The sequence below is a fragment of the Amycolatopsis heterodermiae genome (assembly GCF_034929455.1).
Lineage (GTDB): Bacteria > Actinomycetota > Actinomycetes > Mycobacteriales > Pseudonocardiaceae > Amycolatopsis > Amycolatopsis heterodermiae.
This window is the reverse complement of record NZ_JAYFSI010000007.1, coordinates 114286-171956: the sequence shown is the minus strand read 5'-3', so window position 1 is coordinate 171956 and position 57671 is coordinate 114286. Positions and strand designations below refer to the sequence as shown.

27 protein-coding genes and 1 pseudogene (2 of these 28 only partly in view) are annotated in these 57671 nt (G+C 72.9%); 18 read left to right on the top strand and 10 right to left on the bottom strand.

Going from position 1 to position 57671, the window contains the following annotated elements:
• The 5 genes from VA596_RS28480 to VA596_RS28460 all read right to left on the bottom strand — a co-directional run.
• Window positions 1-807, bottom strand: partial view of an FAD-dependent oxidoreductase gene (locus VA596_RS28480; protein WP_323331252.1) — the 5' portion only. Its footprint begins 306 nt before the window's first position; only the first 807 of its 1113 coding nucleotides appear in the window; the start codon lies at window positions 805-807; its stop codon lies beyond the left edge, outside the window.
• Window positions 800-1279: a MarR family winged helix-turn-helix transcriptional regulator gene (locus tag VA596_RS28475; RefSeq protein WP_323331251.1), complete on the bottom strand. Its 480-nt coding sequence runs from the start codon at window positions 1277-1279 to the stop codon at window positions 800-802. Before VA596_RS28475 ends, VA596_RS28480 begins: the two co-directional genes overlap by 8 nt.
• 147 nt (window positions 1280-1426) lie before the next feature.
• On the bottom strand, window positions 1427-2545 hold the full coding sequence (locus tag VA596_RS28470) for an MsnO8 family LLM class oxidoreductase (RefSeq protein WP_323331250.1): 1119 nt from the start codon (window positions 2543-2545) through the stop codon (window positions 1427-1429).
• 11 nt (window positions 2546-2556) lie between these two features.
• Complete coding sequence (locus tag VA596_RS28465) at window positions 2557-3600, bottom strand: LLM class flavin-dependent oxidoreductase (RefSeq protein ID WP_323331249.1); 1044 nt, start codon at window positions 3598-3600, stop codon at window positions 2557-2559.
• A gap of 107 nt (window positions 3601-3707) precedes the next feature.
• Entirely contained in the window at window positions 3708-6566 is a 2859-nt protein-coding gene (locus VA596_RS28460; protein ID WP_323331248.1) for a helix-turn-helix transcriptional regulator, read from the bottom strand.
• Between the two features lie 644 nt (window positions 6567-7210).
• Between VA596_RS28460 and VA596_RS28455 the strand changes: the two genes are divergently transcribed.
• The 9 genes from VA596_RS28455 (at window position 7211) to VA596_RS28415 (ending at window position 17803) form a co-directional block, all read left to right on the top strand.
• The gene (locus tag VA596_RS28455) at window positions 7211-8071 is read left to right on the top strand and encodes a 3-hydroxybutyryl-CoA dehydrogenase (protein WP_323331247.1); all 861 of its coding nucleotides are present in this window, start codon (window positions 7211-7213) and stop codon (window positions 8069-8071) included.
• Window positions 8072-8080: 9 nt separating this feature from the next.
• Window positions 8081-9289 carry an 8-amino-7-oxononanoate synthase family protein gene (locus VA596_RS28450; protein ID WP_323331246.1) on the top strand — a complete coding sequence of 403 codons (1209 nt, stop codon included), beginning with the start codon at window positions 8081-8083 and terminating at the stop codon, window positions 9287-9289.
• On the top strand, window positions 9286-10890 hold the full coding sequence (locus tag VA596_RS28445) for a carboxyl transferase domain-containing protein (RefSeq protein ID WP_323331245.1): 1605 nt from the start codon (window positions 9286-9288) through the stop codon (window positions 10888-10890). The genes VA596_RS28450 and VA596_RS28445 overlap by 4 nt, the downstream gene beginning before the upstream one ends.
• Before the next feature lie 7 nt (window positions 10891-10897).
• Entirely contained in the window at window positions 10898-12850 is a 1953-nt protein-coding gene (locus tag VA596_RS28440; protein ID WP_323331244.1) for an acetyl/propionyl/methylcrotonyl-CoA carboxylase subunit alpha, read from the top strand.
• Window positions 12851-12860: 10 nt separating this feature from the next.
• Complete coding sequence (locus tag VA596_RS28435; RefSeq protein ID WP_323331243.1) at window positions 12861-14114, top strand: ATP-grasp domain-containing protein; 1254 nt, start codon at window positions 12861-12863, stop codon at window positions 14112-14114.
• A 23-nt stretch (window positions 14115-14137) separates the two neighbouring features.
• Window positions 14138-15175, top strand: a complete 1038-nt coding sequence (locus tag VA596_RS28430) for a 3-oxoacyl-ACP synthase III family protein (protein WP_323331242.1) — start codon at window positions 14138-14140, stop codon at window positions 15173-15175.
• 26 nt (window positions 15176-15201) lie between these two features.
• Window positions 15202-16422, top strand: a complete 1221-nt coding sequence (locus VA596_RS28425) for an MFS transporter (RefSeq protein WP_323331241.1) — start codon at window positions 15202-15204, stop codon at window positions 16420-16422.
• 311 nt (window positions 16423-16733) lie between these two features.
• A complete protein-coding gene (locus VA596_RS28420; protein ID WP_323331240.1) occupies window positions 16734-17081 on the top strand; it encodes a hypothetical protein in 348 nt (115 codons plus the stop codon).
• A 287-nt stretch (window positions 17082-17368) separates the two neighbouring features.
• Entirely contained in the window at window positions 17369-17803 is a 435-nt protein-coding gene (locus VA596_RS28415; RefSeq protein ID WP_323331239.1) for a hypothetical protein, read from the top strand.
• A gap of 127 nt (window positions 17804-17930) precedes the next feature.
• Here the strand turns inward: VA596_RS28415 and VA596_RS28410 are convergent, their stop codons facing one another.
• From VA596_RS28410 to VA596_RS28390, 5 genes are all read right to left on the bottom strand, one after another.
• A complete protein-coding gene (locus tag VA596_RS28410) occupies window positions 17931-19127 on the bottom strand; it encodes a hypothetical protein (RefSeq protein ID WP_323331238.1) in 1197 nt (398 codons plus the stop codon).
• A 720-nt stretch (window positions 19128-19847) separates the two neighbouring features.
• The gene (locus VA596_RS28405; protein ID WP_323331237.1) at window positions 19848-20003 is read right to left on the bottom strand and encodes a hypothetical protein; all 156 of its coding nucleotides are present in this window, start codon (window positions 20001-20003) and stop codon (window positions 19848-19850) included.
• A 17-nt stretch (window positions 20004-20020) separates the two neighbouring features.
• Window positions 20021-20344: a SpoIIE family protein phosphatase gene (locus VA596_RS28400; protein ID WP_410171934.1), complete on the bottom strand. Its 324-nt coding sequence runs from the start codon at window positions 20342-20344 to the stop codon at window positions 20021-20023.
• Between the two features lie 169 nt (window positions 20345-20513).
• Window positions 20514-21044 carry a class F sortase gene (locus tag VA596_RS28395; RefSeq protein WP_323331235.1) on the bottom strand — a complete coding sequence of 177 codons (531 nt, stop codon included), beginning with the start codon at window positions 21042-21044 and terminating at the stop codon, window positions 20514-20516.
• 140 nt (window positions 21045-21184) lie between these two features.
• Window positions 21185-22015, bottom strand: coding sequence for a DUF4397 domain-containing protein (locus tag VA596_RS28390; protein WP_323331234.1), 831 nt, complete (start codon window positions 22013-22015; stop codon window positions 21185-21187).
• A 196-nt stretch (window positions 22016-22211) separates the two neighbouring features.
• Here VA596_RS28390 and VA596_RS28385 point away from each other — a divergent pair, with 196 nt between their 5' ends.
• The 9 genes and pseudogenes from VA596_RS28385 to VA596_RS28350 form a co-directional block, all read left to right on the top strand.
• The gene (locus tag VA596_RS28385) at window positions 22212-22880 is read left to right on the top strand and encodes an RNA polymerase sigma factor (RefSeq protein WP_323331233.1); all 669 of its coding nucleotides are present in this window, start codon (window positions 22212-22214) and stop codon (window positions 22878-22880) included.
• Complete coding sequence (locus tag VA596_RS28380) at window positions 22837-23568, top strand: anti-sigma factor (protein ID WP_323331232.1); 732 nt, start codon at window positions 22837-22839, stop codon at window positions 23566-23568. The genes VA596_RS28385 and VA596_RS28380 overlap by 44 nt, the downstream gene beginning before the upstream one ends.
• Window positions 23569-23645: 77 nt before the next feature.
• Complete coding sequence (locus VA596_RS28375; protein ID WP_323331231.1) at window positions 23646-24206, top strand: hypothetical protein; 561 nt, start codon at window positions 23646-23648, stop codon at window positions 24204-24206.
• Between the two features lie 323 nt (window positions 24207-24529).
• On the top strand, window positions 24530-25195 hold the full coding sequence (locus tag VA596_RS28370) for a maleylpyruvate isomerase N-terminal domain-containing protein (RefSeq protein WP_323331230.1): 666 nt from the start codon (window positions 24530-24532) through the stop codon (window positions 25193-25195).
• Between the two features lie 1663 nt (window positions 25196-26858).
• Window positions 26859-44183, top strand: a pseudogene (locus VA596_RS28365) (non-ribosomal peptide synthase/polyketide synthase); the annotation flags it as partial.
• 94 nt (window positions 44184-44277) lie between these two features.
• Entirely contained in the window at window positions 44278-44661 is a 384-nt protein-coding gene (locus VA596_RS50720) for a phosphopantetheine-binding protein (protein ID WP_410171937.1), read from the top strand.
• Window positions 44662-44683: 22 nt separating this feature from the next.
• A complete protein-coding gene (locus tag VA596_RS28360) occupies window positions 44684-44884 on the top strand; it encodes an MbtH family protein (RefSeq protein ID WP_323331228.1) in 201 nt (66 codons plus the stop codon).
• A gap of 56 nt (window positions 44885-44940) precedes the next feature.
• Window positions 44941-46290 carry a serine hydrolase domain-containing protein gene (locus tag VA596_RS28355; protein WP_323331227.1) on the top strand — a complete coding sequence of 450 codons (1350 nt, stop codon included), beginning with the start codon at window positions 44941-44943 and terminating at the stop codon, window positions 46288-46290.
• Window positions 46291-46341: 51 nt separating this feature from the next.
• On the top strand, window positions 46342-57671 hold the 5' portion of the coding sequence (locus VA596_RS28350; protein WP_323331226.1) for a non-ribosomal peptide synthase/polyketide synthase. Its footprint extends 8446 nt past the window's final position; 11330 of the gene's 19776 nt are visible here — the first part of the coding sequence; its start codon is at window positions 46342-46344; its stop codon lies beyond the right edge, outside the window.

The following is a 57671-nucleotide window of genomic DNA, read 5'->3' as shown; positions in this document are numbered from 1 at the left end:
CACGATCCGCACCAGCTCCGGGTGCCAGCCACGGACGACGTCCTGAGCGAACCTGTGCAGCGCAACGGGTTCCCGCTCGTCCGGCGCCGCGCCGACCACCGCCCACATCAGGTAGTCGTCCACCAGGGTCAGCTCCGGCGGGAAGGGACTACGCGCCCGAAAGGCGGCGAGCGCCAGGGTCGCCTTGCCGCCGGCCACCGCGGTGAAGCCGTCGAAGAACCGGGCGGGCAGGCCCGGCAACGCGGCCAGCGGCGTCCGGCCGTAGACACAGCGCAGTCCCGTGTCGATCGGCGCGCTCCCGGGCGCGACCGTTGCGCGGACCGCGGAGTGCACCCCGTCGGCGCCGACCAGGACGTCGCCGTGAACCTCACGGCCGCCCTCGAACTTGACGCGCACGCCGCCGGTGTCCTGGTCCGCGGCCGTCACCCGGTGTCCGAAGTGGACATCCTGCTCGAGCCCGGTGAACAGGATCTGGCGCAGGGTCCGGCGGTTGACGGCACTGTGCTCGCCGCCGTTGCCGACGTCGAACCTCGAGAGCACGGTCAGGTCGGTGCCGAGCGTGCTGATCCGGCCGGCGCCCGGCACCGACGACGTCGCGAGGTAAAGCCGGTACAGGTGCTCGGGCAGGCAGCGTCGCAGGGCTTCGCCGCCATGGCCGTCGATGTGGATCCGGTAGCCCTGGTCGCGTTCGCCGAGGTCCGGGTCGCGTTCGAAGACGCTCACCCGCACCCCCGCCGCACGCAGTCCCTGCGCGAGACACAGTCCGCCGACGCCGGCCCCGGCGATCAGCACGTGCACGTCACTCACCCCCGGACCGCTGCTGCCACGGCCGGCCACCGGGCCGCTGGCTCCGGCGCTTGGCCTCGTCGACCGAGGTCTCCAGCCGAGTGAGCAGGCGACCGAGCGTCCGCACGTCTTCGGCGTCCCACTCGGCCATGAAGTCGGCGAACCGGTCCAGCCCGACCCGGGTCAGCGTGCGGACCTCCTCCCACCCGGCCTCGGTGAGCGAGATCAGGCAAGAGCGCCGGTCGGCCGGATCGGCCTCGACCGCGATGAGGCCGTCGTCTTCCAGAGAACGGGTCTGCCGGGTGATCGACGACGGGTAGAGGTCGAGCTCGGCGGCCAGCTCGGACGGGCGCACCTGCTGCTTGACGGCCGCCTGCTGCAGGATCGCCTGCCGGGTCGGGTCGATGGCCTTGTTCTGCGCGCGGCGCATCGCCTGGCCGATCCGGGCCAGCGGGTAGACGACCCGCTCGAGGTCCTCGTAGTCGTGGGGCATGACCTCAGAGTGCGCTATTTGCGCCACGCAAACAAGTGGTTAGTGAGAAGTTCAGGGAAGACCCTGACTTGTTCTCAGGGCGCGTCCGTCCGACGAAGCCGCGGCTCGCGGTGTTCACCGCCGGCCTGTGGCCGGATTCCTTGCCGCTCAGCGGTTCCAGTGCTCGGCGAGCAGCTCGTAGGACCGGACCCGGTCCGCGTGGTCGTGGGTGATCGTCGTGATGACGAGCTCGTCGGCGCCGGTGGCCTCCTGCAGCTGGCGGAGCCGGGCGGTGACCGTGGCCGGCGAGCCGGTGAGCTGGGTGTCGACGCGGTCGGCGACCAGCGCGCGGTCTTCGTCCGTCCACGCGTGCGCGGCCGCTTCTTCCGGCGTGGGGAACGGGATCGCGCCCTCGGCGCGGCGGATGCTGCGCACCCACGGGCCATAGCCGGATGCCAGTTCCCGGGCGGTGGCGTCGTCTTCGGCGACGACGACGTCGGCCGACACCGCGACGTAGGGCTTCGGGAGTGCGTCCGACGGCTGGAACGCCTTCCGGTAGGCGTCGACGGCTTCGAGCACGCTCGACGGGCTGACGTGGTAGTTCGCGGCGAACCGCAGGGAGTTGCGGCCGGCCACGGACGCGCTCTGCCCGCCGCTGCTGCCGAGGATCCAGAGCTGCGGTCGCGTGCCTTCGCCGGGGACGGCGTGGGCCTCGACGCCCTCGGCGGACCGGTAGGTGCCGGCGAGCAGGGCGAGGATGTCGTCGACCTGCTCGCCGTAGTCGGGGGATTCGGCGCCGGGTTGCTGCAGGAGCCCGAAGGTCACGCCGATCCGCGCCGACCGGGCCAGGCCGCTGAAGTCGGGTTTCGGGGGAATCAGCAGGCCGTTGGCCGCCTGGGCGGGCGCGGTGGGCCGGGCGGCCGCCGCGGCGTACTCGCGGACCAGCTGCTTGCCGCTGCGCCCCAGGCCGAGATCGAGCCGTCCGGGGTGGAGAGCGTCGATGAGGCCGAATTCTTCGACCGTGGCCAGTGGCGTGCGGTGGGCGAGCTGGACGCCGGCGGAGCCGAGCCGGATGCGTTCGGTGGCCCCCGCGACGAGGGCGATCAGGATCGGCGGGGACGCGCCGGCGACGCCCGGGTTGAGGTGGTGCTCGGCGAACCAGTAGCGCCGGTAGCCGAACCGTTCGGCCTGCCGGGCGAGGTCGACGGTGTTGTGCACGGCCTCGGCGACGGTCGCGCCGGAGCTGACCGGGACGAGGTCGAGCACGGAAAGCGGGACTTCGGGCACGGGCGGTCCTTTCAGTCGGGCCACGGCGGAGCGGGGATCTCGCGGCGCAGGACGGGGGCGACGTCGGACTGGAACAGCTCGAGCGCGTCGCGGTGCTGCCGGGCGCTGAGCCCGTCGCGGTCGGCGTGCAGGTGCATGACCTGGTGACCGAGTTCCTTGCGGTAGCGCAGCACCTTGTCGGCGACCTGCGCCGGGCTGCCGACCAGGGCCGAACTGCGCTCGGCGAAGTCTTCGAGCGTCGTGAAGACCGGCTCCAGGCCGAGCCTCGTCTGCAGAGCCAGCCGGCTCTCGAAGATCGGCCGATAGGTTTCGAGGGCTTCCTGCGACGTCCGGGCGACGTGGAAGCCCGCCGTCCCGGCGCCGACGAGGGCGCCCGCCGGGTCGTGGCCGTGGTGGGCCCAGCGTTCCCGGTAGTACCGGACCAGTTCGGCGTAAGGCTCGACGGGGTTGGTGACGTTGGCCGAGAAGAGCGGGTCACCCCACCGCGCGGCGAGGTCCACGGACTCGCGGCTGGTCGCGCTGCCGTGCCACACGCGGATCGGCCGCTGCAGCGGCCGCGGCCAGACCTCGGCGTCGGCGAGCGACGGGCGGAAGCGACCCGACCAGGTGACCTTGTCCTCGCGCCACAGTCGCCGGAACAGTTCGTAGCCTTCGGCGTTGCGGTCCCACTGGTCGTCCGGGGTGACGTGGAAGAGCTGGCGCTGCGCGGCGCCGTTGCCCTTGCCGATGATCAGCTCCAGCCGTCCGCCGGAGAGGTTGTCGAGGGTGGAGTAGTCCTCGAACGCGCGCACGGGGTCCAGCAGGCTGAGCGTGGTGACGGCGGTGAAGAGCCGGATCCGGGAGGTCCGCGCGGCGATGTGGCTCAGCACGACCGGTGGCGACGAGGAGATGAACGGCCGCTCGTGCCGTTCGCCGACGCCGTAGCCGTCGAAGCCGAGCTCTTCGGCGAGTTCGGCGGTCGCGACGACTTCGCGGAGTCGTTCGTGGGTGGGGGTCAGGACGCCGGTGACCGCGTCGGGAACGTGGGTGATGAGGGTGATCAGCAGGAACTTCACGCGTTCTCCCCTTCCCTGGCTCGGTACTCCACAGTTATCCCGGGCGGAGGTCGCACCGCATTCGCGTTCACGATGTGGGCGCGCCACCGCGCAAGTGAGCCACGGGCTCAGCGGTTGATCGCCGCCGCGTAGTCGAAGAGCGTCACGCGGTCGGGGAGCTTCGTCTTCGCCATCAGGCTGGAAACGTGCTTCTCGACCGTTTTCGGCGAAATCAGCAGGCGCCGCGCGATGTCGGTGTTGCCGAGGCGGTGCGCGAGCAGGCGGAACACGTCGTACTCGCGCACCGTCACCCCCGCGTCGCGCAGCTCCCGGGGGAGCAGCTGGAGGCCGGGCCGCCGCTGGCGGACGGACTCGCCGGCCCGCCGCAGCAGCGCCCGGCACGCCCCGGCGACGGCCGGGACCGCGGCGTCGTGGAAGTACTCCTCCGCCGTGCGCAACCAGGTGACCGGGTCGCCCCAGCCGTCGGTCAGTGCGGCTTCGGCGACGAGCCGGGCACCGAGGTGCATGGCCATCCGATAGGGACGCGCGGCTTCCCGCGCCGCTCGCATCGCGGCTTCCGCGCCGGCGACGTCACCCCGGCGGCCACACGCGACCGCCCGCGCCAGCTCGGTGAACTGCCGGTCCCAGCGCGGCCATGCGGCGGACGGCGCCCCGGGCTCCTCCCCGCCGGCCAGGACGTCGAGCAGGATCCGGAGCCCGTGGTGCCCGGCCGCCGGCGAACCGCCGGCGCGCTTCAGGTCGCGGCGGGCCTGTTCGCGGTCTTCCTCCAGTACCGCGCAGATCGCCTGGGCCAGGCCGACGCACAGGGCGAAGTCCGGGTGGTGATCGCCACCGGCGGCGCGCGCGTCGGCGATCGCCTCCGCCATGCCGGCGCGGTCGGCCCGGTGCGCGGCGGTGACCGCGCGGAGGACGTGGGCGTGCCGGACGACCGCGCCGAGCCCGTGGTGCGCTGCGCTCGCGGTGAGCCGCGCGAGCTGCGGACCGGCGGCGTGGAAGTCGCCGCCGAGGATCAGCCCGTGCAGGACGAGCCCTGCTTCGGCCGCATGGGAAACGGCCACCGCCCCACTGCGTTCCGCCTGCTGCCGGGCCAGGGCGAGCCCGCCGGTGTCGCCGTCGGCGAGGGCCGAGTGCTCGCCCATGCGCAGCAGGACGTGCGTGCGCCACAGCGGGATCCGGTGCGTCTCGGTCAGCTGCCTGGCTCGTTCGAAGTGCTCGCTCGCCGCCGCCGGGTCCTGGTCCCTGGCGAGGATGCCCAAAACGAGTGCCGCCTGGCAGGCGGCGACCGGGTCGCCGTGCCGTCCGGCCTGCTCCAGCGCGCCGGCGGCGAGCCGGCTCGCGTCGTCCTCACGGCCCGGTAGCCCGAGCAGCAGGAGAGCGTGCACGGCATCGACCGCCGTGCGCTGCCGGTCGCCGCCGGAGGACCCGTGGCGCGTACGGGCTGCGGTCACCTGGACCAGCCCCTCTTCGGTCCGGCCGGCGAGGTACGCGGCCCAGGCCACCCGCGCGTGCAGTACCGCGGCCCGTTCGAACAGGCCGACCTCGGAGAAGCGGCCCGTCAAGGCGAAGGCGCGATCGGTCTTCCCGGCTTCGCCGAGCACGTGAATCAGCGACTCGAGCACCGCACCCCGCAAGGGCAGGTCGGGGCTGTCGGTCAGCAGCGCGTCCGCACGCTCCAGCGACGTGATCGCGGAACCGGCATCCGCCGTCTCGAGCGCCCGGTGCCCGGCGTCGGCGAACAGCCGCCCCGCGACGGCGCGGTCGCCCGCGAGCTGCCGCAGGTGTGCCACCTGAGCACACCAGGCGCCGGGCAGGCCCGGGTGCAGCAGCTCGGCGGCGTCGGCGAGCAGCCGGGCGAGGTCCGCGTGCCGCGTCGGCCCGAGCCGGGCGAGCACCGCTTCGACCGTCAACGGGTGCCGGAAGGCGTACCACCCGATCGCCGCCGGATCCGGCTCGAGGAGCCGCGCTTCGACGGCCGCGTCGAGGAAGACCGCCACGGTCCGGTCGTCGGCTCCGGCCGCCCGCTGCACCACCGGTGCGGCGAACCGGAGCCCGAACACCGCCGCGGCGGTCAGCAACCCGGACCCTTCGGGGCCGAGCCGGGCCATCCGGGAGGCGACGCTGCCGACCAGAGCCGCGGGCACCGCACCGGCGGACGTGTCCGCCAGGTGCCATCCGTCGCGGCGCTCGGCCAGTAACCGGTCGTGGACCAGCTCGTGCAGCAGCTCCTCGACCAGGAACGGGATCCCGGCGCTGAGCTGCCACAGGTGGGTCGCGGTTTCGGCGGGCACCCGGGTCCGGTCCGTGCCGAGGCAGGCCGCCACCACGGCGTGCACCTCGCCGGGGCCGAGCCGGGACAGGGTGCGGAGGGTGCAGACCCCGCGCCGGGCCGCGGACCGGGCGATCTCGCGGGCGGCGGACGGCTCGTCGCCGATGGTGCCGATCAGCAGCACCCGCGTCGACTCCAGGTTGCCGACCAGGTACTCCAGCACGAACAGCGTCTCCGCGTCGGCGTCGTGCAGGTCGTCGAGAACCAGCACGCAGCCGCCGGCCCGGCCGACCACGGACAGCAGCCGCAGTACCGCTTCGGCGACGACCAGCAGCGGTGGCGCCGGGTCGTGCGCCAGGGCGCTGCGCCAGTCGGGCACGAGCACACCCAGCGCCTGCCGGTACGGGCCGAGTTCGCCCACGTCGACCGGTTCGGTTTCCCTCGTCAGCGAAAGCAGCGCTTCGGCCAGCGGACGGAACGGAACCACCGGGCCGACCGAGCTGCCTTGCCCGCGTAGTACCCGGGCACCGCGCCCGGCCGCCCGTGCGGCGGCCTCCCTGGCGAGGCGCGACTTGCCGATCCCGCTTTCCCCGGTGACGAAGGCCGCTCCGCCGCGCCCGGCCAGCGCGGCGTCGAACGCCGTGGCCAGTTCCCGCAGTTGCGCGTCCCGGCCGACCAGCTCCGGCGACCGGATCAGCATGCGCGGCGAGCGGCCGCGAAAAAGGAATAATCGTATTCGCGCATCGAATTGAGCCCCCAGCTCTCCGGCCCCTCCGGACAGGCCTCTTGGATACACGAAGGGCCGGTCCGCGCCAAGGCGGACCGAATACTGGAATGACATCACCGTGATACCGGAGCCGCCGCATGCCGGACTGGGGTGACTTCCCCCAGATTCGCCTGACCGGCCCGCGTGGCCGACGGACCGGTCGCTAGCCCGTTCGGGGGTTTACAGGAGGTGGCGCGTTTGCGTCCCGGGTCATCGCCAGGTGACCCGTGCCGCACAAGTGGTCCGGACCTTCGGTGTCTGCCGGGATTCCCTGCTCGATTTTCCCTGCTCAAAGCAAAGATGGAGCTCTCGCTCGAAGGGTGCGGGACAAAGGTGGGGGAGTTGCCCCTCTAGCGCCGTCGTGCCGGCGATGTGCAGACTGGCGAAGGCCACGGACTGGGGTGAAGTGAGCCGGGCACGGGGGTACCACAGTGGAACGCGACGCGGCGGCGAGCCGCGCGCGGCGTCCGTTCGAGCACGTTTCCCCTGATTGGCAAAGTGCCCGGAAGGGTGCGCGATCGAACATTCGGTTCCGGAAAACAATCGGTCATTCACGCGAAAGAATGCGGGGAAAACAAGTGGGTGCGAAGGGAATCACCCGGGTCGGCGTGGTCGGCTCGGGCGCGATGGGCGCGGGGATCGCCGAGCTCTGCGCGACCCGGGGGCTGGACGTCCGGCTGGCGGTGTCACGGGAGTCGTCGCTGACGGCGGCACCGCGGAAGATCTCGGCGTCCCTCGACCGCCGCGTCGCCAAGGGCAAGCTGACACCGGCCGAGCGCGACACCGCACTGGCCCGGATCAGCGTCGGCACGGACCTCGCCGAACTCGGCGACCGGCAGCTCGTCGTCGAGGCGATCCCCGAGGACGAGCAGCTCAAGCTCGGGCTTTTCGCCACCCTGGACAAGATCGCCGGCGACGACACGATTCTCGCCAGTACCACCTCGGCGATCGCGATCACCCGGCTCGCCGCGGTGACCACACGCCCCGACCGCGTGCTGGGCCTGCACTTCTTCAACCCCGTCACCGCGATGCGGCTCGTCGAGATCGTGCCGGCGCTGACGACGGCCGCCGAGGTGACCGAGCGCGTGACGAACTTCGCGGAGCACACCCTGGACCGGCAGCCGGTCACCGTCGCCGACCAGAGCGGCTTCGTCGTCAACGCCCTGCTGATCCCGTACCTCCTGTCCGCGATCCGCATGGTCGACACCGGCTACTGCCCCGCCGCGGACGTCGATCGCGCCATGGAACTGGGCTGCGCGCACCCGATGGGCCCGCTCAAGCTCGCCGACCTGATCGGCCTCGACGTCGTCGCGGCCATAGCGGCCGCGCTGCACGAGGAGTTCAAGCAGCCCCTCTACGCCGCCCCGCCGTCGCTTTCCCGGCTCGTCGAAGCCGGCCACCTCGGCCGCAAGACCGGCCGCGGCTTCCACACGTACTGAAGGAGAACTGTGCACTCGTTCCTGAACATCAAGAAGTCCGCCCGGATCAGCGACGACTTCTGGGACGTCACCGACAAGGCCGGCCTGTTCGACGTCGTCGTCGCCGGCCTCGGCGACGGTCGCCACCGCGCCCTCGACGACGGCCACGAGTTCGTCAACATGTCCTCGTATTCGTACCTCGGCCTCGACACGCACCCGAAGCTGGTGCAGGCCGCGGCGGACGCCGTGCTCGCCGAAGGTGCGCTCAACACGTCGACGTCCCGGATGCGCGTCCGCTTCGGTGTCCTGAAGGACGCCGAAGCCGCCCTGTCGGAACTCTTCGACGTCGAGGCCGTGACGCTCAACTCGTGCGCCGCCGCGGCATGGGCCGCGCTGCCGCTGGTCGCCTCCGGGATCTTCACCGAGGGCGAGCCGCCGCTGATGGTGTTCGACAAGAACGCGCATTTCTGCCTCAACGCGATGAAGCCGAGCGTCGCCGACGAGACCGAGGTCGCCGTGGTACCGCACAACGACGTCGAGGCGCTCGAAGCCCTGTGCAAGCAGCACAAGCGAGTCGCCTACGTTGCCGACGGCGTCTACAGCACCGGCGGCCAGGCCCCGGTGAAGGAACTTCTCGCCCTGCAGGAGAAGTACGGCCTGTTCCTGGTCTTCGACGAGGCCCACGGCATCTCGACGGTCGGTCACCGTGGACGCGGCGTCGTCCTGGAGGAACTGGGCCAGATCAACGACCGGACGATCATCATCACCTCGCTGAACAAGGGCTTCGGCGCATCCGGCGGCGCGATCTTCCTCGGCAAGCGCGGCTCCCAGTGGCGGCTGGACACCGCGCAGCGCAACGGCGGCCCGCTGATGTGGTCGCAGCGCATCAACACCGCAGGTCTCGGCGGCCTGCTCGCGTCCGCGGAGCTGCACCGCACCGACGAGCTGACCGCGCTGCAGCAGCGGCTGCAGGACAACATCGCCCTCTTCGACCGCCTGGTGGAGACCGGCGAACGCGGCGACGGCCTGCCGATCCGGTTCGTCCGGGTGGGCTCGGAGGACGCGACGGTCCGGCTCGCACAGGACCTGTTCCGCGCAGGCTTCTACGTCTCGCCGATCTTCTTCCCGATCATCGGCCGCGGCAAGGCGGGCCTGAGGATCATGCTGCGCGCCAGCATGACCACCGCCGAGATCGAGCAGTTCGCGGGGCTGCTGACCTCTCTGAGCGCAGCGGCATGACCGCGCTGCTCTCGCACGTCGACATCCGATCGGACGCGTTCCGCCGCAACACCGAAGACTTCGAGGCCAACCGTGACGCCATTGCCGCGGCCAGGGCCGCCGCGATAGCCGGCGGCACCGAGAAGGCCCACCGCAAGCACGCGGACCGCGGCAAGCTGACCGCCCGGCAGCGCATCGCGCGGCTGCTCGACCCCGGCACCCCGCTGCTGGAGGTCGGCCAGCTCGCCGCACACGACGTCTACGAGGAGCCGGTGCCCTCGGCCGCGCTCGTCGTGGGCGTCGGGATCGTCGCCGGACGTCCGTTCATGGTCTTCGCCAACGACGCCACCGTGAAGGGCGGCACCTACTTCCCGCTCGGCGTCCGCAAACACCTGCGTGGCCAGAAGATCGCCCGGGAGAACGGCCTCGGCTGCATCTACCTCGTCGACTCCGGCGGCGTATTCCTGCCGCTGCAGGAGGACCTGTTCCCCGACGAGGACCACCTCGGCCGGATCTTCCGCAACATCGCCGAGCTGTCCGCCGAAGGGCTCCCGCAGCTGGCGGCGGTGATGGGTTCGTGCACCGCCGGCGGCGCGTACATCCCGGCGATGTGCGACGAGACGGTCATGGTCCGCGGCACGGGCACGGTCTTCCTCGGCGGCCCGCAACTCGTGCGCGCCGCGACCGGCGAGATCGTCGATGCGGAGACGCTCGGCGGCGCGGATCTGCACACCCGCGTCACCGGGGTCGCCGACCACCTCGCCGAGAACGACGACCACGCCCTCGAGATCCTGCGCGACCTCGCCGCACGCAGCCCGCGACCGCCGCTGGCCGCGCCGTCCCGGCCGCCGCGCCCGCCGAAGTACGACCCGGCCGAGCTGCTCGGGGTCGTCAGCGCCGGGCTGAAGGAGCACATCCCGGCCCGCGAGATCCTCGCGCGGCTGCTCGACGACAGCGAGTTCACCGAGTACCGCGCGCGGTTCGGCCCGACGATCGTCTGCGGGACCGGGCACGTCGGCGGCTACCCGGCCGGTGTGCTGATCAACGACGGCGTCCTGTTCTCCGAGAGCGCGCAGAAGGCCGCGAACTTCATCGAAGTCTGCGCGCAACGCGACATCCCGCTGGTGTTCCTGCACAACATCAACGGGTTCATGGTCGGCGCCGAATACGAGGCCGGCGGCATCACCAAGCACGGCGCCAAGCTCGTCAACGCCGTCTCGTGCGCGAAGGTGCCGAAGTTCAGCCTGGTCGTCGGCGGCAGCTACGGCGCGGGCAACTTCGCCATGTGCGGCCGGTCGATGGGCTCGCAGCTGATGGCGATGTGGCCGAGCGCGCGGTCCACTGTGGTCGGTGCGGAGCAGACGGCGAAGGTGATGACGCTGATCCGTGCCGACCAGCTCGCCAAGGAGGGCCGTGAGCTCACGCTCGAGGAGGAAGCGGCGATCCGCGAGCCGATCCTCGCCTCCTACGAGCGGCAGGCACAGCCGCTGTACTACGCGGCCCGGCTGTGGGTCGACGCCGTCGTGGACCCGGTCGAGACGCGGGACTGGCTGACGTTGTGCCTGGCCATGGCCGCCGACGCGCCGAAGCGGGAGACCCGCTTCGGGGTCTTCAGGATGTGAGGGGACGATGCCGAAACGTGTGCTGATCGCCAACCGCGGGGAGATCGCCCGCCGGATCGCGCGCACCTGCCACCGGCTGGGCGTCGACTACGTGGCTGTTTATTCCGACGCCGACTCCGGAGCGGCCCACCTCGACGGCGCGGTCGAATCCGTCCACATCGGACCCTCGGCGGCCCGGGAAAGCTACCTTGACATCAACGCCGTGGTCGACGCGGCCCTGCGGACCGACTGCGACGCCGTGCACCCGGGGTACGGGTTCCTCTCGGAGAACCCGGAGTTCGCCGCACGCGTCACCGAAGCCGGTCTCCTCTACATCGGACCGGACGCCGCGACGATCGAAGCCATGGGGGACAAGGCCCGCGCCCGGGAACTGATGGCCGCGGCCGGCGTCCCGGTGCTGCCGGGATCCGAGCACGCGACGGAGTCGGCGGACGTCCTGCTCGCCGACGCCCGCCGGATCGGCTTCCCGGTGATCCTGAAGCCGGTCGCCGGGGGCGGCGGCAAAGGGATGCGCGTGGTGCACTCCGAGGCCGGGCTGCCCGAAGCCGTCGACGAGGCGGTCCGGCTCGGCCGGGCCGGGTTCGGCGACGGACGGCTGCTGGCCGAACGGTACGTCGCCGCGCCGCGGCACATCGAGGTCCAGGTCTTCGGCGACCGCCACGGAAACGTCATCCACCTCCTCGAACGCGAGTGCTCACTGCAACGGCGGCACCAGAAGATCGTCGAGGAGGCCCCGGCCCCGCACCTGCCGGCGACAACGCGCCACGCTCTGCTGGACGCGGCGGTTCGCGGCGCCACCGCGCTCGGCTACGTCGGGGCGGGCACGTTCGAGTTCATCCTCGACGGCGACGGCCGGTTCTTCTTCCTCGAGGTCAACACCCGGCTGCAGGTCGAGCACCCGGTCACCGAGGAGATCACCGGGCTCGACCTGGTCGAATGGCAGCTGCTCGTCGCCGACGGCGAGCCGCTCCCGCTGCCGCAGTGGCAGGTCCGCGCCACCGGGCACGCGATCGAGTGCCGGGTCTACGCCGAGGACCCCGAGCACGGGTTCCGGCCCGCGCCCGGTCACGCGGAGGTCGTCCGCTGGCCGGCGAACGTCCGCGTCGAGGCCGCGTTCGACGAGTCCGGCGCGGTACCGGGGTTCTACGACCCGATGGTCGCGAAGCTGGTCGCCACCGGTTCGGACCGCTCGGCCGCGCTCGCTCGCCTCAGGGCGGCGATCGAGAGCACCACGCTCGTCGGGCTGACGACCAACCTCGGCTTCCTCGCCGAACTGCTGGCCGAGCCGCGCGTCGCCGAGGGGCGAGTGGACACCCACCTCGTCGACGCCTTCACCGCTCGCCCCGTGGCGCACAGCCGGGACGCGCAGGCGCTCGCGTGCGCGGCGGCGATGGCGGTGCCTCTCCAGGAGCCGGGTGCTTCGCCGTGGACCGGCGCGCTCGGCGCGTTCGACCGCGCCGCGCTCGATCCGGAGGCTCCGCTCGGCCGGGTCGTCCTGCGGCATGACGGCCACGACCGCGAGGCCCGGCTGCTGACCCGCGACCGGGCCGGACTGCACGTCGGCACCGACGGCGGCCGGTTCACCGTCTTCGCCGAGCGTGGGCCGGACGGCCTGTTCGACGGCCGGATCGGGACCACCCGCTGGACGGGGTTGCCCACCGCGAACGGCTGCGAGATCGTCCTCGGCGGCCACCGGGTCGCCCTGGCGCGCCGCACCTTCGACGAAGGCGGCGGCGACGCCTCCGACGGCGCGGTGCGCACGCCGATGCCGGGGGTCGTCGTCGGCGTCGCGTGCGAACCCGGGGACCGGGTCGAAACGGGGGAGCTGCTGGTGGTCGTCGAGGCGATGAAGATGGAGAACCGGATCGTCGCGCCGTTCGCCGGGACCGTCGACCGCCTTTCCTGCGCCCTCAACGCCACCGTCACCGCCGACCAGGTCCTGGTCACCCTGAAACCCTGAAGGAGAACCCATGCCCGAAACCCTGCTGTTCGTCGGGGGCGCCCGGCCACTCAGCTTCAGCCTCGATATGGCGGCCGAGGCGCTGGCCCAGGCGGCGGCGCGCGGCTTGCGTGTGCACGTCACCAACACCGCCGACGTCCTCGCCGCCACCGAGGACGTCGTCGGGAAGGCCTCGGAGACGTCCACTGTGGACATCCTCAAGCCCGGCGAGTCCGCGGCCTGGGCGAAGGCGCAGGACGAGCACTTCGACGCCGTTTACGCACTCCAGGAGCTGGCCCAGGTCGCCGTGGCCGAGACGGCCGAAGCCGTGGGCGCGCCGGGCAACCCGCCCGAAGCCGTGCACCGCGTCCGGACCAAGGACGCCTGCCGGGAGGCACTGGCCGCCGCCGGGTTCCCCCAGCCGACCGTGCGGCTGTGCGCGGACGAAGCCGCGGCGGAAGCGTTCCTGGGCGAGTACGCGGGACCGTGGATCGTGAAACCGCGGGACGCCATGGGCAGCACCGGCGTGAGCCTGGTGACCAAGGCCGCTCAGCTGCCCGCGGCGATCGCGTTGCTGCCGGACGCGAAGCCGTTCCTCGTCGAACAGTTCGTCGAGGGCCCGGAGTTCAGCGTCGAAGGCGTCTTCCTCGGGGGTGAGCCGAAGATCCTCGCCGTGACGGCCAAGGAGAAGGTGCCGCCGCCGTTCTTCGTCGAGACCGGGCACGTCCTGCCCGCGCCGCTGCCGGACACCCGGCGCCTCGAGATCGAAGAGCAGGTGGCCGGCGCGCTGAAGACGCTGGGGCTGCGCGTCGGCGGCTTCCACGTCGAGCTGTGGCTCACCGCGGACGGCGTCGTGCTCGGCGAGGTGCACGGCCGCTTCGGCGGCGACTGGATCCACCGCATGCTCGCCCACGCCATCCCCGGTCTCGAGCTGTACGGGCTGGTGTTCGACGACATGCTGGGCCGTCCGGTCACCGGCGTCTCGCTGACGCCAAGCCGCGGTGCCGCCGTCCGGTACCTCACGCCGCCGCCCGGGCGCCTGGCCGCCGTCGAAGGCTGGGACGAGGTGCTCGCGCACCCGGCCGTCCTGCACGCGGAACTGGGCGTCGAACCCGGTGACGAAATCGCGCCCCTGCAGCGTTCCGGCGACCGCGTCGGCCTGATCGTCGTCGGCGCCGAGACGCCCGAAGCGGCGAGCGCGCTGGCCGCCGACCTCGTGGACTCGGTGAAGTTCGTGACCGAGTCCGGACCCGACCGCCTGCCGGGCCTGTGGGCCCTGCGCTGACCCCGAAGGAAGACACGGCCGACATGACCGACATCGGCATTCTCAGCACCGGCTCCTACCTGCCCGACCGCGTGGTTCCCAACGCCGAGATCGCCCCGGCGGCCGGCGTCGACGCGGCGTGGATCGAACGCAAGACCGGCATCCGCGAGCGCCGGCACGCGGCACCGGGCCAGGCGACGTCCAACCTGGCCGCGATCGCCGCGGATCGGGCTCTGCTCGCCGCCGGTCTGAGCTCGGAAGACGTCGACCACATCGTCGTCGCCACCTCCACCCCGGACCACCCGCAGCCCGCGACGGCCAGCCTGGTCCAGCACCTGATCGGCGCCCGCTCGGCTTCGGCCGTCGACGTCAACGCGGTGTGCAGCGGGTTCGTCTACGCGCTGGCGATGGCCCAGGGGCTGGTGCGTGACGGCGGGCACGCGCTGGTGATCGGCGCGGACATCTACTCCCGCATCCTGGACGCGCGTGACCGCAAGACCGCGATCCTGTTCGGTGACGGAGCGGGGGCGGTCGTGCTCGGCCCCGTTCCGGCGGGAGGGGGCGTCATCGGCACGCGGCTGCGCGGACACGGCGACGCCCACCGCCTCATCGGCGTGCGCGCGGGCGGCAGCCGCGTCCCCGCCTCGGTGCGCTCGGTCGCCGGCGGCGAGCACTTCTTCCGCATGGACGGCCGTGGCGTGCGCGAGTTCGTCACCGGACACGTCCCCGACGCGATCGCGGGTGCGCTGCGGGAAAGCGGCCTGCCGGCCACCGCGGTCGACCACTTCGTGCCGCACCAGGCGAACGGCGTCATGCTGCGCGAGCTGGGGGAAGCGCTCGACCTGCCCAACGCGGCCCTTCACCTGACCGTCGACCGCTTCGCCAACACCGGCGCGGCGTCCGTGCCGATCACCCTCGACGCCGCCCACCGCGCCGGCGCGCTGAACGTGGGTGACGTCGTGCTGCTCGCCGGGTTCGGCGGCGGCATGAACCTCGGCGTCGGCCTGTGCCGGTGGACCGCCGTGCCGCCGCGTCCCGAAGCCGGTGCCGAGGACCACGCCGTTTCCCTTTCCCACCACTGAGGTCCCACCACTGAGAAAGGCATGCCATGCCCGCGCTCCTGCCCCGCGGCGGACCACCCCGGCTGCTGGCCGTGGCGACCCTGGTCACGATGACCGGCTACGGCGTTTACCTGACCGCCGGCGTCCTGTACTTCACCCGCGTCGTCCAGCTGCCGGCCGTCCAGGTCGGCGCCGGGCTGACCATCGCGGGCGCGGTGTCGCTCGCGGCCGGGATCCCGTTCGGCCACCTCGCCGACCGCCACGGCGCCCGCACCGTTTACGCGCTCACACTCGTGCTCGGCGCGATCTCCATGACAGGACTGTGCCTGGCTCAGGACTTCTGGACGTTCGTGGTCTTCGCGAGCCTCGGCGCCGCGGCCCAGACGGCCGGGCCCGCCGCCCGCAGCCCGCTGGTGCAGGAGTACGGCGGCGACCGGCCCGCCGAGTTCCGTGGCTACCTGCGCTCGGTGACCAACCTCGGCATCGCGGTGGGCGCGTTGCTGGCCGGCTGGGGCGTCGCGGCCGACACGCGCAACGCGTACCTGCTGCTGATCGGCGGCAGCGCGCTGTCCTACGCGGCGAGCACGGCCATCGTCCTGTTCCTCCCGGCGGTCCCGCCGAAACCGGCCGGCGCGGGACCCCGCTGGGTTGCGCTGCGGGACCGGCCGTACCTGGTGCTGACGCTGCTGGACGGCGTGATGGCGATCCAGTACCGGGTGCTCACGGCGGCGGTCCCGCTCTGGCTGGTCGCCCGGACCACCGCGCCGAACTGGACGGTGTCCGGCGTGATGGTGGTCAACACGGTGATCGTGGTGTTCTTCCAGGTCCGGGCGAGCCGCCGGATCGACACGACCCACGCCGGCGCCGTGGCGTTCCGGCGCGCCGGCTTCGCTTTCTTCGCGGCATGCGTGGCGATCGCGGCGATGGCGGGCGCCCCGACGTGGCTGGCGCTCGTGTTCCTGCTGGCCGCGGTGGTGGTCCACACGATCGGCGAACTCTGGCAGGCGGCGGGCGGCTTCGAGCTGTCCTTCACCCTGGCGCCACCGCACGCGGTCGGCCAGTACCAGGGCTTGTTCGGGATGGGCTTGGGGCTCGGCGTGACGTTGGGACCGGCGGTGCTGATCGCCCTGTGCATCACGTGGGGGACGCCGGGCTGGTTCGTGATCGGTGGCATCTTCGCCGCCACCGGCTTGGCCGTTCCCGCGGTGGTGCGCTGGGCCGAGCGCGACCGGTCGCGGCGGGTCGATGCCGAGCCACAGGTCGCGTGATCGCACCTTCTCGTGCGTTCGCGACGGCGTTCTGCTCTGCGACTTTCACCAAGGCGGCAGACCGGACGGAGGCGGGAATTGGTTCATCCAGATCACGCGAGCCGCATATCCCGGTGGCCGGCTCCCTTGCGTGACGGAGTCATCGGCTTCCTGGAAAATGTCTCTGTCGAATCGGTCAGTGAACTCGCTCCCGGCGTGCTGCTTGATTGGGGCAGCGCGATGGCTGACGGATTCGAGCTGTGGACGGCTCGGCTCGCGTTGGAAGTGTCTCCGGTGGGCTTCCTCGCGACCTCAAGCGCTACACGATCGAAATGATCGACATGGCAGCCGCGGTCTACCGCCCGTCGCTCGCTCAGGTCGCCCGGGCGTTCGTTGCCCGGGAGTTGCAGGGCAAGGCCCATGCGCTGGCCGGCGTCGCCAACGCCTTGCCGCCGACTGCCGAACTCGCCGAGCTGACCGGGCAGATCCTGCAGATCGGAGAGATGCAGGAACCGGCCGAGCTCGCGCAGTTCGCCACCCGCGTCCGCGCCGACGAAGCCGAGGCTGACCTGGCCGATCCAGTGACGCGCAGACGATCGCCGAATTTCGCCAGCGGTCCGGCCTCGACGTCGAACCCGCAGGCTGATCAAGCAGGATGTGGGCGGGCAGGCCCGGCTTAGACGCGCTGGGCGACCTGGAGGCTCGCCGGATCGCGGCCCTGCTCGGCGAATTTCCTCCCCGGCGGTCGAGGCATCACCTGCAGCGGGTGGCGTCCGTGCCTTGAGTCAAAGCTGGTCAGCGACAGGGCCGGTCCGCGGCGCGTCGGGGCGCTATGGTGAATCGCCGGAAATGCACCGTCACGGCTACGCACATCCGAGACGGCAACTGGGGCAGGGGCGTGATCATTCGTGGTCCGAGGGGGGACAAGGTGCGTAGGCGAGGTAATCACGAGCAGATCGACCCCGCGGTGCGGGCAGCACGCATCACCCGCCGCGGAACCGTCGTCACGGCCATGGCCACGGTGATCGCCGCGTTGATCGGCGGCCTTTTCGCGGCTTACAAGGTGGGCAACGACCAAGGCGCGGCCGGTGTCCCCCCGATGACGGTGACCGTCACGACCACGGTGTCCGGGGCGAACCCGTCCTCCGCGCCGGTGCCGCCGTCCGGCGTGGCCACGAGTGGAGTGCCGGCCCAGGTGCGGATCCCGTCCGGTTCCGGGATCGACTTCGACGCGGCCGATCCCCGGCCGGCGAAAGCCGACGGCCCCAACGGAGACATCGATCTCTACTACGACGGCGGGCTGAACGCGAACCGATCGGCGTTGTACCGCTATTCGGGCCCGGAAAGCGAGGTGACCGCCGGCTGCCGCAACGCGGTCCCTCCAGCGGGTACATCGTGCTGAACTACCGGATGGTCACCGAAGGGGGGTGAGAGCGCCCTGGTCCTCGGCGGTGAGGATCGCGACCATGGCGGCCACCGTCCCTGTCGCAGCGATCGACGAGTGGTTCTGATCGACTTCGGTACCGCCCCTAGGACGCCGGCTCGACGTCCTCGCGGAGCGACTCGAGTTCGGCGGGGATCGCGTGGCGCTGCACCAGCTGCTGGATGGTCGACGGATCGCGGTGGGGGCGCGGCGGCGCGGTGATGAGCCAGGCCCGCCAGTCGGCGAGTACGCTGTCCCAGGGTGCCCGGAGGGTGGCGAGCTTCGTGTCGAGGTCCGCGGGCGGCTTCCCGTCCACGGCGGCGTACGCCGCTTGACCGACCTGCCAGGCGTCCGCCTCGAAGGACAACCCCAGCTGGTACATCCGGTAGGCCTGCCCGTACTGCACGAACGTCTGATCGAACCGCTTCTCCAGGTTCTTGAACCGGCCCTGGAACGTCTCGTTGTCGATCGGCATCCGCGGGTGGTTCGGCCACTTCGGGGCGGCGGTGTAGTCCCTCTGGAAGTCCCGCACCTCCCGGCAGGAGAGCTGCCACGCGGCTTTTTTCTCTTGCAGTTGCTTGTGCACATCGGCGTTGTACGGGATGGATTCGGACCATTGCCGCGCCTCCTTTTCCTCCTCCCCGCTCAGCTCGCCGCCGGCCTTCTGCGCGATCCGGACCACGTCCAGGGCCATGTTGAGGGTCTTCGCGACCGAGTCGGCAATGGTGTTGTCGTCCCGCCGTTCGGTCTTCTTCTTCTGCGAATCCGCCTTGCTTTCCTGGGCGCACAGCAGCCGCGCAGCGCGGAAGAACTGCTCGGCGTGGCGGCTTTCGTGGAGAACGGTGTCCGCCAGTTCGGCGCGCTGCTGCGTGTTGAGGGCGGGCTGTTGCAGGGAATCGGGGGATACGTCGAGGATCCAGGTGGCGGGGTGGAAGGTGCCGGACACGCTGCCGCCGGTTCCGGTCAGACCGGGGAGCAGGCTGATCTTCGGGACGCCGATCTGGCCGAGCCTCTCGTTGATGGCGGTGGCGAGCGCCTTCCTGCGGGAGGTTACGTCGGCCGTGGGAGCACTCCAGCCATCGAACGCACCGGTCAAGCTGCCGACGAAGCCGCCGACGTCGGCGGCCAGCCCGGTCGCCCGCTGCACGACGGGAACGCGCGACCCCGTGATCACGCCTTGAACCGCCCGGTTCCCGGCCTGCTCCTGCAGAGCAAGCAGCAGCCGCTCCGAACCGCGGAGATTCGCACGCCGGTCCACCGACCGGGCGGCCGGTGCGCCCCTCGATCGTTCGCCACGGTCCATCGAGTCCGTTACTCGGGCCATCGAATCACTGTTCCGGCCGAGGCGATCACCGGGAACGGGCGCCCGGGAAGCAGCGGAGGCGGAGATCCCTGCCCCCAGGGGCAAGACCGGCAAGGCAACGGCCGGCGGTGGTGTCGTGGTGGATCGTCCCCCCGCGGGCTGTGCCGGGCTGCCGGCGCTCCTGCGCGTGGTTGGGACACCGCGCTGCTCGGAGTGCGCTGGGGCCCGCTGTGCGTGACTCTGCCGCGGGCGGTGAGTTCCTGTTCGGCTCGTCGCGCGAGGGTGGTGAACAGGCCGGTCAGTTCGACGCGGGCCAACGGGGTGCCGATGCACCAGACCGCGCTCAGGCGCAGCCTGCGCGAGCCTGGCGGCACCCACGCTGGCGCGTTCGGCCGTTACGGGCAGCTTCTGCGCCGTTATGTCGACAGCGCGCAGGGGCTCGCTCCCGGTATGCCCCGGTTGATGCATCCGGAGACCTCGCCCGGGTCGGTCCTGACGCGGGGGCTGCATCACGTCGTCACCTCCGGCGTGCTGCGTCCCGTGGTGGAGAAGATGGTGATCACTTCGCAGGAGCACGAGCCGCGGCTGCCCGAGGGTCTGGCCGGCAATAGACCTTTCGGAGCGACAGCCGTGGCGGCTCCGTCAGGTACGGGTGCTTCCAGTCCTGCCTGGGGGCCTACCTGCTGCAGGCCCCCAGGCGTGGCTTCACCATGGCGAAGCTCAGAACCAGTGCGCGCGCCCGCCGATCTTGCGCCCGGTCCCGCCCAGCACGGCCAGGATGACCCCGGCGACAGCCAGGACGATGCCGATCGTGTACAGCACGGGGATGCCGACGAGGAAACCGATGACGAGGAGGATGACGCCGAGAACGATCATGCTGGTAAAGCTCTCTTTCACTGGGAGGCACCGCACCTGGCGGCGGAGCCGTTTGCTTCGGGCCGTGATTGCCCACGAGTCCGGCCGGTCAAACAAGTGTCTTCATCCGATCGAGAACGGCGGCGAGGTCCCGGCCCGGCCGCGAGGAGGGGATTCACGCTCGATGGCTGATCTCGCCTGACCGGAGGAGCGGCGGATGGCCAAGAGCACGGTGTCGTCGGCGTAGGTGACGACGTCGTGTCGCCTGTTGTCCCGACGAGGACGGGTTCGGGGTGGCCGCCGTTGGCGAGCTGGGTGTGGCCGGTGGTGGGGTCGATGCGGGCCAGCAGCACGGTCGCCATGAGGTCGGGGTTGATCGTGGTGAGGGTGTGGGAGGCGTGGGCGAGGCCCGGCGGCCGGCTGACCGGCGACCACGAACAGCGCGCCACCATCCTCGATTGCCTGCGGTAGCGGAGAAAGGTGCGAGGGCGGGTGTCCAGTCGAGACACCGTAACCGCGGAAGTTCGGGTATCACCTGGGCACGGCCGTGACCACGATGTTGTCCCGGTAGCTCCTGTCCGCCCGGTCGAAAGTGCCGCCGCAGGTGAACAGCGTGACGCGGGGACTGCCGGTGGTCGCGAAGTAGGGCTGCAGGTCGATCTTGTCCTTGGGTATCTGCTCCCGCGCCACGACGACGTAGGAGCGGGTCACGCCATCCTCGCCGGTGAGTGACAGGGCCGATCCCGGGTTGAGTTCCCGCAAGCGGAAGAACGCTCCGGGACCGGCGGCGGCGCTGTCGACATGGCCGCCGATCACGAGCGAACCGGCGGGGGCGTCCAGCGCAGGTCCGAACCGATACCAGCCGACGGTGTCGACGCTCGGCGGAACCGAGAAAGCGCCGGTCTGGTCGACCCCCGCCGGCGTGACCTTCGCCGTGACGCCGATCAGGGGAATGGTCAGGAGAACCGGCCGGACAGCGGGTTTCGGGGCCGTCGGCCGTGCGGATCCGGTGGGAGGCGGCACCACGGCCGGTACCGGTTCCTCCAGCCGGGTGACGATCACCGCTGTGCTGCCGGGGTCCGGTTTGGTGCTCAGCAGGGTCCCGGTCGCGATCGCCAGCACCCCGGTGGTGATCAGCGCGACGGCAGCGGGGCGGTGCGCCCCGGCGAATCGCCGTGGCGCACCGCTGCCTCGATCTCGGTTCACCGGGTTCGCGTGTCCGCGCGCCGCCGGAAAAGCAAGACGATTCCGAGGAGTACGAGGACGACGCCGCTCACGGACAGTGCAGACCACCAGGCACCGGCGTTGTCATCAGCCAGCCCGCCGGTACCGGTGGGCATCGAGGACGGCGCGCCGCCCAGGTCCTTGATCGTCTGCGCGGTGAGCGCGAGCGTCTTTGCGCCGGCGGAACCGATCGCGTACACGATCGTCGAGGTCCCCGGCGCGAGGTCCAGGTCCTTCGGGCCGAGCACCACGGTGCTGGTCCCGGCGAGGGTCACGTCGGCGTTCACCGTTCCCGCGGGCAAGTCGGCCTTCGCTTCGTTCGGGTTGGTCAGACCGGGGAACACCGGCTTGCCCGCTGCACGGACGTCCACCGCGGGCGCCGCCGCGGTGTGCCGCACGACGAGCCGCGCCTTGCCCGCGGCGATCATCGCGGTGTCGTTGACGAACGCGGTCAGCGCCGGCTTGTCCGCGGTGTCGAGGTGCGCCACCAGGCTGAGGTTCTTGCCGCCCGGCACCGAGAGACTCTTGTTCTCCAGCAACGCACTGCTCGCCGGCTCACCCGGCTTGGTCAGCGCGACGTCATAGGTGCCGGCGGCCAGGCTGAGGGGGCCGGCGACGCTAGCGGGCTGGAAGTTGTCGAGGGTCTTCTTCCCGTTGACGTAGACGTCGACCGGCTGGCCGGGAATCCCGTGCACCACCGACACCATCGACTCGTCGGCCGCGGTCGCGACCCCGGGCAGAACGACCGGCAGCGTGGCCAGGATTCCGGCTGAAGCCAGCAAGGCGAGCGAGCGCAAGGGGGCTTTCATCAGCTGCTCCTTCGGGGACGACGGTTCAGGTGCTTGTCGATTCGTCCGGAACCACCCGGCCGGATGCAGTCCTGCGGCGGTTTTCCGCCGAAACATCCCGCGCCTGCACGCATCCGCACCGGGCTCGGTGGACGTACTTCCTTCGCTGGAACTCTGTCCCGGCCGGGTCCGCTGCGAACTCCTTGAGGAAGCGACGATGCTGATGACCAAAGGTGTCGCCTCGCCGCCGCCTGCGGCTATGGTGTCGTTCGTGTCCGAAGATGCCGCGACGAGCGACACGGCCGACGATCTCCCCTGGCGGTTCGCCGCCGGTGAGCCGGAGACCTTGCGCGTCGTGTTCGACCGGCACGGGCCCGCGGTGCAGCGCCTGGCCAGGGCCAGCCTGCGCGACCCCGCCGACGTCGACGACGTCGTGCAGGCGACCTTCGTCTCCGCGTGGAACGGCCGTCGGACCTACGACCCGGAGAAGGCCGGGTTGCTGGCCTGGCTGCTGGGGATCACGCGGCGCCGCATCGTCGACCTGCTGCGGGCACGTGGACGCCAGCAGCGGGACAGCGACGCGGCCGCCGCTGTCGCACCGGCGGAAGGGTTCACGGCCGAATCGCCGGAACGCGTGCTGGACCGCCTGGTCGTCGCCGACGGTCTGACCCGGCTGCCGGAGTCTCAGCGGGAGGTGCTCCAACTGGCCTTCTATGCTGATCTGACACACACGCAGATAGCCGAGCAAACCGGGCTGCCGCTGGGCACGGTCAAGAGCCATCTCCGCCGCGGGATGCAGAACCTGCGCTCTCAGCTCGACCGCGCACCGGAGGAGGTGAACGATGTCGCACCCGGATCCCGATCGTCTCGTGCTGCTCGCCCTTGACGAACAACCGCCCGGCCCGGACGACACCGCCCACCTCGACCGGTGCGCCGACTGCCGGGAAGAGCTCGAATCGCTGCGTGCCGTCGCGGGACTCGGTCGCGAGACGGTGACGGAAACGTCGCTGCCGCCGGTGCGGGAAGCCATTTGGGACCGGATCGCCACCGAAACCGGTCAGGCGCCCCGCTCGCCGTCAGCTGAAGGCAGCGGCCAGGTGCTGCCCTTCCACGGCCCGGGTGGCGATCGGGCAAGCGATCGCCGGTTCTCCCGCAGGGCCCGGTATGCCGTTGTCGCGGCCGTTGCCGCGGCGATCGGTGTGATCGGCACGTTGATCGCCGTCGACACTGGGGGCCAGGACGACCGGGTCGTCGCCCAGGCTCAGCTGAATCGCCAGGCATCTGCACCCGCCGGTGCGGCCGGCGTGGTCCGGATCGTCGACACGGGGACGGGCACGTTGCGGCTCAGAGTCCAGCTGACCGGCATGCCCGCTCCGACCGGGCTGTACGAGATCTGGCTCTTCGACGGCACCAAGACGATGATTCCGCTCGGCGTGACGGCGGGCACCGAAGCCGATGTCTCGGTGCCTCCGAATCTCGCGTTGAGCAGCTATCCGGTCGTCGACATTTCCGCACAGGAGCTTGGGCAGCAAGAACACGGCGTCAGCATGTTGCAAGGAACCCTCGGCACCTGACCGGGATTCCTGCATCCGTTCGACGGACTTGCCGCGTATCCCCCGTGTCCAGGAAGCAACGAGAACGGAGTCATCTCATGCGCCTTCGCATGCTCGGGGTGGTCATCGCAGCCGCGGCCGCCATGGCCGGCGTCGTCGCTGCGCCCGCCCAGGCGGCCCAGCCGGTCAGTGCTTCGTCCCACGTCGTCTCGCACCACCACGGTTACCACTTCGGGAAGGGGCGTACCGACCTGACGCTGGATCCCGCCGCGGCGGGCGCGCTCACCTCGCTCGGCGTGAAGGTGTCGCCGGTGCTGGCCAAGGTCGGTCACCCCGCGGGAAAGACCGTGTTCGGCTTCACGATCGTCGGCAACCCCAACGACGGGACGATCGAGCACGTCGGCGGCCTCTTGCTGCGCGCCGGCGGCAAGTGCCTCTACCTGACCAGCTACACGATCGACCTCAAGCGTGGCGTGCTCAGCGGCCGGATCAACTTCGGCGCGCGCGCCGACCTGTTCACCATCGGCGCGGCAACGGCCGACGGCGTTACCCTGGCGCTCACCGCGCCTGCGGCGGCGCTGCTGAACAAGACCTTCGGCGTCACCGCCTTCACCCAGGGTCTGGTCATCGGTTACGGAAACCCGATGATTCGCAAGTAGACGACCAGCGAGCTGGGGTGGCCGGTTGCCGCCGGCCACCCTTGCACGCCTACCTGAGCTACCGCGACGCCGCGGCCGCGCTCGACTGGCTCGTGGCTTCGGCACCGTCGTTCTCATGAGCGCGACCGCGGCTGATCGGCCACAGCACCGGTGATGGCCTCTACTTCTGGCGTGACGGCGCCGATCGGGCCGATCACTGGTTCTCGCAGTCGATCAGTGCCGCTCTGGTCGTTCGGGGGAGCAGAAGCTCCCGCCGGCGTGCTGTGCGTCCATTCGGGGTGTCGCACAGTGAAAGGGCGAGGTAGCCGTGGTGCACTGGAGGCGTGGATCCCATCGAGGAGTGGACGAACGCACAGCACCGGGTGACCGGCTTGACCGGGGATCTTTCCTCGGGAGAAGCGGCCGAGACGGTTCCGGCCTGTCCGGAGTGGACTGTGCGTGACCTGCTCGCGCACATGATCGGCCTGAACGCCGACGTGCTGGCCGGTGACGAGCCCGACGACCACAACGAAGCCTGGACGCAACGGCAGGTGGATCGGCGCGCGAACCGGCCGGTCGTGGAGCTGCTGGAGGAGTGGGCGGGCCTGGTCGAGCCGATGCGACGGTGGATGCGCGAGCACACCAGCCGCCCGCTGGCCGATATCCTCATCCACGAGCAGGATCTCCGTGGCGCCCTCCGGGTCCCGGGCGGACGGGCCACGCCGGGGCTGGCGAGCTTGCGCGACGACTTCGCCGGGCGATTCGGGGCCGCGGTCGCCGACGAGCCACCGATTCTGCTCGACGGCGGCATCTGGCGGTGGGTTTCCCGGGGGCCGGCCGAAGATGCCGCGACCGTCGTCCGTGCTGACGAGTTCGAGCTGACCAGGGCCGTGATGTCCCGGAGGTCGGCCGCCCAGTTGCGCTGGTGGACGGCGAAGGGAGACGTGGAACCTTACCTGGCCGGGTTCGCCACCCTCGGCGACCTGCCGGACCGAGATCTCGAAGAATGACCTGGCGGCGGACCGGGGCACGGGCCATGCCCGCGGACATTGCCTCGAGTATCCGCAGCCGTGCGTAGAGCGTTGCACACCAGTTCGTCCAAGATTGCCGGTCCGGTCGCACGCCAAGTCATGATCAACGCCTCGTCGTCGGCGAAACCGGGCGACGCGCCGAGCGGCACCCAGGTCTGCTGCACCGGCTCGCCGCCCTCCTCTCGCACCACGCACTCGCCGGTCACGCGCCATTCTCTCCGGTTCATTGTCGGGTAACAGATCCTTCGGTGGCGCGGTATGAGCCGCGTCCAGGAGCACCGGCCGGCTCCGGGAGAGCCCGCGATCGCGTGTTCGGCGCGAGATCGTGTATGAGCCTGGGACGGCGGCAATCTCGGGGAAGTTGCCGCCGTCCCGGGCCTTACGGCGGGTGCCGCAGTGCCGATGTCGACTGGGCGCTCTCGGCTGTTACGCCGCCAAGCGTGCCTGCGATCGCTTGCCGTGCCTGGATTTTCGTCGCTGAGTGAGTCTTCGACGGCAAGTCGGGCGGTGCGTCGGGTCGGTCCAGTGCGCGAGTCCGGCGCACCGTATCCCCTGGTGGCGTACTCCGGCTCCCCAGTCGTCGGCGATGACCTCCGTCCCCGCAATCGCATACGCCGGAGAAGCCCGGCACCCTGTCTGCAGGTGGCCGCGCTGTTTCCTGCTGGAGTGCACTTCACCTTGCAAGCTCGGTGCAGATCCGAACCTCGGGAACGTCGGCGCGGTGAACCGGGATCGGCAGGTCGGCCGGCGAGGCCGGCGTGGGGCGATCAAAAGCGCGCAGGTGTGTCCTCGTGGTTTGTGTGCCGCGTGAGCGGGTACCGGGATCTGCGGGGCTCGGTGGGCTGGAACCCGATAGTGCGGCCGGCGAATACCGAGCAGGTCGGCACGACGCCGCGGGGGGTGCGTTCCTCCGGTAAAGGCGGGTGCTGCCGCGTCAGAAATTCACCGGATGGGCCTCGGGTCTTCCTTTGATCAAAGGTGTCCTCCCGCTATGTGAGATTTAGCCGTTCGGCCGGTCATTTGTCGGATTTGCTTCGCGACTGCGCGCTGCTTCCGTAGATCTTTTGGTCAACTTGTCGGCGTTACACGCCAATCGGGTGATCTCGAAAAGTGTCGAAAGGGGGACTGGTTCCGGTTGTCGTGTAGCTGATCGTTGCTGGTAGGAGGGCTCCTCGATGGTCTAAACCCGTCATTGGTGGTACTTCTTCGGCAGAAGGGTGAACCCGATCGCGCGATGAGTTTCCCTTTGTGTGACGAGCATTTCTGCTGCCTTGACAGATTTCCGGTGATGCTCCGTTTGGCGGTACGAGCCCGATCTCGACTGGGTAACGTGATAACAAATCCGGTCGTTGGGGGATCACGGACTGCTGGGTCGACCGACTTTCCGCCCGATGAGCCGAGGCGGCCGCGAACACACCGCGGCGCCCGGCACTCCATCGGTAATCCGATATCGGGACGGGCTTCGATGTTCGCTGAAGTGAGAAAGGATCATGTATCTGTGTTCGCGATCACGCCGCTCGGCGTTGCGCCGATTTTGTTGACGCGTGAGGCGCCCGCACGGGCCGATACCACAGTGAGAAATCCCCGGTAAACCCGTCCTTCGTAGTTTCCTGGCGCCTGCTGCTCGGGTGCCGATGCCACCATGCTCGGAAAGGTTCCGGAAATGCCGTTTTCTGACGCTCCGATCGTCGCGACCGGGGCGGCGTCCGTCAGCGAACCGACGCCCGCGCACCTCGCCGAACTGTTCCAGGCGCAAGCCGTCCGCAGTCCTCTCGCGCCGGCCCTCGTCGGCGCGGACGGGACGCTGACCTACGCGGACCTGAACGTCCGGGCGAACCGGCTGGCGCGCGTGCTCGCCGAGCACGGTTGCGGGCCGGAAACGGTCGTCGCGCTCGCGCTGCCGCGGTCGGCCGACCTGGTCGTCGCGCAGCTGGCGGCGGCCAAGGCGGGGGCGGCGTTCCTGCCGATCGATCCGGACCACCCCGCCGAGCGGATCGCCTTCATGGTGGCCGACGCCCGGCCGGTGCTCGTCCTGGCCCGCTCGGGCGCCGGACCGGACGGCACCGGAACCACGACCACGATCGCGCTCGACCGGCCCGGGCTGCTCGACGGCCGGCCCGGTCACGACCTCACGGACGCCGACCGGACGCGCCCGTTGCACGTCGGCCACCCCGCGTACCTCATCTACACCTCCGGCTCGACCGGCGTGCCCAAGGGCGTGCTCGTCACCCACCGCGGCCTGGCGGGGTTCTTCGCCGCGATGCGGGACCACTACGCCGTCGGCCCCGGCGACCGGGTCCTCGAGTTCTCCTCACCGAGTTTTGACGCCTCGATCCTGGAACTGGGCATGGCGCTGCCCTCCGGCGCCGCGCTCGTCGTCCCGCCCACTGGGCCGCTGCTGGGCGACCGGCTCGCCGAAGTCCTCGCCGAACATCGGGTCACGCACGCCCTGATCCCGCCGGTCGCGCTGGCCACGCTCTCGCCCGCGCACGCCGCGGGCCTGCCGGACTTCCGCACGGTGATCGTCGGCGGCGACGCCTGCCCGCCCGAACTGGTCCGGACCTGGGCGCCCGGCCGCCGGATGATCAACTCCTACGGCCCCACCGAGTCGACCGTGGTCGCCACCTGGAGCGACCCGCTCGAGCCCGGCGGGACGCCGCCGATCGGCCGGCCGTTGCCCGGCACCACGGTTCACGTGCTCGACGAGTCGCTGCGCCCGGCCACCACCGGTGAGCTGCACCTCGCCGGCCCGAGCCTGGCCCGTGGTTACCTCGACCGCCCGGGACTGACCGCAAGCCGGTTCGTGGCCGACCCGTTCGGCGCGCCGGGTGCCCGGATGTACCGCACCGGCGACGTCGTGCGCCGCACCGCCTCGGGCGAGCTGGAGTTCGTCGGGCGGACCGACCACCAGGTCAAGATCCGGGGCTTCCGCATCGAGCCCGGCGAGATCGAAGCGCTGCTGCTGAGCCGCCCGGACGTCCGGGAAGCGGTCGTCGTCGCCCGGGAGGACCAGCCCGGCGTCAAGCGCCTGGTCGCCTACGTCGCCGGGGACGCCGAGCCGGCCGCCCTGCGTGCGGCCGTCGCCGGCAAGCTCCCGCCGTACCTGGTGCCCGCCGCCTTCGTCCCGGTCGACCGGATGCCGCTGACCACCCACGGCAAGCTCGACCGCGACGCGCTGCCGGAGCCCGACTGGGCCGCGCAGGTACGCACGATCCGCACCCCGCCGCGGACCGCGGCCGAGCGGATCCTGGCCGGCATCTGGGCTGATGTGCTCGGCGTGCCCGATGTGGGTGCCGACGCGGACTTCTTCGCACTCGGCGGGGATTCGATCCTCGGCGCGCGGGTGCTGGCCCGGATCCGCGCCCGCTTCGGCGCCGACCTGTCGCCGCGGGTGGTGTTCGACGCCCGGACCATCGCGCAGCTCGCCGCACTGCTGCCCGAGGGCGGCCACCCGGCGAGCGGGCGGATCGAGCGCGTCACCCACGACGACGTCGTGCCGATTTCGCCGGTCCAGCGCCGGTTGTGGCTGCTCGACGAGCAGAACCCGGGCAGCACCGAATACAACGCCGGTGTCGGGCTCACCTTGTCCGGCCCGCTTGATCGCGACGCTCTGCGGACCGCGCTGGCCGGACTGGTCGCGCGGCACGAAGCCCTCCGGACGACCTTCCGCACCGTCGACGGCCAGGGCGTCCAGGTGGTCGCCGCGACCGGGACGATCCCGCTGCGCGAGACCGACGCCGGTGACGATCTGGACGCGCTGCTCGCGGCCGAGCTGGACCGCCCGTTCGACCTGGGCGCCGGGCCGCTGACTCGCGCCACGCTGATCCGCCTCGGTCCCGACGAGCACCTGCTTCTCCTGTGCCAGCACCACATCGTCACCGACGGCTGGTCGGTCGGCCTGCTCGTCGACGAGCTCGCCGCGCTCTACGCGGGGGAGGAGCTCGCCCCGGCGCCGATCGGGTACCGCGACTACTCCCGCTGGCACCACGAGCGTCTGGCCGGCCCGCTGCGCGAGCGGCAGCTGACGTACTGGCGCGAGCAGCTGGCCGGGCTGGAGCCGCTGGAGCTGCCCACCGACCGCCCGCGCCCGCCGGTCCGCGAAACCCGTGGCGCGATCGGCCGCTATCCGCTGCCGGACGGCCTCGCCGCCCTGGGCCACGACACCGGCGCCACCCTGTTCACGACGCTGACCGCGGTGGTCCAGGTGCTGCTGGCCCGCTACACCGGGCAGGACGACATCGCCGTCGGCACCGCGGTGTCCGGACGCGACCACGACCAGCTGGAGCGCCTGGCCGGGTTCTTCGTCAACACCCTGGTGCTGCGCTCCACCGTCGACCCGGCGCAGCCGTTCGACGCGTTTCTCGGCCAGGTCAAGGAAACGGCGCTGGCGGCGTTCGCCGCCGGCGAGGTGCCCTTCGACCAGGTCGTCGACGACCTGCGGCCGGCCCGCGACCCGGGCCGCACGCCGCTGGCGCAGGTCCTGCTCGTGCTCCAGCAGGACCTCGTCCGGACCCGGGAGGCGGGCGCCCTGCAGCTGGGCGAGCACGACCTGCCCCGCCCCCGGGCCCGGTTCGACCTCGTGCTGGAGTTCCAGCCGCAGGGCCGCGGCGTGGCGATCGAGTACGACACGGCCCTGTTCGACGCCGCGACGATCGACCGCTTCGCGGGACACCTGCGGGTGCTGGCCGAAGCCGTCGTCGCCGACCCGCGACGGCCGCTGGCCGAACTGTCCATGATGGACGGTGCCGAGCTGGCCCGGCTCCACGAGCTTGCGCGCGGCCCGGCCGTCGATGTCCCCGCGCCCACCCTGCCCCGGCTGTTCGAGGCCCAGGTGGCCCGGACGCCGGACGCGGTCGCCGTCGTCTGCGACGGCCGCCGCCTGACCTACCGGGAGCTCGACGACCAGGCCAACCGGCTGGCCCGGGTCCTGCTCGAGCGGGGCGCCGGACCCGAGCGGCTCGTCGCCGTCTCGCTGCCGCGCACGGAACGGCTGCCGGTGGCGCTGCTCGGCGTCCTCAAGTCGGGTGCCGCGTACCTGCCGGTCGACCCGGCCTACCCGGCCGACCGGATCGCGCTGATCCTCGACGACGCCGCCCCGATCCTGATGCTCACCGCGGACGGCGAAGGAGCCTCGGTGGCCTTCGACGACCCCGGCCTGCTCGCCGGGCGGTCGGCGGCGCCGGTGGACAGCTCCCTCGACCCCGCCAACCCGGCCTACGTGATCCACACGTCCGGCTCGACCGGGCGTCCCAAGGGCGTCGTGATCGCCCACCGCAGCGCGGCGAACCTGATGGCCTGGGCGGCCGCCGACCTCGGCGACGTCCTGCGGCCCGGGTCGACCGTCGTCGCGTCGACGTCGCTCAACTTCGACGTCTCGGTGTTCGAGCTCTTCGCGCCGCTGATGGCGGGCGCCACCGTCGAGATCGTCCGGGACGTGCTGGCTCTCGGCGAGCAGGCGGACGCCGGCCGGGAAGTCGGCCTGGTGAGCGGGGTGCCGTCGGCGTTCGCGCAGCTGCTCTCGCAGGGCGCGGTCTCCGTGCGTCCCTCGACGGTGGTCCTGGCCGGTGAGGCCCTGACCCGGCACGCGCTGCGCGACATCCGGAAAGCGCTGCCGGACAGCCGGATCGCGAACATCTACGGCCCGACCGAGTCCACTGTGTACGCCACGGCCTGGTACCACGACACCGACCGCACCCCGCCGATCGGCCGTCCGGTCGCCGGGGTCTGCGCCTACGTCCTCGACGCCGGGCTGCGGCAGGTTCCCGTCGGCGTGCCGGGGGAGCTGCACCTGGGCGGCGCGGGCGTGGCCCGCGGGTACCTCGGCCGGCCGGGGCTGACCGCCGGCCGGTTCGTCGCCGACCCCTTCGCCACGCCGGGCGCCCGGATGTACCGGACCGGCGACGTCGTGCGCTGGACCGCGCGGGGCGAGCTGGACTACCTGGGCCGGGCCGACGACCAGGTCAAGATCCGCGGCTTCCGGATCGAGCCCGGTGAGGTGGAAACCGCGCTGCGGCAGCACCCGGACGTCGCCGAAGCGGTGGTGGTCGCGCGCAAGGACGGCGGGCACCAGCGGCTGGTCGCCTACGTGGTGCCCGTCGCGCCCGCCGGCTTGCGGGAGTTCCTCGCCGCGTCGCTGCCCGCGCACCTGGTGCCCTCGGCGTTCGTGCCGCTCGAGCGGCTGCCGCTCAACCCCAGCGGCAAGCTCGACCGGCGCGCCCTGCCCGCCCCCGACTGGGCCGGCACCACCACCCGCGTGGCGCCGCGGACCCCGGTCGAACGGGTGCTCGCCGAGATCTGGGCCGACGCCCTCGGGCTGCCCGAGGTCGGCGTCGAGGACAACTTCTTCGAACTGGGCGGGGACTCGATCCTCGGCATCCGGCTGGTGTCCGAGGCCGCGAAGGCCGGCCTGAAGATCACCACCCGGGATGTCTTCCGGCACCAGACGATCGCCGCGCTCGCCGCGGCCGCCGGCACCGCGGCCCCGGCCGCCGAACGGCGGGCGGCGACCGGCGCGGTGACGCCGACGCCGATCCAGCGCTGGTTCCTCGACGCCGAGCCGGCCGACCCGGACCACTTCGCCCAGGAGCTGAGCCTCCGGCTCGCCGACGACGTCGACGAGGCCCGGTTGCGCGCCGCGGTGAACACCGTCGCGGACCACCACGACGCCCTGCGGCTGCGGTTCCGCCGCACCGAGGCCGGCTGGACCCAGCACCACGCCGAGCCGGGCGGCACCGACGGCACCGACGTCTTCGGGGCGACGATCGACCTCGAACACGGCCCGCTGCTGCGCGCGGACCTGACCGGCACGACGCTGCACCTGGCCGTGCACCACCTGGTCGTCGACGGCGTGTCCTGGCGGATCCTCCTGGAGGACCTCGACCACGCCTACCACGGCCGCGAGCTGAGCCCGCGGACCACGTCCTTCCAGGACTGGTCGGCCCGGCTCGCCGCGCACTCCTTCGCCGAGGACCTCGATCACTGGCGTGCCGTCGACGGCGCGCAGATCCCGCTCGACACCGACGACGTCAACACCGTGGCGAGCACCCGGACCGTCACCACCCGGCTCGACGCCGACCTGACCCGCGCGCTGCTGCAGGACGTCCCGGGTGTCTACCGGACGCAGGTCAACGACGTCCTGCTGGCCGCGCTCGGCGGGGCCCTGCGCCGCTGGACCGGCGCCGAGCGGATCCTGCTCGACCTCGAAGGCCACGGCCGCGAGGAGCTGTTCGACGACGTCGACCTGTCCCGCACGGTCGGCTGGTTCACGTCCCTGTTCCCGGTCGCGCTCGACGTGCCGGGCGGCGACTGGGGCGAAGCTTTGAAGCGGACCAAGGAGCAGCTGCGGGCGATTCCGGCGCGCGGGCTGTCCTACGGCGCGCTGCGCTACCTGACCGGCACCGCCCCCGACGTGACGCCCCGCCTCAGCTTCAACTACCTCGGCCGGTTCGAGGTGACCGGCGACCTCTTCCTCGGGCTCGAACGGGACCTCGAACTCTCGCAGAGCCCCGGCGCGATCCGCGGGCACGCCATCGACGTCGTCGCCCGGGTCACCGGCGGCCGCCTGGAGATCACCTGGTTCTACTCCGGCAACCTGCACCGCGAAGCCACCGTCGCCGCGGTCGCCGACGACCTCGTGCACGGCCTGGCGGAGATCGCCGGGCACTGCGCCGACCCGGCCGCGGGCGGCCGCACGCCGTCGGACTTCCCGCTGGCGCGCCTGGATCAGGCAGGCGTGGACACGATCGCCGGTGACGGCAGGGACGTCGAAGACGTCTATCCGCTCACCCCGGCGCAGGCCGGCATGCTCTTCCACGGGCTCACCGGCGACGCCCGGTCCGCCTACCTCCAGCAGGTCACGTTCGTGATGACCGGTGTTCCCGACCCGGCCGCCCTCGCCCGCGCGTGGCAGCAGGTCGTGGACCGGACGCCGGTGCTGCGCAGCCGGGTCGTCTGGGACGGCGTCGACGTCCCCGTGCAGGTCGTCCACCGGCAGGTCACCCTGCCCGTCGAACACCGCGACCGGACCGGCGAACCCGAGGACCTGGACGCCGTGCTGGCGGCCGACCGCGCCGCCGGGCTCGACCTGACCGCGGTCCCGCTGACGCGGCTGCTCATCGCCCGCCTTTCGGCGACCGAGGTCCGCGTCGTCTGGACGTTCCACCACCTCCTGCTGGACGGCTGGAGCCTCTTCCAGGTGCTCTCCGACGTCGCGGCGGCGCACGCCGGTGCCCCGCTGCCGACGCGGCGGCCGTTCCGCGACCACGTCCGCTGGCTGTCCGAACAGGACTCCTCCGCCGCGGAAACGTACTGGCGCGAACTGCTTTCCGGCCGCCAGGAGCCCGTCCGGCTGCGGACCGACCGCACCCCCGAGCGGCACACCGCCGAGTCGACGGCGTCACTGCGCGCCGATGTGGCGGCCGGGCCGCTGCGGGCCGCCGCGCAACGCCACGGCCTGACCCTGAACACCCTCGTCCAGGGCGCCTGGGCCGTGCTGCTCGCCCGCCACGGCGGTCGCCCTGAGGTCTGCTTCGGCACCACGGTCGCCGGGCGGCCCGCCGAGCTGGCCGGGGCCGCCGAGATCACCGGCCTGTTCATCACCACGCTGCCGCTGGTCACCGACGTTCACGACCACCTCCGGGCGGCCGACTGGCTCCGGGACCTGCAGACCGCGCAGGCCGACGCCCGGCGGTTCGAGTACGCACCGCCGGTGACCCCGTTCGACACGCTGCTCGTCTTCGAGAACTACCCGGTCACCGACGGGCTCGGGCTGCGCGACCTGCGCGGCGTCGAGACCACCAACTACCCGCTCAGCGTCGTCGCCTACCCCGGCGAGGACCGGCTGGACCTGGCCTTCGGCTACGACCCGGCGCTGTTCGACGCCGAGACGGTCGCCGGGTTCGCCGGGCACCTGAGCACGCTGCTCACGGAACTGGCGGCCGGACTGGACCAGCCCGTCGCCGGCCTGCGGATGCTCACCGGCACCGAGCGGCACGACGTCCTGGTGCGCTGGAACGACACCGCGCACGACCTCCCGGCCGCGACCGTGCCGGAGCTGTTCGCCGAGCAGGTCCGGCTTACCCCCGGCGCCGTCGCGGTCACCGGCGAGGAGACCCTGACCTACGCCGAGCTGGACGCGCGCGCGAACCGGCTGGCCCACCGGCTGATCGCGCTCGGCACGCGCCCGGACGACCTGGTCGCGCTGCTGCTGCGCCGGTCGGCGGACGTCGTCGTCGCCGAACTGGCGGTGCTCAAGGCCGGCGGCGCGTACCTGCCGCTGGACGCCCGCGCACCGCGGGAACGCCTGCGCGCGCTGCTCGACGGGGTGCGGGTGCTCGTCACCGACGACCCGGGCCGAAATGTCCACAGTGGACCGACTGTACTCGTCGGCGACGGTGGCGACGAGCCGGAGAGCGCACCGGACGTGGTGCTGCACCCGGAAAACCTGGCCTACGTGATGTACACCTCGGGCTCGACCGGCACGCCGAAGGGCGTGGCCGTGACGCACCGGGACATCGCCGGGCTGGCCCTGGACCGCTGCTTCTCCGGTCCCGCGCACCGCTCGGTGCTCCTGCACTCCCCGCAGGCGTTCGACGCCTCGACGTACGAGGTGTGGGTGCCGCTGCTGAGCGGCGGCCGGGTGGTCGTCGCGCCGGCCGGGGAGCTGGACGCCGACGAGCTGCGCCGCCTGATCGGCGCGCACGACGTGACCGCGCTGTGGCTGACCGCCGGGCTGTTCCGGCTGGTGGCGCAGGAGGATCCCGCGTGCCTGAGCGGCGTCGAACAGGTGTGGACCGGCGGCGACGTCGTACCCGGCGAAGCGATCCGCCAGGTGCGGCGCGCCTGCCCGGGCCTGACCGTGGTGGACGGCTACGGCCCGACCGAGACGACGACGTTCGCCAGTCACTTCGTGCTGCCGCCGGGCGAGCCGGTGCCGGACGTGGTGCCGATCGGGCGGCCGCAGGACAACATGGCGGCCTACGTCCTCGACGCCGGGCTGCGGCCGGTCCCGCCGGGCGCCGTCGGCGAGCTGTACCTCGCCGGCACCGGGCTCGCCCGCGGCTATCTCGGCCAGCCGGGCCTGACCGCAGAACGGTTCCTGGCCGACCCGTTCGGCGCGCCGGGCACCCGGATGTACCGCACCGGCGACCTCGTCCGCCGGACCCGCGCCGGGATGCTCGAATTCGCCGGCCGAGCCGACGACCAGGTCAAGATCCGCGGCTTCCGCATCGAGCTGGGCGAGATCGAAACCGCGCTCACCGCGCACCCCGACGTCACCGAAGCCGTCGTCGTCGCCGCGGAGAACGCCGGGACCAAACGGCTCGTCGCCTACGTCGTCACCACCGGGACGCCGGACCTGCGCGAGTTCCTGCTCCGGTCCCTGCCGGACTACCTCGTGCCCGCGCTCTACGTCCCGCTGGAAGCGTTGCCGCTCAACGACAACGGCAAGGTCGACCGCCGGGCGCTGCCCGCACCGGACCGTGCACCGGAGCGGGGCTACCGCGAGCCCGGCACCGACGCCGAGCGGCTGCTGGCCGGCATCTGGGCCGAGGTCCTGCGGGTGGACCGCGTCGGCGCCGACGACAACTTCTTCGAACTCGGCGGCGACTCCATCCTGAGCATCCAGGTCGTCTCCCGGGCCCGCCGGGCCGGGCTGGACCTCATGCCGGGCCAGGTGTTCGACCACCCGACCGTCGCCGCGCTCGCGCTCGCCGCGAACACCGCCCCCGCCGTGGTCACCGCCGACGCGGGACCGGTCACCGGCGACGCGCCGCTGACGCCCGTCCAGCAGTGGTACCTCGACCCGGAGCCGGTGCACCCCGAGCAGTTCGTCCAGTCCGTCACGGTGGAACTGTCCACATCGGACCCTGTGGCGCTGCACCACGCCCTCCGTGAGCTGCAGCTGCACCACGACGCGCTGCGGCTGCGGTTCACCGACGGCCGCCAGCACCACGCGCCCGACGCCCAGGAGGTTCTCGGGGCCACCATCGACCTCGAGCGGGGACCGCTGCTGCGGGCCGACCTCGACGGCACCACGCTCACGCTCTCCGCGCACCACCTGGTGGTCGACGGCGTCTCGTGGCGGATCCTCCTGGAGGACCTGGAAACCCTTCTCGACGGCGGCGAACTCCCCGCCCGCACGACGTCCTTCCGCGACTGGGCCCGCACCCTGGCCGGGCACGCCGCCACGGGCGGCTTCGACGACGAACTCGCCCACTGGGCCGCCACGGACGCCGACCCGGCGCTCCCGGTCGACGCGACCGGCGCCAACACCTACGGCTCGGCCCGGTCGGTGACCGTCCGGCTGCCCGCCGAAGCGACCCGCGCGGTGCTGCACGACGTGCCGGGCGCGTACCGGACGCAGGTCAACGACGTCCTGCTGACGGCGCTCGGCCGGGTCCTCGCGGACTGGACGGGCCGCGATCGCGTCCTGGTCGACCTCGAAGGGCACGGGCGCGAAGACCTGTTCCCCGGGATCGACCTCTCCCGGACCGTCGGCTGGTTCACCTCGATCTTCCCGGTCGCGCTCGCCGTGCCCGGCGGCGACTGGGGCGACGCCCTCAAGCAGACCAAGGAACAGCTGCGCGCGGTGCCCCGCCGGGGCGTCGGCTACGGCGCCCTCCGCTACCTCGCCGGCACCGCCCCGCACGTCGAACCCGGGATCAGCTTCAACTACCTGGGCCGGTTCGACCACGGCGGCGGCCTCGACGGCGCGGCCCACCCCGAGCAGGCGCGCGGGCACCTGCTCGACGTCGTCGGCGCGGTCGTCGGCGACCGACTCGAACTGACCTGGCACTACTCGGACCAGGTGCACACCGAGGCCACCGTCCGCCGGCTGGCCGACGCCCTGCTGACCGCCCTCACCGGGATCGTCGAGCACTGCGCCAGCCCGGACGCCGGCGGCCGGACGCCGTCGGACTTCCCGCTGGCCCGGCTCGACCAGGCCGCCGTGGACCGCCTCGCCGGGACCGGCACCGGAGTCGAGGACATCTACCCGCTCACCCCGATGCAGTCGGGCATGGTGTTCCACAGCCTCGTCGACGGCGCGGCCGGGACCTACCTCAACCAGGTACGCCTGCGGCTGACCGGCGTCACCGACCCCGAGCGCCTGGCGCGGGCCTGGCAGGACGTCGTCGCGGCCACGCCGGTGCTGCGCAGCCGCGTCGTCTGGGACGGCCTCGACGAGCCCGTCCAGGTCGTCGAGCGGTCCGCGCCGGTGCCGGTCACGCACCTGGACTGGACCGAGCACGACGACCGCGAAGCGTTCCTCGAGGCGGACCGGGAGCTGGGCTTCGACCTCGCCGCCGCGCCGCTGATGCGGCTGGCGTTCGCCCGGCTGCCCGGCGGGGACGTCCTCGTGCTGTGGACGTTCCACCACGTGCTGCTCGACGGCTGGAGCGCCGCCCAGGTCTTCGGCGAGGTCTGCGCCCGGTACGCCGGCGCGGCCACGCCGGGGCCCCGGCCGCCGTTCCGCGACTACCTGCGCTGGCTCGGCGCGCAGGACACCGCGGCCGCCGAACGGCACTGGCACGACGAGCTGGCCGGGGTGCGCACGCCGACCCCGCTGCCCTGCGACCGCCGGCCGCAGGAGGCGCACCGCACCCGGTCCACCGCCTCCCACCACGTGTCGGCGCCGGCCGAGGGGCTGCGGGAACTGGCCCGGCGCGCCGGGCTGACCCTCAACACCATCGTGCAGGGCGCGTGGGGCCTCGTGCTGTCCCGCCACAGCGGCGAAGCCGACGTCGTGTTCGGCACCACCGTCTCCGGCCGCCCGGCCGACCTGCCGGGCGTCGAGGCGATGGTCGGGTTGTTCATCAACACGCTGCCCAGCCGCGTCACCGTCCCGGACGGACAGACCGTGGCCGGGTGGCTGCGCGACCTGCAGGCGGCCCAGGCCCGGGCGCGGCGGTACGACTTCGTGTCCCTGGCCCGGATGGGGGCCGGGCTGTTCGACAGCATCCTCGTGTTCGAGAACTACCCGTTCGACGCCGGCGCGATCGCGGCGCACGGAATCGGCCTGCACGAGGAAGGCGACCTGCAGCCGACGAACTACCCGCTCAGCGTGGTCGTCACGCCGGGAGAGCGGCTGAGCGTGTCGTTCGACCACGACCCCGAGCTGTTCGACGCGGCCACGATCGAGCGGCTGGCCGGGCACCTGCTGCTCGTCCTCGACCGCATCGCCGCGGCGCCCGACCGGCCGGTCGGCGAGCTGGACCTGCTGACCGAGGACGACCGCGAGCGCGTGCTGCGGACGTTCAACGCCACGGCACACCCGGTCGCCCCGGCGACGGTGGTGAGCCGGTTCACCGACCAGGTGCGGCGGACGCCGGACGCCCCTGCGCTCGGGCAGCTGTCCTACGCCGAACTGGAGACGCGGGCCAACCGGCTCGCACACCACCTGATTTCGCTGGGCGTCGGCGTCGAAGACCGCGTCGGGCTGCTGCTGGAACGCTCGGCCGACCTGGTCGTCGCCGAGCTGGCCGTGCTCAAGGCCGGGGCCGCGTACGTGCCGGTCGACCTGCGCGCCCCGGCCGCCCGGATGCGGCTGGTGCTGGCCGAAGCGGAGATCTCCGTGGTCGTCGCCGACGGGTCCCATGAGGACGTCCACAGTGGACCAACGGTGCTGGTCGGCGAGACCCCCGACGGCCCCGAGACCGCGCCGGACGTGCCGGTACGGCCGGAAAACCTGGCGTACGTGATGTACACGTCCGGTTCGACGGGCACGCCGAAGGGTGTCGCGGTGACCCACCACGACGTCGTCGGCCTGGCGTCCGACCGCTCCTTCGCGGGCGAAGCGCACCGGACCGTGCTGCTGCACTCGCCGCAGGCGTTCGACGCCTCGACCTACGAGGTGTGGGTGCCACTGCTGAACGGCGGCCGGGTTGTCGTCGCGCCGCCGGGAGACGTCGACGCCGACGTCCTGCGCCGGCTCGTCGCCGAGCAGCACGTGAGCGCGCTGTGGCTGACCGCGGGACTGTTCCGCCTGCTGGCGCAGGAAGACCCGGCGTGCCTGCGCGGGGTCCGGGAGGTGTGGACCGGCGGTGACGTCGTGCCCGCCACCGCCGTCCGCCAGGTGCGCGACGCGTGCCCGGGCCTGACCGTCGTCGACGGCTACGGCCCCACCGAGACCACCACCTTCGCCAGCCGCTGCGTCCTGCCGCCGGAGCGGCCGGTACCCGACGTCGTGCCGATCGGCGGTCCCCTCGACAACATGGCCGCCTACGTCCTCGACGCCGGGCTGCGGCCGGTCCCGCCGGGCGTGGCGGGGGAGCTGTTCGTCGCCGGCACCGGTGTCGCGCGCGGCTACCTCGGCCGGCCCGGGCTCACCGCGGAACGGTTCGTCGCGAACCCGTTCGGCGCGCCGGGGGCGCGGATGTACCGCACCGGCGACGTCGTCCGCTGGTCCGCCGGCGGGGCGCTGGAGTTCGTCGGCCGGGCCGACGACCAGGTCAAGATCCGCGGGTTCCGCATCGAGCTGGGCGAGATCGAGAACGCCCTGGCCGCGCACGCGTGCGTCACCGAGGCCGTCGTCGTCACCCGCGACAAGCGGCTCGTCGCCTATCTGGTCGGCACCGCCACGACGACCGACCTGCGCGCGTGGCTGCAGCGGGACCTGCCCGACTACATGGTGCCCGCGGCGTTCGTCACGCTCGACGCGCTTCCGTTGAGCCGCAACGGGAAGGTCGACCGGCAGGCGCTGCCGGAACCGGCCGCGGAACCGGCGGCCGGCTACCTGCCGCCCCGCACCGAGACCGAACGCGTCCTCGCCGGGGTCTGGGCCGGCGTGCTCGGCGTGCCTGCCGTCGGGATCGAGGACAACTTCTTCGAGCTGGGCGGCGACTCGATCCTGAGCATCCAGGTCGTCTCCCGGGCCCGGCGCCACGGTCTCGCGCTCACCCCGCGAGACCTGTTCGCCCACCAGACCGTTGCGGCGCTGGCGGTCGCCGCGGGGACGGCCGCGGTGACGGTGGCCGAGCAGGGCCCGGTCAGCGGGCCCGCCGCCCTGACCCCGATCCAGCACTGGTTCTTCGGCGGGGACTTCGGCGACGCCGCGGACTTCACCCAGTCCGTCCGGGTCGAGCGGGCCGAGCCGTACGACATCGACCGCCTGCGCACCGCGCTGGCCACGCTGACCGGGCACCACGACGCGCTGCGGATGCGGTTCACCGGCGGCGGCCAGGTCAACGCCCCGGCCGAGCCGGCCGAGATCCTCGGCGCCGTCATCGACGTCGCCGCCGGGCCGCTGCTGTCCGCCGAACTGCTCGAACCGGCCGTGCTGCGGCTGACCGTCGACCACCTGGTCGTCGACGGTGTCTCGTGGCGGATCCTGGTGGAGGACCTCGAAACCGCCTACGAGCAGCGCCCGCTCCCGCCGAAGACGACGTCGTTCCGCGACTGGGCCAACCGGCTCGCCGACCGGGCCGAAACCGGCGGCTTCGACGACGAACTGCCGTACTGGCGCACGGCTCTCGACGTGGACGCATCCCTGCCCGTCGACGGCGCGGCCGGAGACGGCACCACCGGAACGGTCACCACGCGGCTGGACGCCGAGCTGACCCGGGCCCTGCTGCAGGACGTCCCGGGCGCCTACCGGACCCAGGTCAACGACGTGCTGCTGGCCGCGCTCGGCCGGGTCCTGGCCCGCTGGACCGGACGCGACCACGTGGTGATCGACCTGGAAGGGCACGGCCGCGAGGACCTGTTCGACGACGTCGACCTGTCCCGCACGGTCGGCTGGTTCACCTCGATGTACCCGGTCGCGCTGCGGATCGGCGACGGCTGGGCCGCCCTGCTCAAGTCGGTCAAGGAGCAGCTGCGCGCGGTACCCCGCCGAGGCGTGGGCTTCGGCGCGCTGCGGTACCTGACCGGGACCGCACCGGCGGTCGACGCCGAGGTCGGCTTCAACTACCTGGGCCGGTTCGAAGGTGCGGCCGGCAGCTTGGACTCCGCCGTCGGCGCCGGCGCGGGCCGGGCGCACCTGCTCGACGTCGTCGGCCGCGTGGAGGCCGATTCCCTGGAGCTGACCTGGTACTACTCGCCCGGCGTGCACACCGCCGGGACGGTCGAGCGGCTGGCCGCCGACCTGGTGGCGGCGCTCGGCGACGCCGTCGCGCACTGCGCCGAGCCCGGAGCGGGCGGCCGGACGCCGTCCGACTTCCCGCTCGCCGGGCTGGACCAGCGGCAGGTCGACCGGATCGCCGGCGACGGCCGGGCCGTGGCCGACATCCACCCGCTGACCCCGATGCAGGCCGGCATGGTCTTCCACGGGCTTTCCCAGCAGGCGCAAGGGGTCTACTTCGAACAGGTCACCGCCGTCCTCGACGGCGTCGCCGACCCGCACGCGCTCGCCGCGGCCTGGCAGCACGTCGTCGACCGGACGCCGGTCCTGCGCGGCCGCGTCGTCTGGGAGGACGTCACCGACCCGCTGCTCGTGGTGCACCGCGACGTGCGCCTGCCGGTCACCGAGCTCGACTGGCGGGACCTCGACGCCGCCGAAGCCCTGCGCGACCTGCTCGCTCGCGACCGTGCCCAGCCGTTCGACCTGGCCGCGGCGCCGCTGCTGCGGGTCACCCTGGCCCGGCTGCCCAGCGACGCCGTCCAGCTCCTCTGGACCTTCCACCACGTCCTGCTCGACGGCTGGAGCGTCTTCCAGGTCCTGTCCGACGTCTGCGCCGCGTACGCCGCCCTGCGCGACGGCGTCGCGCCGGTCCTGCCGAACCGGCGGCCGTTCGGCGACTACGTGACCTGGCTGGGGGCGCAGGGCCAAGCGGGCGCGGAGGAGTACTGGCGCCGCGAACTCGGCGACGTCACCGAGCCGACGCCGTTGCCCTGCGACCGGACCCCGGCCGCCGCCCACGAAGCGAGTTCGTCGGTGTGGGTCGGCCGGGACCTCGACGAGGACCGGACCGCCCGGCTCACCGCGTTCGCCCGGCGCGAGCGCCTGACGGTCAACGCGATCGTGCAGGGCGCGTGGGCGCTGCTGCTGTCCCGCCACAGCGGCGAGGACGACGTCTGCTTCGGCGCGACCGTGTCCGGCCGCCCGGCCGGGCTGGCCGGCGTCGACGACATCACCGGCATCTTCATCAACACGCTGCCGGTGCGGGTCGCGGTGGACCCGGCCGCGCCGGCCGCGGGCTGGCTGCGCGACCTGCAGGCCACGCAGGCGGAATCGCGCCGGTTCGAGCACGTCCCGCTGACCGCGGTGCAGGGCTGGAGCGGTGTCGGAGGCGGGCAGAACCTGTTCGACAGCATCGTGGTGTTCGAGAACTACCCGGTCACCGCCGACGACCTCGCGAGCCACGGCGTGCGCCTGCGCGACCTGGACGCGCGGGAGACGACCAGCTACCCGCTCAGCGTCGTGGCCTCCCCGGGCCCGCGCCTGTCGCTCGGGCTGGGCTACGACCCGGCGCTGTTCGACGCGGCGACGATCGAGCGGCTGGCCGGGCAGCTCGAGCACGTCCTCGGGGAGCTGGCCGACGTGCCGGACCGTCCATTGGGGACACTCGACGTCCTGACCGCGGCCGAACGCGAAGAGATCTTGGTGGCGTTCAACGACACCGGCCACGACGTCGAGCCGATGACCTTGACCCAGCTCATCGAGGCACAGGTGGCCCGGACCCCCGACGCCGTCGCGGTGCTCGCCGACGACGAGAGCCTGACCTTCGCCGAGCTGGACGCGCGCGCCAACCGGCTGGCCCGGACGCTGGCCGCGCGCGGTGCCGGGCCGGAGCGGATCGTCGCGCTCGCGCTGCCGCGCTCGGTGGAGATCGTCGTCGCGCAGCTGGCCGTGCTCAAGACCGGCGCCGCCTACCTGCCGATCGACCCGGAGTACCCGGCCGAGCGCATCGCCTTCATGATCGAAGACGCGGCCCCGGTCGTCGTGCTGACCCCCGCCGAACTGGCTGCTTTCGACGACGAGGACTCCGGGCCGTTCTCCCGGCCGGTGCCGCTCACCGCGCCGGCGTACGTGATCTACACGTCCGGCTCGACCGGCACCCCGAAGGGTGTCGTGGTCACCCACGCCGGCCTGGCGAGCTTCTCCGGCGCCGAGGTCGACCACTTCGACGTCCGGCCCGGCGACCGGGTGCTCCAGTTCTCCTCGCCGAGCTTCGACGCCTCGGTGCTGGAGCTGTGCATGGCCCTGCCCGCCGGGGCCGCGCTGGTCGTGCCACCGCCCGGCCCGTTGCTCGGCGAGCAGCTGGCCGGGGTGCTGCGCGACCGGGGTGTCACCCACGCGCTGATCCCGCCGGTGGCGATGGCGAGCGTGCCCGACGTGGCGCTGCCGGAGTTCCGGACGCTGGTGGTCGGCGGCGACGCCTGCACGGCCGACCTCGTCACGCGCTGGGCGCCGGGCCGCCGGATGGTCAACGCCTACGGCCCCACCGAGATCACCGTGGTCGCCACCTGGAGCGACCCGCTGGAGCCCGGCCGCACGCCACCGATCGGCCGGCCGATCCGCAACGCCCGCGTGCACGTCCTCGACGCCGCGCTGCGGCCGGTGCCGATCGGGGCGCCGGGGGAGCTGTACGTCTCCGGTTCCGGTGTCGCCCGCGGCTACCTGAACCGGCCGGGACTGACCGCGACGCGGTTCCTCGCCGATCCCTTCGGCGCGCCCGGCACCCGGATGTACCGCACCGGCGACCTGGTGCGGTGGCGGCCCGGCGGCACGCTCGAGTTCCTCGGCCGCGCCGACGACCAGGTCAAGATCCGCGGCTTCCGGATCGAGCCCGGGGAGATCGCGGCGGCCCTGCGGACCCACCCGGACGTCCGCGACGCCGCCGTCGTCGCGCTCGACCAGCGGCTGATCGCCTACGTCGTCGCCGGTTCGGTGGCCGGGCTGCGGGAGCACCTCGCCGCGACCCTGCCGGCGCACCTGGTGCCCGCCGTCTTCGTCGCGCTCGACGCGCTTCCGCTGACCGCCAACGGAAAACTGGACCGGCGGGCGCCGCCCCCCCCCCCCCCCCCCGGGGCGGGGGCGGGCGACGCCGGCCCCGGAAACGAAAACCAAAAGGGCCTCCCCCCCGTCTGGGGCGGGGGCCCCCGCCCCGCCCCCGCGGGCCCCCCTGGCCCCCCCCGTCTCCGCCGCCCCCGCCGCGCTCCCCCTGCCCGCCAACGGAAACCTGGCCCGGCGGGCGCTGCCCGCGCCCGCCGCGCCGGATGCGGGCGCGGACTACGCGGCCCCGGAAACCGAAACCGAAGAGGTCCTCGCCGCGATCTGGGCCGAGGCCCTCGGCCTCGACCGCGTCGGCGTCGAGGACAACTTCTTCGCCCTCGGCGGGGATTCCGTGCGCAGCCTGCGGATCACGTCGATGACCAAGTCCGCTTTCGACGTCCAGCTCACCCCCAAGGACGTCCTCGCCGCCGGCACCGTGCTGGCGCTGGCCGAGCTGGTCGAAGAACGGGTCCTGCGGGACCTCGAACGGCTCGCCGCCGGCCAAGACCTCTGACAACCCCAGGAAAGGAAACGACATGCGCGACGACATCGAGTTCCAGGTGCTGGTCAACGACGAGGGCCAGTACTCGCTCTGGCCGCTGACGAACGAGGTGCCCGCCGGCTGGCGCGCCGACGGGTTCCGCGGCGGCCGCCAGGAGTGCATGGACCACGTCGACGAGGTGTGGACCGACATGCGGCCGCTCAGCCTGCAGCGGCAGATGGCCGCCGACGGCTGAGCCCGCCCACGACCACGGCCCACCTGGGCCGCACCAACGCGAAAGGGTTCCCGCTCGTGCCTTCTTCATCGACGTTCTCCCAGACCATCCCCCTCCCGGTCCAAGCCGGTGCGGCCGTCCCCGAGGACGAGCGGCTGCGGCGCCTGCTCGCGGGCCTGGCCCGCAAGCACCAGGTGCCCGCGGCCCAGCTGGCGATCCGCGACGGCGGCCGGACGCGGTCCGTCGCGGTCGGCGACGTCACCGCCGCGTCGAAGTTCCCGGTCGGCTCCATCACGAAGGCGTTCACCGCGGCGCTCGCGATGCTGCTGGTCGCCGACGGCGACCTGGAACCCGGGGACGCCCTCGGGGAGCACCTCGCCGACCTCGGCCCCCAGGTCGGCAGACCCACGATCGTGCAGGTCCTGAGCCACACCGGCGGCCTGCCGGCCGCGCTCGGGGCCGGCGAGGGCACCGCGTCGGCCCGCCGGTACCTGCGGGCGTGCCGTGACGCCGGGCTCGTCCAGCAGCCCGGGCTGGGCTTCTCCTACTCCAACATCGGGTACGTGCTGACCGGCTACGTGGTCGAGGCCATCACCGGCATGAGCTGGTGGGAGGCCATGGACACGCTGCTGCTGGAGGCGCTCGGGATCGTCCCGGCGTTCGTCGTCGAGGCGGGCGCGCGGCGCCGGCCCGACGCCCACGTCAGCGGGCACGCGGTGCACGCGGCGACCGGCCGGGCGCGGCCGGTCGCGCAGACCCTGAGCGGCGTCGAGGCCGCGGCGGGCGCGCTCGCGCTGAGCGCGGAAGACCTCGTCGCGTTCGGCCGCATGTACGGCGGCGGCGAGAGCCCGCTGCCGGACGACCTGCTCGAGCTGATGCGGCGGCCGGTACCGGGCGCCGAACCCTTCGGCCTGGCCGACGGCTGGGGTCTCGGCCTCGCCGCCTACCGGGGCGCCGACGCGGACTGGACCGGGCACGACGGCACCGCCGACGGCACCTCCTGCCACCTGCGGGTGGATCCCGGGAACGACCGGGCCGTCGCGCTCACCACCAACGCGGGCAGCGGCTCGGCCCTGTGGGTGGACCTGGTCGCGCAGTTGCGCGCGGCGGGACTGCCGGTCGGCGACTACGAGCTGCCCGGCGACGGGAAGCGAGCCGCCCGCCCGGCGGCCGACCTGTCCGGCAGCTACACCAACGGCGACCTCGAATACCACGTCGATGTGCGTGCCGACGGCGCCGCGGTCCTGGTCGTCGACGGCGAGGTCTACCCGGAACTGGCGGTGCTCGACAACGGGGCGTTCTCCGTGCGTGAGCCCGGCACCGGCCGCCGGATCGTCGGCGGCCGCTTCCTGACCGACCCGGCCACCGGGACCGTCAGCGCGATGCAGTCCGGCGGCCGGATCGCCCGCCGCCGCAAGGCTTCCTGACCCGTCCCGCCCCCCGAACCGCCCGAGCCGTGCCGTAGAGGAAAGCGAATCATGACCACCTCGAGAAAGAGCCGCATCGACGCGCTGCCCGCCGAACTGCGCGAGACGCTCAAGCGCCGCCTGGCCGGGCGGGCCGAGCGCACCGACGTCATCGGCCGGGCCTCGCGTGAGGAGGACCTGCCGCTTTCCTTCGCCCAGCAGCGCCTGTGGTTCCTCGACGAGTTCCAGCCGGGGGACGCCGAGTACAACAGCGCGGTCGGGCTGCGGCTCACCGGGGCTCTCGACCCGGCCGCGCTCACCGGCGCGCTCGGGGACCTGGTGGCCCGGCACGAATCCCTGCGCACCACCATCGACGACGCCGCCGGCACGCCCGTCCAGGTCGTCCACCCGGCCCCGGACGTGCCGGTGCGGACGGTCGACCTGACGGCCGATCCCGCGCTGCGGCCCGCCGACCTGGACGAGGTGCTGAGCGCCGAGTACGCCCGGCCGTTCGACCTGCGCCGCGGCCCGCTGGTCCGGCTGCTGCTGGTGCGCGTCGCCGAAGAACACCACGTCCTGCTGCTCACCGCTCACCACGTCGTCACCGACGGCGAGTCGATGGGCATCCTGGTCGCCGAGCTCGGTGCGCTCTACGCGGCCGCCGTGCGCGGCGAACCCGCGGACCTGCCCGAGCCGGCGATCCAGTACGCCGACTTCGCCGTGTGGCAGCGCAACCGGCTGGCCGGGCCGGCCCTGGACCGGCACCTCGCCTACTGGACCACGCAACTGGCCGGGGTCGAGCCGCTGGACCTGCCGGCCGACCGGCCGCGGCCCGCTGTGCGCACGACCGCGGGCGCGCTCCACGGGTTCAGCGTCCCGGGCGAGGTCGCCACCGCGCTCGCCGCCCTCGCCCGGGCCCACGACACGACGCTCTACACCGTGCTGGTCGCGGCCTGCCAGGTGCTGTTCGCCCGGTACACCGGCCGCGACGACATCGCGCTCGGCACCGTCGTGTCCGGCCGGGGCCGCCCGGAACTCGAGCGGACGGTCGGCTTCTTCGTCGACACCGTAGTCGTCCGCTCCACAGTGGACGGATCCACGCCGTTCGAAGCTTTTCTCGACGCCGTCCGCACGACGGTCCTGGAGTCCTTCGAGCACGCCGAAGCGCCGTTCGAGAAGCTCGTCGAGGCCCTGAAGATCGAGCGTGACCCCAGCCGCAACCCCCTGTTCGACGCCATGGTGCTGCTGCACGGGAGCCCGGCCGGGCAGCCGGACTTCGGCGGGCTGACCGCCGAACCGGTCGAGGTGACCCGGCGCGCGGCCAACTTCGACCTCACCGTCGAGTTCCAGCCGGCCGACGGCGGCCTGGAAGGGTCGTTGGAGTACAACACCGACCTGTTCGACGAGCGGACCGCCGCCGCGCTGGCCGAACACCTCACCGTGCTGCTCACCGGCATCGCCGCCGACGCCGCCCGCCCGGTCGGCGAGCTCCCGCTGCTCACCGAGGCCGAGCAGCAGCGGCTCGCCGAGTGGAACGACACCGGCCTCGACGTCCCCGAGGCCACCCTCACCGAGCTGTTCGAATCCCAGGTCCACCGCATCCCGGACGAGACCGCGCTGGTCGCCGGGGCCACCACGCTCACCTTCGCCGAGCTGAACACCCGCGCCAACCGGCTCGCGCGTCACCTGGTGGCGCTCGGCGCCGGCCCGGAACGGGTCGTCGCCCTCGCGCTGCCGCGCACGGCCGACGCGATCGTCGCGTTGCTCGCCGTGCTGAAGGCGGGCGCGGTGTACCTGCCGATCGACCCGGCGCTGCCCGCCGACCGGATCGAGCTGCTGCTGCGCGACGCCGGCGCCACGCTGGCCGTCACCCACGAGACCACCCCGGTCACCGGCGCCGGGCTCGTCCTCGGTACCGCGGAGACCACCGCCGCGCTGGGGGAGTACCCGGGCACCGACCTGACCGACGCCGACCGCGTCGCGCCGCTGCGTCCGGCCAACACCGCCTACGTCATCTACACCTCCGGCTCCACCGGCCGGCCCAAGGGCGTGGCCGTCCCGCACCGCAACCTCACCAACCTGCTGGCCGGCCACCGCACCGGCTTCGCCGCCCCGGGACGGCGGCTGCGGGTCGCGCTGACCGCCACCCTGTCGTTCGACACCTCGCTCGAAGGCCCGGTGCTCATGGCCGACGGCCACGAGCTGCACCTCATCGGCGACGACGTCCGCCTGGACGCGCACGCCCTCGTCGACCACATCGCCGACCACCGGATCGACTTCCTCGACCTGACCCCGACCTACCTGCGCCGGCTCGTGCCCGCCGGGCTGCTGACCGACCCGCGGCACCGCCCGAAGATCCTGATGCTCGGCGGCGAAGCCCTCGACGAGACGCTCTGGCGCGCCCTGTCCGACGCCGAAGTGACGGTGGCGCACAACTTCTACGGCCCGACCGAGTACACGGTGGACGCGGTGTCCGCCCAGGTCGGCGCGACCGCCCGGCCCGTGCTCGGCCGCCCGCTGGCCAACACCCGAGCCCACGTCCTCGACGAGGACCGCCGGCCGGTGCCCATCGGCGTCGCGGGCGAACTCTGCCTGGCCGGCGCGCAGCTCGCGCGCGGCTACCTCGGCCGGCCGGGCCGGACCGCCGGCAGCTTCGTCGCGAACCCGTTCGGGGCGCCCGGTGAGCGGATGTACCGCACCGGCGACCGCGTGCGCTGGACCGCGGACGGGCAGCTGGAGTACCTGGGCCGCCTCGACGACCAGGTCAAGATCCGCGGCTTCCGCGTCGAACCCGGTGAGGTCGAGGCCGCGCTGCTGCGCCTGCCCGACGTCTCCGCGGCCGTCGTCGTCGCCCACCGCGGCGACGACGGGCACGCCCGGCTGGTGGCCTACGTCGTCGCGGCCGGCCCGGCCGCACCGGCCGCCGCCGACCTCCGCGAAGCCCTCCGGGCGAGCCTGCCCGACTACCTGGTGCCCTCGGCCTACGTCCCGATCGACGCCGTTCCCGTGACGCCGCAAGGGAAAGTCGACCGCCGGGCGCTCCCGGCCCCCGGCGTCCCCGAGGACGGCGACCAGGCCTACGTCGCGGCGCGGACGCCGGTCGAGCACCAGCTGGTGGCCATCTGGGCCGAGGTGCTCGGCAACGATCGCGTCGGGGTCGAGGACAACTTCTTCGGCCTCGGCGGCGACTCGATCCTGAGCATCCAGGTCGTCGCCCAGGCCCGCCAGGCCGGGCTGCGGCTCACCTCGCGCGACATCTTCCTGCACCAGACCATCGCCGGGCTCGCGACCGTCGTGCAGTCCGCCGCCGCGCTCACCCCGGACACGACGGCGCCGATCACCGGGCCCGCGCCGCTGACCCCGATCCAGCACTGGTTCTTCGGCACCCACGGCCCGCTGGACCACTTCACGATGTCTCAGCTGCTCGAACTGCCCGCCGACGTCGACCACGACGCCCTCCGGACCGCCGTCGACGCGGTCGTCGCCCACCACGAGGCCCTCCGGACCCGGTTCCTCCACCTCGACGGCGAGTGGCGGCAGGAAGTCGTGCCGACGCCGCCGACGGGGGTGCTGTGGAGCCGTGACCTGTCCTCGCTCGGCGAAGCCGGGCAACGCGCCGGGATCGAAGCCGCGGCGGGCCAGGTGCGCGCCGGGCTCGACCTGACGACCGGCGTGGTCGCCGGGGCGGTGCTGCTGGTGCGCGGCACCCAGCCGCCACTGCTGTTCCTGGCCGTGCACCACCTCGTGGTCGACGGCGTGTCGCTGCGGGTGCTGCTCGCCGACCTCGACACCGCCTACCACCAAGCCCGCACCGGTGCCCCCGTCCGGCTGCCGGCCGCGGGCACGACGTTCACCCGGTGGGCGCACCTGCTGCGCGAGCACGTCCGCTCCGGCGCCTTCGACGGCGACGTCGGGCACTGGGCCCGGGTGGCCGGCCGGGTGCCGACGGCGCTGCCGGTCGACCACGACGGCGCCGGCACCACGGGCTCCACGCGCACGCTGACCGTGAGCCTCGGTGCCGGCGACACCGGCGCGCTGCTGCACCGGGTCCCCGCGGCCTACCGGACGCAGGTCAACGACGTGCTGCTGAGCGCGCTCGGCCGGGCGCTGGCGGACCGCACCGGCCAGGACGGCGTCCTGCTCGCGCTGGAGGGCCACGGCCGAGAAGACGTCCTGGACGGCGTCGACCTGTCCCGCACGGTCGGCTGGTTCACCACGCAGTTCCCGGTGGCGCTCGACCTGCCGCCGTCGGGGGACTGGGGTGCCACCCTCAAGGCGGTCAAGGAGCAGCTGCGGGCCGTCCCGCGCCGCGGCCTCAGCTACGAGGCCCTGCGCCACCTCGGCGCCGCCGGCGCGCCCGGCAGCGAGCTGAAGTCCTTGCCGCTGCCCCAGATCTGCTTCAACTACCACGGCCGCTGGGACGGCGGAAGCGGCGGCGAGGGGCTCTTCCGCGGCCGGCTCGACGGCGCGGGCGCGGACATCGCGCCCGACGAGGCCGGCACCTACCAGCTGGACGTGACCGGTGTCGTCGACGGCGGCGAGCTTTCGCTGACGTGGAGCTACTCCGAGCAGGTCAACAACCGCGAGACGGTGCAGGAGCTGGCCGAGGCGATGCTGGCGGGCCTGCGCGAGATCGTCGCGCACTGCGCGGAGCCCGGCGCCGGCGGCCGCACGCCGTCCGACTTCCCGCTCGCCCGCCTCGATCAAGCAGGCGTGGACAGCATCGCCGGTGACGGCCACGACGTCGAGGACGTCTACCCGCTCACTCCGCTGCAGGCGGGCATGCTGTTCCACAGCCTGCTCGACCCCGCTGCCGACGCCTACGTCGACCAGGCGCGGATGCTGCTCGACGGCGTCCGCGACCCGGAGGCGTTCGCGCGGGCCTGGCAGCAGGTGGCCGACCGGACCCCGGTGCTGCGCACCCAGCTGGTCTGGGAGGGCGTCGAGGAACCGCTGCAGGTGGTGCGCCGCCGCGCGGCCGTGCCGATCACCCGCCACGACTGGCGCGGCCTGTCCGAGGACGAGCAGGCCGCCGAGCTGGCGCGGCTCTCGGCCGAGGACGCCGCCGCCGGGATGGACCTGGCCACCGCCCCGCTGATGCGGCTGGCCGTCATCGCGCTGCGCCACGACCAGGTGCTGCTGATGTGGACCTCGCACCACATCGTGCTCGACGGCTGGAGCCTGGCCCAGATCTTCACCGAAGTGGTCGAGCAGTACGCCGCCATCACCGGCAGCCGCGTCCCGCGGATCCCGGCCCACCGCCCGTTCCGCGACTACCTCGCCTGGCTGGCCGCGCAGGACGTCACCGCGGCCGAGAACCACTGGCGCGAGGTGCTGGCCGGGTTCGCCACCCCGACACCGCTGCCCTGGGACCGGTCACCGGCCCAGGCCCACCGGACCCGGACCGCGCAGCCGGTCCGCGGCTCGCTGACGGCCGAAGACACGACCCGCCTGCGCGACGTCGCCCGAAGACACGGCCTGACCGTCAACACCCTCGTGCAGGGCGCGTGGGCGCTGCTGCTGGCCCACCAGAGCGGCGAGGACGACGTCGTGTTCGGCACCACCGTCTCCGGCCGGCCCGACGACCTGCCCGGCGTGGAAACCATGATCGGGATGTTCATCAACACCATCCCGACGCGCACCCGGATCGACGGCGGCGAGCCGGTCGTGGCCTGGCTGCGCCGGCTGCAGGACGAGCAGAACCGGGCCCGGCGCTTCGACTTCGTCGCCCTCGGGCGGCTGCGCGCGCTCAGCGACGTCCCGGCCGGGCAGAACCTCTTCGACAGCATGGTCGCGTTCGAGAACTACCCGTTCGACGAGCACGCCGCCGCGCGCGCCGGGGTCACCCTGCGCGAGGTGACCGCGCTCGACGCCACCACCTTCCCGATCACCCTGCGCGCCTACGCCGGCGAACAGCTGGGCTTCGAGCTGGCCACCGATCCGGCGCTGTTCGACCCGGCCACCGCCGAGGCCCTGGCCGCCCGGCTGGGGACCCTGCTGGTGGCGCTGGCCGAGAACCCGGACCGCACGATCGCGCGGCTGCCGTGGCTCTCGGCCGACGACCGCGCGCAGCTGCCCGGCGGCGCGGACCCGGTCTCGCTGCCCGCACCGACCATCACGGACCTGTTCGCCGCCCAGGTGGCCGCGACCCCGGACGCGATCGCGCTCACCGGCGAGGGCACCGCCCTGTCCTACGCCGAACTCAACCGCCGCGCGAACCGGCTGGCCCACCGGCTGATCGCGCTCGGCGCCGGGCCCGAGCGGTACGTCGCCCTGCGCCTGCCGCGCTCGCCGGAACAGGTCGTCGCGATCCTCGCCGTGCTCAAGGCCGGCGCCGCCTACCTGCCGATCGACCCGGCCACGCCGGACGAGCGCGTCGAGCGGATGCTCGCCGACACCGACCCGGTCGCCGTGCTGACTCCCGAGGACGTCGAGGTCGCCGGCCCCGACACCGACCCGCCGCCGCGGTGCACGCCCGAGCATCCCGCTTACGTCATCTACACCTCCGGCTCGACCGGGCAGCCCAAGGGCGTGGTGATCCCGCACCGCAACGTCACCCGGCTGTTCGCCGCCACCGCCGCCCGGTTCGGCTTCGGCGGCGGCGACGTGTGGACGCTGTTCCACAGCTACGCCTTCGACTTCTCCGTCTGGGAGATCTGGGGCCCGCTGCTGCACGGCGGCCGGCTCGTCGTCGTCCCGCACGCCGTGTCCCGCTCGCCGCGGGAGTTCCTGCGCCTGCTGGCCGACGAAGGCGTCACCGTGCTCAACCAGACGCCGTCGGCGTTCTACCAGCTGTGCCGCGCCGACGAAGACGACCCGGACCTCGGCGCCCGGCTGGCACTGCGGCACGTGATCTTCGGCGGCGAGGCACTCGACACGCGCCGCCTGTCCGGCTGGTTCCGCCGCCACGGAGCCACCGCGCCCCGCCTGGTCAACATGTACGGCATCACCGAGACCACCGTCCACGTCACCCATCACGACCTGGTCCCCGACGCTCCCGGTCTCGTCGGGGACGTCCTGCCCGACCTGCGCGGCTACGTCCTCGACGCCGACCTGAACCCCGTCCCGGCCGGCGTGCCGGGTGAACTGCACGTCGCCGGGGCCGGCCTGGCCCGCGGTTACCTAGGCCGGCCCGGGCTGACCGCCGCCCGGTTCGTCGCCGACCCGTTCGGCGCGCCCGGCTCGCGGATGTACCGCTCCGGGGACCTGGTGTCCCGCACCGGAAGCGGCGCGCTGCGCTACCGCGGGCGTGCCGACCAGCAGGTCAAGATCCGCGGCTTCCGCATCGAACCGGGCGAGATCGAGGCCACCCTGCTCGCCCTGCCGGAGGTCGGCTCGGCCGCCGTCCTCGCCCGCGAGGACGAGCCCGGCCGCAGGCGGCTGGTCGCCTACGTCGTCCCGGCCGACCCGCAGGACCCGCCGGCCGCGGCCCTGCTGCGCGAGCGGCTGGCCCGGTCGCTGCCCGAGTACATGGTGCCGTCGGCGTTCGTCACGATCGACGAGATGCCGTTGACCCGCAACGGAAAACTCGACCACCGCGCGTTACCCGCGCCGGCCGCCGCCGGCTCGGCGGGCGCGGAGTTCCTCGAGCCGCGCACCGACGCCGAACGCACGGTCGCCGCGGTCCTGGCCGCCACCCTGGGCGTGGACCGGGTCGGGGCCGAGGACAGCTTCTTCTCCCTCGGCGGGGATTCCATCCTCAGCATCCGGCTGGCCTCCGCGCTGCGTGACGCTCTCGGTGTCGACGTCTCCCCGCGCAGCGTGTTCGACACCCCGACCGTCGCCGGACTCGCGGCCACCCTCACGGCGGCGCCCGCCGGCCCGGGAACCGCGGCGATCACCCCGGTGAGCCGCGAGGACGACCTGCCGCTGTCGTTCGCCCAGCAGCGCCTGTGGTTCCTCGAGGAGTTCGCACCCGGCAGCACCGACCACGTCACCGTCTTCGGTGTGCGCCTGCGCGGCGACCTGCGGGCCGACGCGCTCGCCGCGGCGCTGAACACCCTGATCGCCCGGCACGAGTCCCTGCGCACCACCTTCGGCGTCACCGACGGCCGGCCCCGCCAGATCGTCGGCGAGCCGTGGGAGCTGGCCCTGCCCGTCACCGACGTCGGCAGCGACCCCGGCGCCCTGCGGCGGCTGCTCGCCGACGACCTCGCCCGGCCGTTCGACCTGACCCGCGGGCCGCTGCTGCGGGCCCGGCTCGCCCGCGTCGCCCCGGACGACCACGCGCTCGTGCTGTCCCTGCACCACATCGTCACCGACGGCTGGTCGATGGGCGTGCTCGCCGGCGAGCTGGCCGCCCTCTACGGCAACGAGCACACCGAGCTGCCCGTGTTGCCGGTCCAGTACGCGGACTTCTCGGCGTGGCAACGAGAACTGCCCGTCGAGGACCAGCTCGGGTTCTGGCGCCGCCAGCTCGACGGCTTGCGCCCGCTGGACCTGCCGGCCGACCGCCCCCGGCCGGTCGTCCGGACGTCGCACGGCGCCGAGCACGAGTTCACCCTCGCCGCCGAGCCGCTCGCCGGGCTGCGCCGGCTGGCCGCCGACCGGGACACGACCCTGTTCACCGCCCTGGCCGCGGCCTGCCAGCTGGTGCTGCGCCGGTGGTCCGGGCAGGACGACGTCGCCGTCGGCACGATCACCTCCGGCCGCGACCATCCCGAGGTGCAGCACCTGGTCGGGATGTTCGTCAACACCGTGGTGCTGCGGTCGCGCCTGGACGGGCAGCAGGACTTCGGGGAGGTCCTCACCGCCGTCCGCCGGACGGTCCTGGACGCGTTCGCCCACCAGGACGTGCCGTTCGAGCGGCTCGTGGACGAGCTGAGCCCCGAGCGCGACACCAGCCGCACACCGCTGTTCGAGGTGCTGGTGACCCTGCAGAACGCCGGCAACCGGCTGCCCGCCTTAGCCGGGCTCGCCGCGAGCGACCTCGAGCTGCCGATGACGACCGCGGGCTTCGACCTCAGCATCGAGTTCGAAGAACGCCCCGACGGCCTGCGCGGCCTGCTGAACTACCGCACCGACCTGTTCGACGCGGCCACGATGGGGCGCTTCGCCGAGCACCTGACGGTGCTGCTCACCGCCGTCGCGGCCGACCCCACGCGGCCCGTCGACACACTGCCGCTGCTGCCCGCGGCCGAACACGACCTGGTCGTCGGGACCTGGAACGCCACCGACCGCCCGGAGCCCGGCGTCACCGTGACCGAGCTGTTCGAGGCGCAGGCCGCGCAAACCCCGCACGCGACCGCGCTGGTCTGCGGAGACACCACGCTGAGCTTCGCCGAGCTGAACAGCCGCGCGAACCGGCTCGCTCGCGACCTCGCCGGCCGCGGTGCGGGTCCGGAGCGGTTCGTGGCCGTTTCCCTGCCCCGCTCCGCGGACCTCGTCGTCACGCTCCTCGCCGTGCTCAAGGCCGGGGCCGTGGTCCTGTACCTGGATCCCGAGCTGCCCGAGCGGCGCCGGGACGCGCTGCTTTCCGACACCCGGCCCGCGGTCGTGGTCACCGAACCGACCACCGTGCCGGACTCGGTGTCCGATGTGGACCTGAGAGATGCCGGGCCGCTCGCGCTCGACAACGCGGCCTACGTCATCTACACCTCCGGCTCGACCGGGCTGCCGAAGGGCGTCGTCGTCAGCCACCGCGCCCTGGCCAACCTGGCCGCCGACCACGCGGGCGCATTCGCCGCCGCGGCCGGGAAGGACCGCCTGCGGGTCGCGCTCACCGCCGCGTTCTCGTTCGACGCGTCTTGGGAAGCCCTGCTGCTGATGCTCACCGCCGGGCACGAACTGCACGTCATCGACGGCGACACCCGGCTCGACCCCGCGCTGCTCGCCGGTTACGTGGCCGACCGCGGGATCGACCTGGTCAACTCGACACCGTCGTTCGTCCGGCACCTGCTCGACGCGAGCGAGCACCGGCCGTCGGTCCTGCTGCTGGGCGGGGAGGCCGTCGGCGACGCGCTGTGGCGCGAACTCGCAGCGACCGGCGGCGTCACGGCGTTCAACATCTACGGCCCCACCGAATGCACGGTCGACGCCACCTTCGCGCGGATCGGCGACGGCGAGCGCGAGACGATCGGCCGCCCGGTGGGCAACGTGCGCGCCTACGTCCTCGACGACCGGCTGCGCCCGGCGCCGATCGGTGTCCCGGGCGAGCTGCACCTGGCGGGCACCCAGCTCGCCCGCGGGTACCTCAACCGGCCCGGGACGACCGCGGAGAGGTTCCTGCCGAACCCCTTCGGCGCGCCGGGAAGCCGGATGTACGCCACCGGTGACCGCGTCCGCTGGACCCGCGACGGAAACCTGGAGTACCTCGGCCGCGCCGACGACCAGGTCAAGATCCGCGGCTTCCGGATCGAGCCCGGCGAGGTCGAGACGGCCCTGCGCGCCTTGCCGGAGGTCGCCGACGCGGTCGTCGTGGCTCGCCACGACGACGGCCACGCCCGTCTCGTCGCCTACGTCGTCACGACGGGCGAGCCGGGCGACCTGCGAACCCGGCTGAAGGCGAGCCTGCCCGACCACCTGGTGCCCACGGTGTTCGTGCGGCTCGACCGGCTTCCGCTGGCCGCCAGCGGCAAGGTCGACCGCGGCGCGCTGCCCGCGCCCGCCCCGATCGTGACCCCGGCCGCCGGCCGGATCGCGCCGCGGACGCCGGCCGAGGAGCTGCTGGCGTCGATCTGGGCCGAGGTCCTGGGCGTCGAGCAGCCGGGTGTGGCGGACAACTTCTTCGCCCTCGGCGGGGATTCCATCCTGAGCATCCAGGTCGTCTCCCGGGCCCGGCAGCACGGCCTGCGCCTGACGTCCAAGGACGTCTTCCGGCACCAGAACATCGCCGAGCTGGCGCTGGTCGCCGGCGCGGACGAGCCCGGCGGTCCCGAAGCGGCTTTCACGGGCCCGGCCCCGCTGACCCCGATCCAGCAGTGGCTCTTCGACACCGGCAACTCCCGGTTCACGATGTCCACAGTGGCCGAACTCGACCCCGGCCTGGACGTCCCGGCCCTCACCGCCGCCCTCGACGCCGTCCTGTCCCGCCACGAAGCCCTGCGCACCCGGTTCACGCACGATGCCGACGGCTGGCGTCAGGAGTTCCGCGCCGACGCGGAGATCCCCGCACTCCGGCTCGTCGACATGTCCACTGTGGACGAGGCCGGCACGGCGATGCGCGCCGCCGCGGCCGAAGCGCGTGCCACGCTGAGCGTCGGGGACGGCCCGCTCGTCGCGGCCGTGCTGTTCACCTTCGGCCCGGCGCGGCCGCCGTCCCTGCTGCTGACCGTCCACCACCTGGTGGTCGACGGCGTTTCGTGGCGGATCCTGCTCGCCGACCTCGAAACCGCGTACCGCCAGGTGCTCGCGGGCCGCCCGGTCGACCTCGGGCCCGGGACGACGAGCTACTTCCGCTGGGC

Bases quoted from the DNA above. Each gene is read 5' to 3' on its own strand.
- VA596_RS28475 (WP_323331251.1), bottom strand. From the start codon at position 1,279: ATGCCCCACGACTACGAGGACCTCGAGCGGGTCGTCTACCCGCTGGCC.
- VA596_RS28460 (WP_323331248.1), bottom strand. From the start codon at position 6,566: ATGCTGATCCGGTCGCCGGAGCTGGTCGGCCGGGACGCGCAACTGCGG.
- VA596_RS28445 (WP_323331245.1), top strand. From the start codon at position 9,286: ATGACCGCGCTGCTCTCGCACGTCGACATCCGATCGGACGCGTTCCGC.
- VA596_RS28440 (WP_323331244.1), top strand. From the start codon at position 10,898: ATGCCGAAACGTGTGCTGATCGCCAACCGCGGGGAGATCGCCCGCCGG.
- VA596_RS28435 (WP_323331243.1), top strand. From the start codon at position 12,861: ATGCCCGAAACCCTGCTGTTCGTCGGGGGCGCCCGGCCACTCAGCTTC.
- VA596_RS28430 (WP_323331242.1), top strand. From the start codon at position 14,138: ATGACCGACATCGGCATTCTCAGCACCGGCTCCTACCTGCCCGACCGC.
- VA596_RS28425 (WP_323331241.1), top strand. From the start codon at position 15,202: ATGCCCGCGCTCCTGCCCCGCGGCGGACCACCCCGGCTGCTGGCCGTG.
- VA596_RS28420 (WP_323331240.1), top strand. From the start codon at position 16,734: ATGATCGACATGGCAGCCGCGGTCTACCGCCCGTCGCTCGCTCAGGTC.
- VA596_RS28410 (WP_323331238.1), bottom strand. From the start codon at position 19,127: ATGGACCGTGGCGAACGATCGAGGGGCGCACCGGCCGCCCGGTCGGTG.
- VA596_RS28405 (WP_323331237.1), bottom strand. From the start codon at position 20,003: ATGATCGTTCTCGGCGTCATCCTCCTCGTCATCGGTTTCCTCGTCGGC.
- VA596_RS28400 (WP_410171934.1), bottom strand. From the start codon at position 20,344: ATGGCGACCGTGCTGCTGGCCCGCATCGACCCCACCACCGGCCACACC.
- VA596_RS28390 (WP_323331234.1), bottom strand. From the start codon at position 22,015: ATGAAAGCCCCCTTGCGCTCGCTCGCCTTGCTGGCTTCAGCCGGAATC.
- VA596_RS28385 (WP_323331233.1), top strand. From the start codon at position 22,212: ATGCTGATGACCAAAGGTGTCGCCTCGCCGCCGCCTGCGGCTATGGTG.
- VA596_RS28380 (WP_323331232.1), top strand. From the start codon at position 22,837: ATGTCGCACCCGGATCCCGATCGTCTCGTGCTGCTCGCCCTTGACGAA.
- VA596_RS28375 (WP_323331231.1), top strand. From the start codon at position 23,646: ATGCGCCTTCGCATGCTCGGGGTGGTCATCGCAGCCGCGGCCGCCATG.
- VA596_RS28360 (WP_323331228.1), top strand. From the start codon at position 44,684: ATGCGCGACGACATCGAGTTCCAGGTGCTGGTCAACGACGAGGGCCAG.